Annotated in this window: 54 protein-coding genes, 1 tRNA gene, 2 rRNA genes and 1 pseudogene (2 of these 58 cut by a window edge); 33 read left to right on the forward strand and 25 right to left on the reverse strand. The window is 54.8% G+C overall.

The genetic code is table 11. The annotated features are described in order from the left end of the window. The 3 genes in view from A3L09_RS02115 to A3L09_RS02125 are tightly spaced (at most 5 nt apart) and all read right to left on the reverse strand, a layout consistent with a single transcriptional unit that may run on beyond the window. On the reverse strand, positions 1 to 321 hold the beginning of the coding sequence (locus A3L09_RS02115; protein WP_088857413.1) for a DODA-type extradiol aromatic ring-opening family dioxygenase. It extends 480 nt beyond the left edge of the window; only the first 321 of its 801 coding nucleotides appear in the window; it begins with the start codon at positions 319 to 321; the stop codon falls past the left edge of the window. A gap of 5 nt (positions 322 to 326) precedes the next feature. Next, the gene (gene thrC, locus A3L09_RS02120; protein WP_232473560.1) at positions 327 to 1487 is read right to left on the reverse strand and encodes a threonine synthase; all 1161 of its coding nucleotides are present in this window, start codon (positions 1485 to 1487) and stop codon (positions 327 to 329) included. Continuing rightward, positions 1429 to 2634: an eCIS core domain-containing protein gene (locus A3L09_RS02125; RefSeq protein ID WP_232473561.1), complete on the reverse strand. Its 1206-nt coding sequence runs from the start codon at positions 2632 to 2634 to the stop codon at positions 1429 to 1431. Before A3L09_RS02125 ends, thrC begins: the two co-directional genes overlap by 59 nt. Before the next feature lie 87 nt (positions 2635 to 2721). Here A3L09_RS02125 and A3L09_RS02130 point away from each other — a divergent pair, with 87 nt between their 5' ends. After that, on the forward strand, positions 2722 to 3357 hold the full coding sequence (locus A3L09_RS02130) for an MBL fold metallo-hydrolase (protein ID WP_088857414.1): 636 nt from the start codon (positions 2722 to 2724) through the stop codon (positions 3355 to 3357). Between the two features lie 9 nt (positions 3358 to 3366). Then, the gene (gene radB / locus A3L09_RS02135; protein WP_088857415.1) at positions 3367 to 4029 is read left to right on the forward strand and encodes a DNA repair and recombination protein RadB; all 663 of its coding nucleotides are present in this window, start codon (positions 3367 to 3369) and stop codon (positions 4027 to 4029) included. Between the two features lie 186 nt (positions 4030 to 4215). Here the strand turns inward: radB and A3L09_RS02140 are convergent, their stop codons facing one another. Both A3L09_RS02140 and A3L09_RS02145 read right to left on the reverse strand, forming a co-directional pair. Then, positions 4216 to 5631 carry a DUF402 domain-containing protein gene (locus A3L09_RS02140; protein ID WP_088857416.1) on the reverse strand — a complete coding sequence of 472 codons (1416 nt, stop codon included), beginning with the start codon at positions 5629 to 5631 and terminating at the stop codon, positions 4216 to 4218. Continuing rightward, on the reverse strand, positions 5597 to 6355 hold the full coding sequence (locus tag A3L09_RS02145) for a hypothetical protein (RefSeq protein ID WP_088857417.1): 759 nt from the start codon (positions 6353 to 6355) through the stop codon (positions 5597 to 5599). Before A3L09_RS02145 ends, A3L09_RS02140 begins: the two co-directional genes overlap by 35 nt. A 134-nt stretch (positions 6356 to 6489) precedes the next feature. Between A3L09_RS02145 and moaA the strand changes: the two genes are divergently transcribed. Together moaA and taw22 are read left to right on the forward strand one after the other, a co-directional pair. Continuing rightward, positions 6490 to 7416 carry a GTP 3',8-cyclase MoaA gene (gene moaA, locus A3L09_RS02150; protein ID WP_088857418.1) on the forward strand — a complete coding sequence of 309 codons (927 nt, stop codon included), beginning with the start codon at positions 6490 to 6492 and terminating at the stop codon, positions 7414 to 7416. A gap of 36 nt (positions 7417 to 7452) precedes the next feature. Continuing rightward, the gene (gene taw22, locus A3L09_RS02155) at positions 7453 to 8469 is read left to right on the forward strand and encodes a tRNA (guanine(37)-N1)/4-demethylwyosine(37)-methyltransferase Taw22 (protein ID WP_088857419.1); all 1017 of its coding nucleotides are present in this window, start codon (positions 7453 to 7455) and stop codon (positions 8467 to 8469) included. Positions 8470 to 8476: 7 nt separating this feature from the next. On the opposite strand, the gene A3L09_RS02160 is transcribed toward taw22, so the two are convergent. After that, complete coding sequence (locus A3L09_RS02160) at positions 8477 to 9976, reverse strand: replication factor C large subunit (protein ID WP_088857420.1); 1500 nt, start codon at positions 9974 to 9976, stop codon at positions 8477 to 8479. 5 nt (positions 9977 to 9981) lie between these two features. Further along, positions 9982 to 10962 carry a replication factor C small subunit gene (locus A3L09_RS02165; RefSeq protein ID WP_088857421.1) on the reverse strand — a complete coding sequence of 327 codons (981 nt, stop codon included), beginning with the start codon at positions 10960 to 10962 and terminating at the stop codon, positions 9982 to 9984. A gap of 121 nt (positions 10963 to 11083) precedes the next feature. On the opposite strand from A3L09_RS02165, the gene A3L09_RS02170 reads away from it, so the two are divergent. From A3L09_RS02170 to A3L09_RS02185, 3 genes are all read left to right on the forward strand, one after another. Continuing rightward, entirely contained in the window at positions 11084 to 12679 is a 1596-nt protein-coding gene (locus A3L09_RS02170; RefSeq protein WP_157727185.1) for a hypothetical protein, read from the forward strand. Between the two features lie 484 nt (positions 12680 to 13163). Next, entirely contained in the window at positions 13164 to 14351 is a 1188-nt protein-coding gene (locus tag A3L09_RS02180) for a glycine C-acetyltransferase (protein ID WP_088857423.1), read from the forward strand. A gap of 53 nt (positions 14352 to 14404) precedes the next feature. Then, positions 14405 to 14815: a hypothetical protein gene (locus A3L09_RS02185; RefSeq protein WP_088857424.1), complete on the forward strand. Its 411-nt coding sequence runs from the start codon at positions 14405 to 14407 to the stop codon at positions 14813 to 14815. A 96-nt stretch (positions 14816 to 14911) separates the two neighbouring features. Here the strand turns inward: A3L09_RS02185 and endA are convergent, their stop codons facing one another. Then, a complete protein-coding gene (gene endA, locus A3L09_RS02190; RefSeq protein ID WP_088857425.1) occupies positions 14912 to 15418 on the reverse strand; it encodes a tRNA-intron lyase in 507 nt (168 codons plus the stop codon). Then, complete coding sequence (gene rimI / locus A3L09_RS02195) at positions 15418 to 15918, reverse strand: ribosomal protein S18-alanine N-acetyltransferase (RefSeq protein ID WP_088857426.1); 501 nt, start codon at positions 15916 to 15918, stop codon at positions 15418 to 15420. The genes endA and rimI overlap by 1 nt, the downstream gene beginning before the upstream one ends. A 161-nt stretch (positions 15919 to 16079) precedes the next feature. Here rimI and A3L09_RS02200 point away from each other — a divergent pair, with 161 nt between their 5' ends. The 10 genes from A3L09_RS02200 (at position 16080) to A3L09_RS02245 (ending at position 26710) form a co-directional block, all read left to right on the forward strand. Further along, positions 16080 to 17165: a FecCD family ABC transporter permease gene (locus A3L09_RS02200; RefSeq protein ID WP_088857427.1), complete on the forward strand. Its 1086-nt coding sequence runs from the start codon at positions 16080 to 16082 to the stop codon at positions 17163 to 17165. Continuing rightward, entirely contained in the window at positions 17162 to 17881 is a 720-nt protein-coding gene (locus tag A3L09_RS02205; RefSeq protein ID WP_088857428.1) for an ABC transporter ATP-binding protein, read from the forward strand. The genes A3L09_RS02200 and A3L09_RS02205 overlap by 4 nt, the downstream gene beginning before the upstream one ends. A 54-nt stretch (positions 17882 to 17935) precedes the next feature. Continuing rightward, positions 17936 to 18538 carry an archaeal proteasome endopeptidase complex subunit beta gene (gene psmB / locus A3L09_RS02210; protein ID WP_088857429.1) on the forward strand — a complete coding sequence of 201 codons (603 nt, stop codon included), beginning with the start codon at positions 17936 to 17938 and terminating at the stop codon, positions 18536 to 18538. Between the two features lie 63 nt (positions 18539 to 18601). Then, positions 18602 to 19306, forward strand: a complete 705-nt coding sequence (locus A3L09_RS02215) for a DUF1614 domain-containing protein (protein ID WP_088857430.1) — start codon at positions 18602 to 18604, stop codon at positions 19304 to 19306. Between the two features lie 70 nt (positions 19307 to 19376). Further along, the gene (locus tag A3L09_RS02220) at positions 19377 to 20216 is read left to right on the forward strand and encodes a ribose-phosphate diphosphokinase (RefSeq protein WP_088857431.1); all 840 of its coding nucleotides are present in this window, start codon (positions 19377 to 19379) and stop codon (positions 20214 to 20216) included. A 512-nt stretch (positions 20217 to 20728) separates the two neighbouring features. Next, positions 20729 to 22214 (forward strand): 16S ribosomal RNA (locus tag A3L09_RS02225). Positions 22215 to 22266: 52 nt separating this feature from the next. Beyond that, a tRNA-Ala gene (locus tag A3L09_RS02230) sits at positions 22267 to 22343 on the forward strand. Positions 22344 to 22450: 107 nt separating this feature from the next. Next, a 23S ribosomal RNA gene (locus A3L09_RS02235) occupies positions 22451 to 25479 on the forward strand. Together the 16S and 23S rRNA genes with 1 tRNA gene alongside form the textbook arrangement of a ribosomal RNA operon. Before the next feature lie 177 nt (positions 25480 to 25656). Beyond that, on the forward strand, positions 25657 to 26142 hold the full coding sequence (locus tag A3L09_RS02240; protein ID WP_088857432.1) for a magnesium-dependent phosphatase-1: 486 nt from the start codon (positions 25657 to 25659) through the stop codon (positions 26140 to 26142). Position 26143: 1 nt separating this feature from the next. Continuing rightward, a complete protein-coding gene (locus A3L09_RS02245; RefSeq protein ID WP_088857433.1) occupies positions 26144 to 26710 on the forward strand; it encodes a DUF366 family protein in 567 nt (188 codons plus the stop codon). On the opposite strand, the gene A3L09_RS02250 is transcribed toward A3L09_RS02245, so the two are convergent. Both A3L09_RS02250 and A3L09_RS02255 read right to left on the reverse strand, forming a co-directional pair. Continuing rightward, the gene (locus A3L09_RS02250) at positions 26704 to 27315 is read right to left on the reverse strand and encodes a diacylglycerol/polyprenol kinase family protein (RefSeq protein ID WP_088857434.1); all 612 of its coding nucleotides are present in this window, start codon (positions 27313 to 27315) and stop codon (positions 26704 to 26706) included. The genes A3L09_RS02245 and A3L09_RS02250 overlap by 7 nt on opposite strands. Positions 27316 to 27357: 42 nt before the next feature. Next, entirely contained in the window at positions 27358 to 28230 is an 873-nt protein-coding gene (locus tag A3L09_RS02255; RefSeq protein WP_088857435.1) for a PhoI, read from the reverse strand. A gap of 127 nt (positions 28231 to 28357) precedes the next feature. On the opposite strand from A3L09_RS02255, the gene lysS reads away from it, so the two are divergent. Next, positions 28358 to 29935, forward strand: a complete 1578-nt coding sequence (gene lysS, locus A3L09_RS02260; protein WP_088857436.1) for a lysine--tRNA ligase — start codon at positions 28358 to 28360, stop codon at positions 29933 to 29935. A gap of 12 nt (positions 29936 to 29947) precedes the next feature. Here the strand turns inward: lysS and A3L09_RS02265 are convergent, their stop codons facing one another. Next, the gene (locus A3L09_RS02265; RefSeq protein ID WP_088857437.1) at positions 29948 to 30634 is read right to left on the reverse strand and encodes a class I SAM-dependent methyltransferase; all 687 of its coding nucleotides are present in this window, start codon (positions 30632 to 30634) and stop codon (positions 29948 to 29950) included. A 62-nt stretch (positions 30635 to 30696) separates the two neighbouring features. Between A3L09_RS02265 and A3L09_RS02270 the strand changes: the two genes are divergently transcribed. From A3L09_RS02270 to A3L09_RS02280, 3 genes are read left to right on the forward strand one after another with little or no spacing between them, the layout of a single operon-like run. Continuing rightward, complete coding sequence (locus tag A3L09_RS02270) at positions 30697 to 31644, forward strand: beta-ribofuranosylaminobenzene 5'-phosphate synthase family protein (protein WP_198362281.1); 948 nt, start codon at positions 30697 to 30699, stop codon at positions 31642 to 31644. Continuing rightward, the gene (locus A3L09_RS02275) at positions 31637 to 32788 is read left to right on the forward strand and encodes a DUF1464 family protein (RefSeq protein WP_088857439.1); all 1152 of its coding nucleotides are present in this window, start codon (positions 31637 to 31639) and stop codon (positions 32786 to 32788) included. The genes A3L09_RS02270 and A3L09_RS02275 overlap by 8 nt, the downstream gene beginning before the upstream one ends. 60 nt (positions 32789 to 32848) lie before the next feature. Then, positions 32849 to 33433 (forward strand): indolepyruvate oxidoreductase subunit beta, encoded by a 585-nt coding sequence (locus A3L09_RS02280; RefSeq protein WP_088857440.1) that lies wholly within the window; start codon positions 32849 to 32851, stop codon positions 33431 to 33433. A gap of 15 nt (positions 33434 to 33448) precedes the next feature. Here A3L09_RS02280 and A3L09_RS02285 read toward each other — a convergent pair. Then, positions 33449 to 34614, reverse strand: a pseudogene (locus A3L09_RS02285) (MFS transporter). Between the two features lie 30 nt (positions 34615 to 34644). Continuing rightward, positions 34645 to 35100: an HIT family protein gene (locus tag A3L09_RS02290; RefSeq protein WP_088857441.1), complete on the reverse strand. Its 456-nt coding sequence runs from the start codon at positions 35098 to 35100 to the stop codon at positions 34645 to 34647. Positions 35101 to 35159: 59 nt separating this feature from the next. Between A3L09_RS02290 and A3L09_RS02295 the strand changes: the two genes are divergently transcribed. The 8 genes from A3L09_RS02295 (at position 35160) to A3L09_RS02330 (ending at position 40546) form a co-directional block, all read left to right on the forward strand. Next, a complete protein-coding gene (locus A3L09_RS02295; RefSeq protein ID WP_088857442.1) occupies positions 35160 to 35381 on the forward strand; it encodes a hypothetical protein in 222 nt (73 codons plus the stop codon). A 52-nt stretch (positions 35382 to 35433) separates the two neighbouring features. Beyond that, positions 35434 to 36216, forward strand: a complete 783-nt coding sequence (gene psmA / locus A3L09_RS02300) for an archaeal proteasome endopeptidase complex subunit alpha (RefSeq protein ID WP_088857443.1) — start codon at positions 35434 to 35436, stop codon at positions 36214 to 36216. Positions 36217 to 36227: 11 nt separating this feature from the next. Beyond that, the gene (locus A3L09_RS02305; protein WP_088857444.1) at positions 36228 to 36938 is read left to right on the forward strand and encodes a ribosome assembly factor SBDS; all 711 of its coding nucleotides are present in this window, start codon (positions 36228 to 36230) and stop codon (positions 36936 to 36938) included. Then, positions 36935 to 37699 (forward strand): exosome complex RNA-binding protein Rrp4, encoded by a 765-nt coding sequence (rrp4, locus tag A3L09_RS02310; protein ID WP_088857445.1) that lies wholly within the window; start codon positions 36935 to 36937, stop codon positions 37697 to 37699. The genes A3L09_RS02305 and rrp4 overlap by 4 nt, the downstream gene beginning before the upstream one ends. Next, positions 37696 to 38445 (forward strand): exosome complex exonuclease Rrp41, encoded by a 750-nt coding sequence (gene rrp41, locus A3L09_RS02315; protein ID WP_088857446.1) that lies wholly within the window; start codon positions 37696 to 37698, stop codon positions 38443 to 38445. Before rrp4 ends, rrp41 begins: the two co-directional genes overlap by 4 nt. After that, a complete protein-coding gene (rrp42, locus tag A3L09_RS02320) occupies positions 38438 to 39256 on the forward strand; it encodes an exosome complex protein Rrp42 (RefSeq protein ID WP_088857447.1) in 819 nt (272 codons plus the stop codon). The genes rrp41 and rrp42 overlap by 8 nt, the downstream gene beginning before the upstream one ends. A gap of 96 nt (positions 39257 to 39352) precedes the next feature. Further along, positions 39353 to 39769 (forward strand): cell division protein SepF, encoded by a 417-nt coding sequence (locus tag A3L09_RS02325; protein WP_088857448.1) that lies wholly within the window; start codon positions 39353 to 39355, stop codon positions 39767 to 39769. Between the two features lie 81 nt (positions 39770 to 39850). After that, positions 39851 to 40546, forward strand: a complete 696-nt coding sequence (locus tag A3L09_RS02330; protein WP_088857449.1) for a ZPR1 zinc finger domain-containing protein — start codon at positions 39851 to 39853, stop codon at positions 40544 to 40546. On the opposite strand, the gene A3L09_RS02335 is transcribed toward A3L09_RS02330, so the two are convergent. Continuing rightward, entirely contained in the window at positions 40518 to 41042 is a 525-nt protein-coding gene (locus A3L09_RS02335) for an ASCH domain-containing protein (RefSeq protein ID WP_088857450.1), read from the reverse strand. The two genes, A3L09_RS02330 and A3L09_RS02335, sit on opposite strands and share 29 nt — an antisense overlap. 183 nt (positions 41043 to 41225) lie before the next feature. On the opposite strand from A3L09_RS02335, the gene A3L09_RS02340 reads away from it, so the two are divergent. After that, the gene (locus A3L09_RS02340) at positions 41226 to 41648 is read left to right on the forward strand and encodes a hypothetical protein (protein ID WP_088857451.1); all 423 of its coding nucleotides are present in this window, start codon (positions 41226 to 41228) and stop codon (positions 41646 to 41648) included. 44 nt (positions 41649 to 41692) lie between these two features. Here A3L09_RS02340 and A3L09_RS02345 read toward each other — a convergent pair whose 3' ends face one another. The 9 genes from A3L09_RS02345 to A3L09_RS02385 all read right to left on the reverse strand — a co-directional run bounded on the left by A3L09_RS02345 (position 41693) and on the right by A3L09_RS02385 (position 53103). After that, positions 41693 to 42697: a homoserine dehydrogenase gene (locus tag A3L09_RS02345; protein ID WP_088857452.1), complete on the reverse strand. Its 1005-nt coding sequence runs from the start codon at positions 42695 to 42697 to the stop codon at positions 41693 to 41695. Between the two features lie 40 nt (positions 42698 to 42737). After that, complete coding sequence (locus tag A3L09_RS02350; protein WP_088857453.1) at positions 42738 to 43583, reverse strand: CBS domain-containing protein; 846 nt, start codon at positions 43581 to 43583, stop codon at positions 42738 to 42740. Between the two features lie 90 nt (positions 43584 to 43673). After that, positions 43674 to 44867 carry a sodium ion-translocating decarboxylase subunit beta gene (locus tag A3L09_RS02355; RefSeq protein ID WP_088857454.1) on the reverse strand — a complete coding sequence of 398 codons (1194 nt, stop codon included), beginning with the start codon at positions 44865 to 44867 and terminating at the stop codon, positions 43674 to 43676. A 6-nt stretch (positions 44868 to 44873) separates the two neighbouring features. After that, positions 44874 to 45359: an acetyl-CoA carboxylase biotin carboxyl carrier protein subunit gene (locus A3L09_RS02360; protein WP_088857455.1), complete on the reverse strand. Its 486-nt coding sequence runs from the start codon at positions 45357 to 45359 to the stop codon at positions 44874 to 44876. A gap of 2 nt (positions 45360 to 45361) precedes the next feature. After that, positions 45362 to 45736, reverse strand: coding sequence for an OadG family protein (locus tag A3L09_RS02365; protein ID WP_088858954.1), 375 nt, complete (start codon positions 45734 to 45736; stop codon positions 45362 to 45364). Between the two features lie 16 nt (positions 45737 to 45752). Further along, positions 45753 to 47321: a carboxyl transferase domain-containing protein gene (locus A3L09_RS02370; RefSeq protein ID WP_088857456.1), complete on the reverse strand. Its 1569-nt coding sequence runs from the start codon at positions 47319 to 47321 to the stop codon at positions 45753 to 45755. A gap of 131 nt (positions 47322 to 47452) precedes the next feature. Beyond that, positions 47453 to 47884, reverse strand: a complete 432-nt coding sequence (locus A3L09_RS02375; protein WP_088857457.1) for a translation initiation factor IF-2 subunit beta — start codon at positions 47882 to 47884, stop codon at positions 47453 to 47455. Between the two features lie 69 nt (positions 47885 to 47953). Beyond that, positions 47954 to 52609 (reverse strand): LAGLIDADG family homing endonuclease, encoded by a 4656-nt coding sequence (locus A3L09_RS02380; protein WP_088857458.1) that lies wholly within the window; start codon positions 52607 to 52609, stop codon positions 47954 to 47956. After that, positions 52609 to 53103, reverse strand: coding sequence for a hypothetical protein (locus A3L09_RS02385; RefSeq protein WP_088857459.1), 495 nt, complete (start codon positions 53101 to 53103; stop codon positions 52609 to 52611). Before A3L09_RS02385 ends, A3L09_RS02380 begins: the two co-directional genes overlap by 1 nt. 138 nt (positions 53104 to 53241) lie before the next feature. On the opposite strand from A3L09_RS02385, the gene A3L09_RS02390 reads away from it, so the two are divergent. Then, positions 53242 to 53754 carry a metallophosphoesterase gene (locus A3L09_RS02390; protein ID WP_088857460.1) on the forward strand — a complete coding sequence of 171 codons (513 nt, stop codon included), beginning with the start codon at positions 53242 to 53244 and terminating at the stop codon, positions 53752 to 53754. 23 nt (positions 53755 to 53777) lie between these two features. After that, positions 53778 to 54623 (forward strand): hypothetical protein, encoded by an 846-nt coding sequence (locus A3L09_RS02395; protein WP_088857461.1) that lies wholly within the window; start codon positions 53778 to 53780, stop codon positions 54621 to 54623. On the opposite strand, the gene A3L09_RS02400 is transcribed toward A3L09_RS02395, so the two are convergent. Continuing rightward, a complete protein-coding gene (locus A3L09_RS02400) occupies positions 54604 to 55167 on the reverse strand; it encodes a hypothetical protein (RefSeq protein ID WP_232473562.1) in 564 nt (187 codons plus the stop codon). The genes A3L09_RS02395 and A3L09_RS02400 overlap by 20 nt on opposite strands. A gap of 80 nt (positions 55168 to 55247) precedes the next feature. Between A3L09_RS02400 and rtcA the strand changes: the two genes are divergently transcribed. After that, positions 55248 to 55263 carry the beginning of an RNA 3'-terminal phosphate cyclase gene (gene rtcA / locus A3L09_RS02405; RefSeq protein ID WP_088857462.1) on the forward strand. The gene runs 1016 nt beyond the window's last position, so only the first 16 of its 1032 coding nucleotides appear in the window; its start codon is at positions 55248 to 55250; its stop codon lies off the right edge, out of view.

A 55263-nucleotide genomic window follows, 5' to 3' on the forward strand; every position in this document is an offset into this window, starting at 1 on the left:
GCTGGCGAAGTGCAGGTCTACTACTGGAATTCCAGCCCTCTTCCAGGTGTTATATACTTCTTCAGCGAGCTCCCGGTCGGTCTCCCACTCCCCCGGCAGTTCAACTCCCTCAAAGCCGAGCCAGGAGATTAGGTGCTGGGCCATGATGACTCCGAGGTGGTCGCTCATTCTGACGTTGTGAGGGCTTATGAGAACGTAGGCGTCAACACTGCTGAACTCCCTTCCGATCTCCGTCAAAACATCTCTGAGCTTCTTGGTTTCCTCGTCGGGCGGGTCTAAGACGGGGTTTCCGTGCGGCATTAACCCTATTCCGACCAGCATCTCCATCACCCCAAACATTCTTCAAGGCTTTCAAGCGGACACTCCCTTATTTTTCCACCTTCAACGTGGGAGAGCGTCTTTAGACCAGAACCGGTGAGGATTGAAACAACTTTTGCCCCTTCATCGATTTCTCCGCTCTCGACGAGCCTTCTGAGGGCGGCAATCCCCGTTGCACTTGCCGGCTGGACGAAGAGGCCTTCTCCCGCTAGCTCTCTCTGCGCTTTGAGGATCTCTTCGTCGCTCACGGTGATGCACTTCCAGCCGAACTCGCGGAGAAGTTTAAGGACGGCGTTTCCACTCGGGGGATACGGATTGGCTATTGCCTTCGCTACCGTCTTCGGATTTTCAAAGCGCTTTATTCTCTCCTTCCCTTCGCTGAATGCCCTGCATATCGGTGAGCATCCTTCTGCCTGAACCGCTGTCAGAGTTGGAAGTTCATCGATAAGCCCGCTCTCCTTCAGCTCGATGAATCCCTTGGCAATCCCTCTGAAGAGGCCGCCGGAGCTCGTTGGGATTAGGATGTAGTCCGGTGTTATCTCCTCCGCTATCTCGAAGGCGATGCTTTTATAACCCTCGACCCGGAAGGGGTTGTCGGAGTTGATGAAATATATCCCAAGCTTCTCTCCCAGCTTCAGACTCTCGAAGTATAACTTCCCGTAGTCGCCTCTGACCCTTATCACGTCAGCTCCGTAAACGCTCACCGCCTTGAGCTTCTCATCGCTCGCGCTCTCTGAAACGAGGATTTTGGTCTCAAGTCCGGCTCTGGTAGCGTAAGCCGCTACACTGGCCGCCATATTGCCGGTCGAGACTGTTCCGACGGCTTTGTAGCCAGCTTTGAGAGCGTAGCTTACCGCCAGAAACGTCCCCCTGTCCTTGAAGCTCCAGGTTGGGTTTACGGTCTCGTTCTTTAAGTAAAGCCTCACGCCGAGCTCCTTTCCAAGTTTGGACTTCACGAGCGGCGTGTCCCCCTCGCCGAGTGAAAGCTCAAGTTCTGGTTCCACTGGCCAGAAATCCCAGAAGCGCTCCCAGACGGTCTTTCCTATGTAAGGTTCCCCCTTGAGGGTCTCGAACTCAACGGGCTCCCCGCAGGAACAGCGCTGAACTGGGTCATGGTATTTTGATCCACACATCGGGCAGGTTAACTTCGTCTTGAGTTTCGGTTTCATTCTGCTTCACCTCCTTCACATCCCTGGCAACCTTCAGAGTGACCTCGTTTCCCGTTAGGGATATCAAGAAGAAGTCTGCGTAGTGGTTTTCTTCTGTTATCTTATCCAGGAAGTCCTTGAAGTCTGCGGCGTGCATGTGGTCGCTGAAGACGACCTTCCAGACGAGGACTCTCCTTATTTTGCCGCTCTCGTTCATGTCGCCCATCATTAACCAGTCGCCCTCCCATGATCTCGCCTCTTCGAGGGCCCGTTTTCTATCGGCGTCGTGGCCCCAGTAGATCAGAAAGACGTAGTAGGCCCCCATTCTGTTGGAGTACTTAACCTTGGCGTTCTCGGGGAGCAGCTTCTCCACTTCGCTCCGGATGTCAATGGGTGTCCAGTTCTGGAGGTAGAGTTCGGGGAACATTACGACCTTCGTCGTGTTTGGAAGGCTGCTGTACATGCTGTTCACCAGCTCCCAGCCGCCTTTTTTGTAGAGGTACGCAACGAACCTGTCCCCGAAGACATAGGGAAAGATCCCGAGGGCCGTAACCGGATCCCTCGTGTAGAGGTCGGTTATCTTGTGTATCGGGATTCCGGTTTCGTTGCAGTAGAGGTCGGCTACCAAGTCGGCATCCCCCTCTATCGCCGCCTGGATAGCCTTCGTTGTGTCGAGGGTTGGCCCGCCGTAGGGGGCGTTGAACCACTGCCTCTGGAGAACATGAACGCTCTCGTGGGCTATGACGCGCCTCGCCGTGTCTGGATCTGCGAGGAAGTTCTCCTTTATGATGTATATCTCATCTCCTATCGTCGCCGCTATCCAGCCGAGGCTCTGCTCCACCTTCTCGTGAACGTAGGGATAGTTTGGGCCGAGGAGAAGGCTCATTTTGTAGACGTCCTCCTCCAGCCTCATCCTCTCTATGTCGGGCTTTCCTGGCTTGAAGTGCTCCCTCGCTTCGGCCCTTGTCATCACGATGATCTTCGGCGGCTCTTTGAACTCCAGCCCTCTTATACCCTCCACTTTCTCGAGGATGGAGCTTACCTGGGAGAGGACGTCTTCGTTTGGTTGGGTTATCTGAACTGCCTCTATGAGGTTCAGGGCGATCAGTACAATGAGGATGGACGAAATGAGGATCTTTTGATGGTTCTTTAACCCGGTCATGGTCATCGTTAGTTCTAGGGTTCCAGACCTTAAACGCTTTTCTTGGGAAACGTTTAAGTTCTCAACCCCCAATCCAATCTCTGGTGAGACGTGATGAAGATCATATGGTACGGTCACGCGTGCTTCTGGATAGAGACCAAGGGGGTCAAGATACTGATCGACCCGTACCCGGACGTTGAGGACGACCTGATAGGGGATGTTGACTACATCCTAATAACCCACGAGCACACGGACCACTACGGCAAGGTGGAACTACTGTCCCGGCTTAGGGATGCGGAGGTCATAGGGCCAAAACCCGTCTACCTGACTGCAGTGAGCGACGGGATCACGAAGGTTCGTGTTATAGAAGCGGATGAGACGATTGAACTCGGGAACGGCGTTAAAGTTACCGCCTTTTTCATGGAGCATCCCTCCAGTCAGTATCCCCTCGGGTACCTGATCGAGGGTGATAAGACCGTCTTCCATACTGGAGACACCTACTCTTTCCCAGCCCTCCAGAGCCTCCGCGGAAAGGTTGACGTCCTCCTAGTTCCGATAAGCGGTCGCTCGACTGCCAACGAGCGTGAGGCGGCCCAGATAATAGAGGACATCAAACCGAGAGTTGTTATACCCATGCACTACGGTGTTTACGGAGAGGGGAGCCCTGAGAAGCTCATGGAAGAGCTCAGGAAGAACAGGATCTTTGCTTTCGTTAAGGTTCTCCAGCCGGGGGAGGAGCTTACCCTCTGAGGGTTCGCCATGCTTGCCACGGGGGTTAAATCGCTCGATGAACTCCTGGGCGGGGGCTTTGGAGAGGGCGTTCTGACCCAGGTCTACGGTCCTTACGCCTCGGGCAAAACAACCCTCGCCCTCCAGGCCGGCCTTCTCAGCGGGAGAAAGGTGGCCTACGTTGATACCGAGGGGGGCTTCTCCCCTGAGAGGCTGGCCCAGATTGCCGAGAACAGGGGTTTTGACCCGGAGGCTGTTCTCCAGAGGTTCGTCCTCTTTACTCCCGGCGATATACGGGAGCAGAGGAGGATAATAGGCTCGCTTAAGAGGGTCGTCACCGGGGAGTTCGGTCTAGTGGTCGTTGATTCCATAACGGCACACTACCGTGCTGAGGAGGACTGGAGGGCTTTAACCTCCGAGCTGAGCAAGCAGCTCCAGGTCCTCCTTTGGATAGCGAGGAAAAACGGCATCCCCGTTCTCGTCATCAACCAGGTCCACTTCGACAGCCACGCGGAGAGGACGAGGCCAGTGGCGGAGCACACTCTCGGCTACCGATGCAAGGACATCCTCAGACTCGACAGACTCCCCGTTCCAGGAAAACGCGTGGCTGTTCTCGAGAGGCACCGCTTCAGGCCCGAGGGATTGATGGCCTACTTCAGGATCACGGACAAGGGGGTAGAGGACGTTGAGTGAGAACCTCGTCGAGGCCAATGGAGTCCCTGTTCCCTGCCGTAGGACATATTACTCGCTGGGTACATTACTGATCTGGTATTATCCGCTGGTTGTGGGGTAGAGTCAGCATGAACCTGTAAAAAGGGTAGCCACGTACGATAAGAGGCTGAAAAAAGAGGCGGAAAAGAGGGGAATTCAAACCCTCCCCTAAACCCTGTCAAAGACCTCCTGCGTTATCTTCAAAACTGCGCGGTAGAGCTTCTCCCCGATGATCCCGTCCTCGTAGTGCTCTTTGAGCTTGTCTTTGTCTATGATCTCCTTCTTTCCGTCGGGCCACTTCACGATGTCTATCTCAAGGTCTATGTACCTGGCCCTGTCAGGGTAGATCTCGATGGGTGTGTTGATGTTGTAGTACTCGCCCTTGAGGTTGCCGTTCCTGTCGTAGTACCTGTGCACGAACCACCATTTGCCTGCTTCTATCTCCGTTATGGCGTAGTCCCCAACCTCTATGGGCAGGTCCAGGCCGTCGTAGAACTTTCCTGGCTTGAGGTTCCGCTTTATGGTGACCTTGAGCGGGTTGAGTGAAACCTCCAGAACCTCCCCCGGTCCGAGCTTGTACCTCTGGCCATCTGGCTTGTTGTGCTCGAGGAAGAACAGCCATCCTCTCTTGGGGCCTTTCGAGTCAATGAGCGCCTCCCAGAACCCCTGGTTTATCCTGAGCCTCTGGGACGGGATCTTGCTCAGTATTCCCTCCGCTATCTCAACGGCAAAGCTGAACTCGATGTCGTAGGCCTTCAACTGGTGGTGGCCCTCCACAGTAGGAACGGCCCTGTTCCTTATCTCGTCTAGCTTCTTCTTTGCCCCTCCTCCGAACTCGACCTCGTATATGTTCCTCCCCTCGACTATCTGCTCCGGTGCCGAGTAGCGGTCGGCCTTTTTGAGCCTGTCGGCTATCTTCGACAGCCTTATTATCTCATCCTTGAGGGTGTTCCAGTCCTTGTAGGCCGCCGCTGTTCTCCAGAGAATTCCCCATTCACCCATGTCTATGCTCAGTCCGAGGATCCGCAGTCTCTCCCTCTCGGAGTTCTCCCGTATCTTGCGGGAGATCTTGACGTGCCTCTGGGAGCCGAGGGGTTTGGGAATTAGAACGGCGTAATCGCCCGGAATGGTCAGGGTCGTGCTGAGGTGGGGCAGGAGGTTGTGCTTCTTGACCTGAACGAGAACCTCGTCCCCTTCACCAAGGTGCCTCCCTTCGTCTATCGGGATAGTTCCTATGGCGCTCCCTATATCGACGTAGACGTACCTCTCATCTTTCTTAACCACAAGCCCTTTGTAGATGCCGTAGAGCTGGTAAGGGAGCCTTCTGAAGAGGACGTCTATGAACTCCTCCTCAAAAACGGCCTTAACCTTCTCTACCTGGTTGCCAACCAGGATTACACCGTGGTGATCCCGCTTGTCGTAGATATCGACGTCGAACTCGTCGTAGGTCTTTTCAATCCCAAGCCGTTCCGCTATCCTCTGGCTCGGCTGGCTTATCCTGAACCCCCTGTCGAGGAGCAGTTTGGTGAGGGCCGTGCTGTATATTCCCCTAACCCGAACTGAAACTCCTGTGTCTGTAGACACTTTCACCCCCCCGTTCCTTCCTTTCCACTACTCCAATGAGAGTGAGTCCTTCAAGTATCTCGTCGGCGCTTTTGACGCCGCTCATCTTCTCCACGTTTCTAGCTTCAACCCAGAGCAGTCCCATCCTGTGCCAGCTGATTAGAGCTTCTTCAACCTTGTGAACGTCCCCAGGATGCAGGTAAAGCCTTCTCATGAAGGCAAGAGTTTTGGTGAGCGTTTCCTCAATCTCGTCGATCCTTTTGAGCCTTTCGATTATACTTGCCGGTGCCTTTTTCTGGTTTTCGCTCTCGACGCCCATCCTCTCGATGAACTCGAGGCTTTCAATTTCCCTGCCTATAACCTGGAGGGCCTGTCTGACGGTGTAGTCGTGTATCCTATGGAAGTGGACGAGCCTCTCAAGGGCCGCCTTCAGCCTGGTCCTCTCTGAATAGCCTTCGGGTTTGGAGAGGATCGTCATTATCTCCTCCAGTCTGAACTTCATCTGGTGTTCGCTTCTCTGGAGCTCCTTGGCGGTGGATTCAACCTCTCCCCCGATGGGCGTTATCTCACGGTATAGTTCCCCTGCCAGATCCATTTTCTCGCTCGTAATGGCGTACAGCCTCTTGACGGCATCATAGAGCCCCTCATAACTTTTCTCCTCATAGAGAAGGGGAAATCTGGATTCAAACTCTCGGTGGAGGCTTTCTATCTTCTCCACAATTTCTCGAACCCTATCGGCCCTCATGCTGTTCCCTCCGTCTAAGCCTGTAATCCCTACTCCCTCACCCTACTTTACCTTTTTCCTGCCTTTTGTTAAATTAATTCGTTTACCCAAAACGTTTTTTTAAGCTCTAGAGTTATCTCTCTCAGGTGCGTGGAATGGTTTTGATAGACCGCTTCGGAAGGCCAGTGACGAACCTCAGGATATCCCTTACGCAGGAATGCAACTACAGCTGTTTCTTCTGCCACAGGGAGGGCCAGCGCTTCCTGGCGAAGAATGAACTCACTCCAGAGGAGATAGAGAGAATAGTTAGAATCGCCTCAAGGCTCGGGATAAGGAAGGTCAAGCTTACCGGCGGAGAGCCAACCGTCCGTGAAGATATCATAGAGATCGTGAGGAGGATAAAGCCCTACGTTATCGACCTCAGCATGACGACCAACGGGAGCAGGCTGAAGGAGCTGGCTGAGCCATTAGCCAAAGCGGGCCTCGACAGGGTGAACGTCTCACTCCACAGCCTCAAACCGGAGGTTTACAAGCGCATAACCGGCGTTGATGGGCTTGAGATCGTCCTTGATGGCATTGAGGAAGCTGTGAAGTACCTTTCACCCGTGAAGCTCAACATGACGGTCATGAAGGGCCTGAACGACGGCGAAATCTGGGACATGGTGGACTTCGCGGCGAAGACGGGTGCGATACTCCAGCTGATAGAGCTTGAAGCCCCGAGGGAGATGACGGAAACGGCCTTCTTCAGGAAGTACTTCTACCCGCTAAAGCCCGTTGAAGAGAGGCTGGAAAAGCTCGCGATTGAGACTCGCGAGAGAAGGATGCACCGGCGGAAGAAGTACTTCATTCCAACGGACTACGGCATGGCAGAGGTGGAGGTAGTCAGGGCAATGCATAACACGGTCTTCTGCGCCAACTGTACCCGTTTAAGGGTTACCTCCGATGGCAAGTTCAAGACCTGCCTCCTGAGGAACGATGACCTCATCGACTTCGTTTCGGCTATGAGAGAAGGGGCAAGCGATGAAGAAATCGTGGAAATTTTTAAGAGGGCCGTTCTCATGAGGGAGCCCTACTGGAAGTGAGTTTTTAAACCCCTCTCAGTACTTTCCCTGAGGACTATGCCAGCTCTGAGAGTTCCCAAAACTGAAGCCGAACCCGTCAAAAGGAAGCTCAAGAAGCTCGGCCTCTACGACGGGAAGAGGAGGCCCAGGAGAGAGGGCGATTTCGTTCTGCTCCCTGTTCTGGATGATCCCGGTGCTTATGGGTTGGGCTACGAGGTTTTACCGATTGAACTTCCACTGAGACCTGAGAGGCAGATATACAAGAACCTCGAGAGCGTTCTGACTGAGAGGCTGACGCCGGAAGAGCTTCAACACCTTAGGCGCTACGACGTGGTGGGGGATATAGCGGTGATCCAAATCCCGCCGGAACTGGAGCACAGGGTTGACGACATCGTCTGGGGACTGAGGAAGGTTCACCCCTTCATCAGGGTCGTTGCCAAGAAGGGCTTCCATGAGGGGGCCTTTAGGATAAGAGACTACTCAATAATCTGGGGCGAGAAGAGGCTCACTACAATCCATAAAGAGAACGGCGTTGAGATAAAGATCGATTTGGGCAAAGCATTCTTTAACCCTAGGATGAAGGGCGAGCGATACAGATTGGCCCAGCTCGTAAAAGACGGAGAGCGGATTCTGATTCCATTCGCTGGTGTTCTCCCGTATGCCCTCGTGATAGCCCGCTATAAGAACGTCAAAATCACTGCCATCGAACTTAACAAAGAGGCCTACAAGCTCGGGCTGGAGAACATCCAGCTGAACAGGAAGAGACTGAAGGGAGAGATAGAGTTCATACACGGGGATGTCTTCGAGATCCTCCCAGAGCTACCAACATTTGACAGGGTAATAAGCCCCACTCCAAGGGGAGTTGAGGCCCTAGCCTTAACCCTCAGCAAAGCTAAGCGATGGCTCCACTACTATGACTTCGTACACGAGGAGAAGATATGGGAGTTCAGGAATAGAATCCTGGAGGAGTGCGCGAGGCAGGGAAAGGAGTGCAGGGTGAAGGTAAAGAAAGTAAGCGACTTCAAGCCGCATGTGTTCAAGGTCTGCGCGGACGTTGAATTAAAAGAAGAGTAGGGCGCTTTTACTTCTTCCCCAGAAAGTCGAACAGCGTCGCCTGCTTGCCCTTTTTCTTTGACTTGTCTATTTTTCCCTCTTTTCCAACGGATTCAATCTCTTCCTCGGCCTTTTCGAGCTCTTCTTCCGTTATCTCTTCGGATTCTTCTTCGGTTTCCTCAGCTTCTGTGGTCTCTTCTTTCTCTGTGACAGCTTCTTCGACTTCTTCTATCTTCCTCCCGGCTTCCCTCGCCCTAGCCTCAAGCTCGCCTTCCTTCTTGAGCTTCTTCTCGATGTTCATGCTCTTGGCCCATATTGTCTTCGCTTTCTCAGCATCGCCGGCTATGAACTCTACCTCCTTGAGGTCAAGGTCGAGGTAGACGACGAAGTGGGCCGCCATGTCAGGGTTGTACTCGAAGATGGCCTTGAGGTAGTTGAGGGTCTCCAGCGCCTCGAGCTTTGCCATGTGCATCTCTTTCATTATCTTCTTGACAACCGAGTCCCTCAGCGACCGTTCTGTCTTGCTCTCGGTGAGGAGCTTTATCGTCTTCGGCGGATAAATCCTCACGAAGCCCTTCTTCTTGACACCGGCAACGGCAACTCCTGCCGTCATCATGTCGGTTGCGTACTTCCACAGAGAATAGGCTCCGGTCCTCTGCGCCCTCCCGAGATAGATGTCGGCCCTGCTGATGGCCTCGTAGGCCCTAGCGATGTCCTCGGGTCTGTAGTAGACGTAGGGCACGTTCTCGTCTATCCACTGGAGGAGTTCATGGGGGAACATGTCAACGCCGAGGACTGCGAGTTTGGCCTTCTTCGCGTTGTCCGTTGCGAAAATTTGAGCTAAAGCCTGAAAGACGCTCTTCTCGGTGTCGCGGTAGGCGAGGATTTCGTGGGCGTCTTCAACTCCGCCGGTAACAACCGTTTGGAGGTCGTTGACGGCCGCCCTCAAATCGCCGTTGGCGTGCTTGGCTATGTCGTAGAGGACTTCTTTCGGGACGGTCTTCTTTTCCATGTGGAGGATTCTCACCAGAGCCTTGATTATGTCCCTCTGCGTTAACCGCTTGTACTCGACGATCTGGGCCTTGTTGCGTATCTCCCTCGGAACCTCCCAGTAGTGGTTGGCTGCCATTATTATGGGGTTCCTCGCTCTATCGATGAGTTTGGCTATCTCCTTCCCCCCGCTCGGCTCTATGTTGTCCGCCTCGTCGAGGAAGATGAGCTTCCTGTGCTTTCCAAGGATGTCCATTGTGTAAGCAGCCTGAACGTAGCGCTCTATCTTCTCGTAGGTTCTCTCGTCGCTCGCGTTCAGCTCGATGACCTCGAAGCCGTATTCGTGAGCTAAGGCGTAGACGGTGGTTGTCTTCCCGCTGCCAGGGGGACCAGCTAGTATAAGCGCTTTCTTCTTCGGAGGCTTACCTGAGAGCCATGCCTCAATCCAAGCCCTAACCTGTTCGATGGCCTTGGTCTGATTGACTATCTCGCTCAGCTTCCTCGGCCTGTACTTCTCGACCCAGGGAACTTCTCCCATATCCATCACTTGCCCATTATGGTGAACTGCGCGAGGAGCGCCTCGAGCTGTATCATCTCGTTGGCTCCCTCAACGAGGCGGAAGTTGTACTCGCCTATCTTGTCAGCTAACGCCACCTTCTTGTCCTCAGGAATCGGGAGGTTGAAGACCTCCTTGTGCATCTGAATGAGAACGTCTTCTCCGCTCAAGCCCTGCTTGAGGAGGATCTCCCTCAGCTTCTCCCTCGCCTTAAGGAAGTTGCCCTCAAGGGCGAGCTCCATCATGCCGCGCACATCCTCTGGTCTGGCCCTGCTCGCAACGAGGAAGACGTTCTCGTCGGTTATCCTCGTGTCGAGGGCGGCAGCAGCCTGGAGGACGTTGATTGCCCTCCTCATGTCGCCCTCGGCAACGTAGAGGAGTGCCTGGAGTCCCTCTTCGGTGAGTTCGAGACCTTCGTTTTCTGCTATGTATTTGATGCGCTCCGCTATGGCGTCGTCGTTGAGCGGCCTGAAGCGGAAGATGGCACACCTTGACTGAATCGGCTCGATTATCTTGGAGGAGTAGTTGCAACTCAGGATAAAGCGGACGTTGTTCGAGAACATCTCCATAGTCCTTCTGAGGGCCTGCTGGGCGTCCTGCGTGAGGGCATCGGCTTCATCCAGAAAGATTATCTTGAAGCTCGCCCCTGCCACCGGCTTCGTCCTCGCGAACTCCTTCACCTTCTCGCGGATGACGTTTATACCCCTCTCATCGCTGGCATTAAGCTCCAGAAAGTTGTGCCTCCAGCCCTCTCCGAAGAGCTCTCTGGCTAAGGCAAGGGCGGCAGTCGTTTTTCCAACTCCCGGCGGACCGGCAAAGAGAAGGTGGGGCATTGAACCGGTTTTAGCATAGTGCTTGAGCCTCTTAACTATGTGAGCCTGTCCAACTATATCGTCGAGCTTCTCGGGCCTGTACTTCTCTACCCAGGGCTTCTCAAGAATTTTAACCTCTTTGACTTCCTCTGGCATGGCTATCCCCTTTGATGTCTTGGTCTGTTTTCTTCTTAACCTTTTACATTGCTTTCTCTCTGGGAACTTCTATTATTTGATACAACAAAAAGTTTTTAAATTATTTTTTTTTCATATGGTGGTGATGCAAATGATGTCTCTAAAAAAGATTGGAGCCGCTCTGTTGGTGTTGTTTTTATTTAGTGTTTCAGTTAATCATTTCTTTACAAGAGTTGCAGCCGACAATTTCAATGAGGTCACTGTGACATACAGCAAATCCCCTCTCTCGGGCCTTATTGTGAACAAGGCAGAGAGATTTGCCGTGCATTTCGGAAAGGGCTATGGTACTTTCACCGCGGTTGGAATGCTGCCGAATGGCACTCCTGTCTTCCTTGGGTTTTATGGGGGGACCGGGATGTTCAGAATGAACTTTAAGGCCCTTCTCAAATATTCGAAGATATGGAATGATTACATGGTTAGAATGGGTATTGACCCAGAATCCGTTAACCCGGGGATACTCTTCCTTGGAACTGTTAAGAAAGACGACCATCTGTATTCGACTGCATTTTCGGTTCCCATCCGTGTGGACAAGATTTTGAAAGGATACAGCACTAAGGTCGAAGCAACTCCTTCGATGGTGAAGCTTTCAGATTCGTATCTAAAGCCACTAAAAAAGCAAGTAAGCAATGAAACTGTAAGTGTTAATTCCATTTGGGACGACTATCCGCCATCTTTGCAGGATTCTACTATTACTTACTTATTAAACCTAGTTCCTGCTCGCTTAGATGAAAACTGCTACACGAGTGGAGTGTGCTTGTACTGGGCCCCTGACTACAGGATCCTCTCCTACGGTCTCAACGCCAGCATCCCAGTGGTCATCACCCATATATGGGGCCAAGTTGACGACCGGGATGCTGGCTATGTTAGTATGTTCATGGCCACTAAAAGCTCCTCGGGCGTCTCCATCTCGTTCTCGGCTCTTGGGGTCCAGAACGATGGAGGCTCTGTGACTCCTATATCTGGTGGCCCAATGTTTACTCTAAAGGACCAGGGAGAGTGGATAGATCACGTCATTCAATTTCATGGAAGAGATCTTCCCAATGGGGAGGACAGCTATGTAATATCTGGGATCGTTGGACACTATGTTGTCATGCGCTTTAGGCTGTACGGTGAGGGAACAGATGACACTGGGCAAAAGGTGATTTTGCCATATGATGATAGGGCTTTCTTCACGATAGTTGTCCCAGTCTTTGAGAAAACTCCTGAAGGAACGAGGATAAGGACTTGGGATGGAATCTTCAGCGGAAGTGACGGGTCAAAACTTGTGGGGGAAGTAAAGGACATCACCCACACCTTTGAGGAATACAGAGATTATAATTTTGTGGGGCAATTCCATGTGGATATGTGGCAACTCAAAAGCGAATCCCATTATACCCCTCTGCTCTCATTGGGAGTTTCAGTAGACGACCTTGGGGCAATACCCGTGGCGGGATTTTCCATAGGTATGTCTTCAAAGGATGCATCCCTCCTTAAAATGGACGTTGGATACAATCCCTGGAACAGCAATCAGAAGTTCGAGGTAACCACGTACAAGCTAAATGACATGTTTGTGTATAACAAAGAAAGTTACATCATTCCAGTAATGTACGTTGATATCTATGAGTTGCCAAAGTACGTTTCGCTACCATCACCGCCTCATCCAGTGTATCCACCGGTATACCCACTGGACACATCTTAGACTTGTAGCTCTTATTTTTTCTTAACCTTCTCCCCTACTATGGGCCCGCTGGACCACGCCTCGATACCGACCCTGGCCTACCTTGCGCTGAGTCATTCTCCCGACCCGATTAGTGCGCTTACGTTGCTGGTTTTCTCCCCGTTTATGCTCCTTGGCTGGATTGCTGGGGAATACTCTCTTCTCTTTGCCCTTGCATGGACCAGTCATCTATTTTTGGACTTCTTTATAGGGGCTATTCGCCGGTTTATCCGCTGAGCAGGCGCTGCTGGGGATTGTCTGTGAGGATGTGGGGGGTCTGACCGGAGTGCACTTTGGGGTTGAAGTCACCAAGCGCTACCCTGAGCCGCGTAGGGAGTAACGGCTGGAGGTTGGAGGGGGATTTGTGCCGTTTCTAATTGCTCTGGTTCTCCCCATAGTCCGATGCACCAACCTGTGAAGTGAAAAACTTTTATACCTTGATGCCCAAAGGAATGCGGTGGTTCTCATGGCGAAACTCGACTGGATTAAGGAAGAGCTCCAGGAGCTTAAGGATAAGGGGCTCTACGTGACCATTAGAAAGCTCGAAAGCGCCCAGGGCCCGTGGGTTGTCGTTGATGGAAAGAGAGTCCTCAACATGTGCTCTAACAACTACCTCGGTTTGGCGGCCCATCCTGAGATAAGGTACGCTGCCATTAGGGCCATTCTCGACTACGGCGTTGGTGCCGGAGCGGTTAGAACCATAGCAGGAACCATGGAGCTCCACGTGGAGCTTGAGGAAAAGCTGGCCAAGTTCAAGAAGAGGGAAGCGGCAATACTCTTCCAGAGCGGCTACAACGCCAACCTCGGAGCTTTAAGTGCTCTCCTCACCAAGAAGGATGATGGAGTTTTCATCAGCGAGGAGCTCAACCACGCGAGCATCATCGATGGAATGCGCCTCAGCGGAGCGCCGAAGGTTATCTACAAGCACCTCGACATGGAGGACCTGAAGAAGCGCCTCGAGGAGAATAAGGACAAGAAGAAGAAAATCATCGTCAGCGACGGTGTCTTCTCGATGGATGGTGACCTCGCGCCGGTTCCGGAGATGGCGGAGCTTGCCGAGCAGTACGACGCGATGCTCTACATCGATGACGCCCATGGTGAAGGAGTTTTGGGCGACAGCGGAAGGGGTATCGTCGACCACTTCAAGCTCCACGACAGGGTCGACTTCGAGATGGGTACGCTCAGCAAGGCCTTCGGTGTCATAGGTGGCTACGTGGCCGGTCCAGAGGAGGCCATCGAGTACCTCCGCCAGCGCGGAAGGCCGTTCCTCTTCTCAAGTGCCCCGAACCCGCCCGATGTTGCAGCCGCCATAGCCGCTGTAGAGATCCTCCAGAGGAGCGACGAGCTGGTTAAGAAGCTCTGGGACAACACCCACTTCCTCCAGAACGGACTCAGGGAGCTCGGCTACGATCTCGGCAACACCAAGCACCCGATAACTCCGGTCATGCTCTACGACGAGAAGCTCGCCCAGGAGTTCTCTAGGAGGCTCTACGACGAGTACAACATCTTCGCACAGGCTATCGTCTACCCGACCGTCCCGCTTGGAACTGCAAGAATAAGGCTCGAGCCTTCCGCTGGCCACAGTAAGGAGGACCTACAGTACGTCCTCGATGCCTTCGAGGACCTTGGAAAGAAAACCGGGTTCCTGAAGTGATCTCTTTCATTTCTCCTTTTGAGGAGAATCTACGAGAGCTGGGGGATTATCCGGTGGACTGGATTGAACTCCTGCCGCACGAAGAGGGGATTGGGAAAATAGGGAAAGAGGCCGTCTCCTGCTTTGTTCTCCTATTCTGGTTTTACATGACCGCAATGTGGGCAATTTCGAGCGGAATGGCCGTGGATCCAAGGGAATTTTACAGTATGGAGGCACTATCCAAGGCAATTCCTACTGGTCTCCTGGCGGTGATCGTTGCCGTTTCGATGAGAAAGCTCAGCGGCCACAGGCCTTCCCCCTACCGCTACGGGTGGGCCCTGACCGTGATAGGTATGCTCCTTTTCCCCTTTGTTTCTCTTTCAAGGAGCTATCTTGTGGTGACTCTGTTCTTCCTCCTGTGGTACTATCTTGTCGTCTGGACTTTCTCCCGGGAAGCGGCCCCCCAGAAAACGAAATCCTTGTAGTTTTTCTTCTTTTTCTAAACTGCCTCCTGAGAACATCTACGATGAACTAGCGGGATGATTTAGGTGTTAAAAATGTGCTCAGCAAAAATAAGCCCCTCAGAACTTCACCCACTCAACCTTATAGTAGGTCACATCGGCGTCTTCGTCAACTATCGCCATGACCATGTTCTTCCTAACGCCGTGGGCGACCCTCACGCGGGCCGTTATGTCGTTCGGACTTAACCGGGAGTTCTCCGGAACGACCCAGATGAGCCACTCGGAGTGCTCCTCCATTCCCCTCCGGTACACCCTGAAATGGGAGCCGAACTTCAGGCCGGACTTCACGGTGTATCCCCTATCGCGCAGGTCTTTGTAGACGAGGTACTTGGCGTCAAAAAGCTCGTCCTTTGATCTTCCGAGGTTCATCAGCTCCTCGAGCGACAGCTTCCTCTTGCCGTCTCTGACTTCTATCTTGCCGCGCTCGACCAGATAAGCCGCCTCGAGGAGCGACAGGAAGAGCTTCCCCTCGACGACCTTCCCAAAGTACCTCTTGTTGTAGAGGCCGTTTATCGCGTTCTGATCCGTTGAAAAGACCCTGTCTCCGCTGAGATAGAAGATCATCATCAGTTACCCCTCCATTCGTCCGCTGGAAGGATCATGTAGTATGCGTCCTCACCGTCGGAGTAGTAGCCTATGACCCTCTTCACTTTTCTGAAGCCGAAGCGCTCGTAAAGCTTTATTGCCTTTTCGTTGCTCACCCTGACCTCAAGGCCGATGTACCTTGCCCCGCGGTTTATGAGCCTTTCGATGACCTCCCGCAGAAGGGCGGAGCCTATGCCGTTTCCCCTGTACTCGGGGTCAACGGCGATGCTCATTATATGGCCTTCCAGATCCGGGCGGAGGTAGCCCATGACGTAGCCGATTATCCTGCCGTTGTACTCAGCCACAAGAAACGTGTCCGGATTGTTTTCGAGGAAGGTCAGGAATATGCCCCGTGGGTACTGCTCGCGGAAAGAGGCCCTCTCAATTCGCATAACTTCCGGGATGTCAAAGAGCCTCGCGGGTCTTATGCCAACCATTGCCAGGGGGATTCTTCCGGTTAGCCCTCTGGTGGAGACGCTCATGTATTCACATACGATCGAAGGGCTTTTAAGACTTAAGGGGCCTTAACTGATGATCACCGTGGGTGATGACCACTCTCGAAGCTGACCGCGGGATGATGACCGGATTCCTGGCTGATAATCTTGACCAAAATCTTTAAACGGCTGGACAAATAGTCCAACACATGCGGAAGTGGCTGGCGACCCTTATCATGCTCTCGCTCCTCTCGATCTTCCTGGGAGTTTACGTGGGGTCCGTGAGCGTAGGACCGGAAACCGTTACTTCTGGGATAGTTCACGGAGTAAAGACTACGCTGGCTGGGTGGCTCTCTTCGCTCTCTGAGAGGCTTGGTTCATCCCTTCACTCCGGGACCCTCATGAGGCTCTCTTCATCCCTCCGCGATGTTGCCAAAGAGAAGCCTCCAAGATACTTCGTGATAGTGTGGAGCCTTCGTCTTCCTCGCGTTCTGCTGGCTTATCTGGTGGGTCTCTCACTGGCCAGTGCGGGCGTCGCTTCTCAGGCCCTCTTCAAGAACCCCATGGCCGATCCCTACATAATCGGAGTGAGCGGCGGGGCGAGTGTGGGTGCCGCCCTGGGGATGATCTACGCTCCCAACTACGTTTCGATTTTCTCGTTCCTCTTCGCCCTCGCGGCGGTTTACGTTGTTTACAGTGTAGCCCGGGTTGACGGCAGGATTCCAATCGACACCCTCCTTCTGGCAGGAGTAGCCTTTGGATTCATGGCCGGAGCCGTTACCTCCTACCTCGTCCTGACCCTCGGGCCCAAGGCCCACCTAACCCAGATGTGGCTTCTCGGAAGCTTCAACGATGCGACGTGGGCCGATGTTAGGGACGTCTTCATAGTTTCCCTGGCGGGCCTTTCCTTCCTCCTGTGGAAGTGGCGGGAGCTCAACCTTCTTCTCTTTGGCGAAGAAAGCGTTGCCCTCGGCCTTGATGTTGAGCGCTTCAGAAAGGAGGTTATCCTGGTCATAACGGTTATGAGCGGAGTCGCCGTCGCGACCTCAGGGATAATAGGGTTCATCGGGCTGGTTGGGCCCCACATAGCGAGACTGCTTGTGGGGCCGAACCACAGAAGACTCACGATAAACGCCGCCCTCCTTGGCGGGATTCTAATGGTCTTGGCGGATCTGGTAGCCAGGATCATCGCTAGACCAACGGAGATTCCGGTGGGGATAGTTACGGCCATGATGGGGGGTCCCTTCTTCCTCTACCTGCTCAGGAAGCACAAGCGGGGGGAGATGAGGCTATGAGGCTCGATGTGAGGGTCTCCTTCTCGTACAACGGGGAGGAGATCCTTAAGGACGTTTCGTTTGGGGCTCACAAGGGAGAGCTTCTGGCCATAATAGGGCCCAACGGTGCCGGGAAGTCCACCCTGCTGAAGTGCATAGCTGGGATCCTTAAGCCGGAAGGAAGAATTACCCTCGACGGCCTCGATCTCCTCTCCATGAAACCCTCTGAGAGAGCGAAACTTGTTTCCTACGTTCCTCAGACATCCTTTCCGGAGTTCAGCTTCACCATAGAGGAGTTCGTTGAGATGGGAGCTTATTTCACTCAGGGAAGCGTTGAGGTTGCCTTAAAGCGCGTTGGCCTCTGGGAGAGGAGGAATGAATCCGTCTTTGCCCTCTCTGGAGGGGAGTACCAGCTGGTCCTTATAGCGAGGGCCCTGGCGCAGGGGGGAAGAGTTCTCCTCCTTGACGAACCAACGAGCCATCTTGATGTAAACAACGCCCTGGAGATAATGGAGCTCCTGAGAGAGCTCAAAGACGAGAAGGTGGTTATAGCGGTGCTCCACGATCTCAACTTAGCACTGAGGTACGCTGACAGGCTCCTTGTTCTAAGGAAAGGCTCTAAGGTTTGGGAAGGGAAAGCGAGCGAGCTTGATCCCAAGGTTCTTGAGGAGGTTTATGGGGTTCGCGTTGAGTTCGTCGAGGGAAAGCTGGGCAGGGCCATTGTTGCGTCCCCATGAGGGCTACCAAACCTTTAAATTCTCGGGAAGAAAGTTACCTCGGGGTGAGAGATTATGGAGGAGAAGAAGACCGGAACGACTACCGTGGGGATAAGGGCCAAGGATGGGGTGGTTCTCGCCGCCGATACCCAGGCATCCCTCGGCAACATGGTCGAGACCCTCAACATAAGGAAGATCCTCCCGATAACCGACAGGATAGCCATAACCACCGCGGGGAGCGTTGGAGACGTCCAGGCCTTGGCTAGAATGCTCGAGGCCCAGGCGCGCTATTACCAGTTCACCTGGGGGAGGCCGATGACCACGAGGGCCATGGCTAATCTGCTCAGCAACATCCTCAACGAGAATAAGTGGTTCCCGTACATGGTTCAGATACTCATAGGGGGCTACGTTGATGAGCCCGAACTCGCCAGTCTAGATGCCCTCGGTGGGCTGGTATTTGAGAAGTACACCGCGACCGGCTCGGGCAGTCCTTTCGCCATAGCCATTATCGAAGATGGTTATAGGGAGGACATGAGCATTGAAGAAGCAAGGGATCTCGCTGTTAGGGCAGTAAGGACCGCCGGGAAGAGGGATGTCTACACCGGCGAGAGGAAGGTTCAGGTCGTTACCATAACCCGGGATGGAATGAAGGAGGAGTTAGTTGAATTCAAGGAGTGAAGGGAATGCCTTTCCCTTTCAACTCTTCCAAAGGAGGGTATATCGGGCTCGGTGGGGGAGGAAATGCCCCGTTATAGGTACGTGATACCCCCAATAGCGTTGCCTTTCTTTTTGCTCCTCCTGCTTCTTTTTGCGTTCTTCTTCACGATATTTTCTGGAATCGTGACTGCGGCCTTCCAGAGGCTTGGCATACCCCCTGCCGTCGCATACACCCTCTTCCTCGTTTCCCTCCTCGGAAGCCTGATCAACATACCGATAGCCGAGGAGAAATCGTACGTCCCGGTCGTTAGGGTGAAGGAGGTTCGCTTCTTCGGAATCCAGTATCCTGTCCCATATTTCGACTGGGAGGAACAGAAGGTTGTTATAGCCGTCAATGTTGGTGGCGCCCTCGTTCCCCTCAGCATAGTGCTCTACGAAACGATGAGGCTCATCTCCCTGGAAGAGTACGGGGTTCTGCTCCAGCTTGCGGTTTCAATTGCCCTTGCCTCTGCAATAAGCTATAGCGTTGCCAGACCCGTCCCGGGAGTTGGGATAGCCCTTCCCACCCTGGTCCCTCCTCTCATTGCGGTCTCCATTGCCCTCTTAATCGGTGGCCCGTATAAGCCCCTCATAGCCTACGCCAGTGGGACAATGGGTGTTCTTATAGGGGCCGATCTGATGAACTGGAAGCGCATCAAAAACCTCGGTGCCCAGATGGTCAGCATTGGTGGGGCTGGGACTTTTGACGGCATATTCCTAGCGGGGGTTATAGCGGTTCTACTCGTTTGACATATTCCCGTCACAGTCGATTTTTTAAGGGGAAATGATTTACAGGCTTGCGGCAATAGGGGTGATCGCGATGATGGTCATTGGATCCGGTGCATCTCACCTTAGAGAAGAGATCGAAAGCCTTGGTGTAGATCTTGGAAAAGTGGAGATAAGGAAGTTCCCCGACGGGGAGAAGTACGTGAGGGTTCTCTCGTTCGGTGAGGAGGCCACGGTTGTTCAGTCCACATACAAGCCGCAGGACGAGAACATCCTCGAGGCCCTCATCCTAGGGGATGCCCTGCGTGAGAGTGGATTTGACAGGCTGCGCCTCGTTGTTCCGTACCTGGCCTACTCAAGACAGGATAGGGTCACGAAGGAGGGGGAACCGGTAAGCGTCAGGGCGGTCATGAGGGCCCTGGGGCTCTACTACGATGAGCTTTACGTTGTTGACGTGCACAATCCAAAAACCCTGAGGTTCTTCCCCGGGAAGGCCGTCAACCTCTCACCTGCGAGGGCAATAGCCGAGTACTTCAGGGAAAAGCTTGGGGAGGGAATCGTTTTGGCTCCCGACAAGGGTGCTAGGGAGAGGGCAAAGGCAGTAGCGGAGAAGCTCGGTTTGGAGTTCAGTCATTTTGAAAAGAAGCGTATCTCCCCAACTGAAGTTCAGATGAGGCCCGTTGACATAGAGGTGGAGGGCAGGAACGTCCTCATAGTTGATGACATAATAAGCACCGGTGGAACGATGATTAAAGCGGCAAATCTGCTGAGGGATATGGGTGCTGGAAAAGTGTTCGTCGCGGCTACCCACGGGGTCTTCGCTGAGGGTGCGATAGAGAGGGTGAGTGAGGCGGTTGACGAGCTGGCCGTTACCAACACCATACCCACGCCTGTCTCGAAGATAAGCATAGTTCCAGACATAGTGAAGCTCTGATCGAGATGCTTCATTCGCTTTTCTCTTTGCCCGTTATGGTGTTGGTCCTCTGATCATCCCGGCGAAGCTGGGCAATGCATCATTTGCCGTTGGATGGTTGTGGTTTGCTTTCTAATGTTGCTTCTAGGCTCCCGTTGCAAAAATTTTGCCGTTTTTATGTCTAAATTTGTGCATTTTGTTGAGGTATTTTAACAGCTTTATTTCTAAAAATATCACCGTATGGAGGTTTTGCAAAAATTTTGTACTGGTAGAGTTCAGCCCTATAGGGTGGAGCGCCCGAACAGGGCGCGACGAAACCCGAGCGCCAAGACGGCGGCGTCGGGGGGACAGGGTGCAAAGCACCCACGATGAACCCCGCCCTCCAGCTCGGGTCACAGCAACGTGCGCTCCCGAGGAAACGCCGAAAGGCGGACCCCTCGGGGGTAAGGCAGGCCCGGCACCTCGACCAAACCCCGGACGGATATTTGGTACTTCCCCTTGAGGGAAGTCCCACCGGCCGTACTCCTTGCTCAATTCCGGTTGATCCTGCCGGAGGCCACTGCTATGGGGGTCCGACTAAGCCATGCGAGTCATGGGGCGCCTTGCGCGCACCGGCGGACGGCTCAGTAACACGTCGGTAACCTACCCTCGGGAGGGGGATAACCCCGGGAAACTGGGGCTAATCCCCCATAGGCCTGAGGTACTGGAAGGTCCTCAGGCCGAAAGGGGCTTTGCCCGCCCGAGGATGGGCCGGCGGCCGATTAGGTAGTTGGTGGGGTAACGGCCCACCAAGCCGAAGATCGGTACGGGCCATGAGAGTGGGAGCCCGGAGATGGACACTGAGACACGGGTCCAGGCCCTACGGGGCGCAGCAGGCGCGAAACCTCCGCAATGCGGGCAACCGCGACGGGGGGACCCCCAGTGCCGTGGCATCGCCACGGCTTTTCCGGAGTGTACAAAGCTCCGGGAATAAGGGCTGGGCAAGGCCGGTGGCAGCCGCCGCGGTAATACCGGCGGCCCGAGTGGTGGCCGCTATTATTGGGCCTAAAGCGTCCGTAGCCGGGCCCGTAAGTCCCTGGCGAAATCTCACGGCTCAACCGTGGGGCTTGCTGGGGATACTGCGGGCCTTGGGACCGGGAGAGGCCGGGGGTACCCCTGGGGTAGGGGTGAAATCCTGTAATCCCAGGGGGACCGCCAGTGGCGAAGGCGCCCGGCTGGAACGGGTCCGACGGTGAGGGACGAAGGCCAGGGGAGCGAACCGGATTAGATACCCGGGTAGTCCTGGCTGTAAAGGATGCGGGCTAGGTGTCGGGTGAGCTTCGAGCTCGCCCGGTGCCGAAGGGAAGCCGTTAAGCCCGCCGCCTGGGGAGTACGGCCGCAAGGCTGAAACTTAAAGGAATTGGCGGGGGAGCACTACAAGGGGTGGAGCGTGCGGTTTAATTGGATTCAACGCCGGGAACCTCACCGGGGGCGACGGCAGGATGAAGGCCAGGCTGAAGGTCTTGCCGGACACGCCGAGAGGAGGTGCATGGCCGCCGTCAGCTCGTACCGTGAGGCGTCCACTTAAGTGTGGTAACGAGCGAGACCCGCGCCCCCAGTTGCCAGTCCTCCCCGCTGGGGAGGAGGCACTCTGGGGGGACCGCCGGCGATAAGCCGGAGGAAGGAGCGGGCGACGGTAGGTCAGTATGCCCCGAAACCCCCGGGCTACACGCGCGCTACAATGGGCGGGACAATGGGATCCGACCCCGAAAGGGGAAGGGAATCCCCTAAACCCGCCCCCAGTTCGGATTGCGGGCTGCAACTCGCCCGCATGAAGCTGGAATCCCTAGTACCCGCGTGTCATCATCGCGCGGCGAATACGTCCCTGCTCCTTGCACACACCGCCCGTCACTCCACCCGAGCGGGGTCTGGGTGAGGCCTGGTCTCCCTTCGGGGAGGCCGGGTCGAGCCTGGGCTCCGTGAGGGGGGAGAAGTCGTAACAAGGTAGCCGTAGGGGAACCTACGGCTCGATCACCTCCTATCGCCGGAAAATCCGTCCGGGGGGTTTAAGAGGTGCCGGGCCTGCCATCGTGGGCCGGTAGCTCAGCCTGGGAGAGCGTCGGCTTTGCAAGCCGAAGGCCCCGGGTTCGAATCCCGGCCGGTCCACCACGAAGAGGTGCACATCCCGAGCTTGGCTCGGGATGGAAGGGCCTGAGACCCCGAACAGGGGTCACGATGAGGGCCGTGCATAGGCGAGCTGGTCCAGGAAACGTCCCGCCCGGTGGCAACTAAGCCGCCTGGTGGATGGCTCGGCTCGGGGCGCCGACGAAGGGCGTGGCAAGCTGCGATAAGCCCCGGCGAGGCGCAGGCAGCCGTCGAACCGGGGATTCCCGAATGGGACCTCCCGCGGCTTTTGCCGCACTCCCAGTCGGGAGGGGGAACGCGGGGAATTGAAACATCTTAGTACCCGCAGGAAAAGAAAGCAAAAGCGATGCCGTGAGTAGGGGCGACCGAAAGCGGCACAGGGCAAACTGAACCCCGGGCCGAAAGGTCCGGGGGATGTGGTGTTGTAGGGCCCGCGTTGGAGCCCTGGGGGCGAAGCCGAAGTCCGCTGGAACGCGGCGCCGTAGAGGGTGAAAGCCCCGTAGGCGTAAGCTCCCGAGCTCCTGCGGTGTCCCTGAGTACCGTCGGTCGGATATCCGGCGGGAAGCTGGGAGGCATCGGCTCCCAACCCTAAATACGTCCCGAGACCGATAGCGAACTAGTACCGTGAGGGAAAGCTGAAAAGCACCCTTGGCAGGGGGTGAAAAGAGCCTGAAACCAGGCGGCGATAGGAGGGTGCGGCCCGAAAGGGTTGACCCTCCCCGAAGGAAACACGGGCGACCGTGGAGTACGAGGGGAGGTGACCGGGGTTGCACCGTCCGTCTTGGATCACGGGGCAGGGAGTTCACCCGAGCGGCGAGGTTAAGGGGGTCAACCCCGAAGCCGCAGGGAAACCGACAGGTCCGCAGCCCGTAAGGGTGAGGGACGGGGTGTGAAAGCGCCCGGAGTCGCTCGGGTGAGACCCGAAGCCGGTCGATCTAGCCCGGGGCAGGGTGAAGTCCCTCAACAGAGGGATGGAGGCCCGCTAGGGGTGCTGACGTGCAATTCGCTCCCGTGACCCCGGGCTAGGGGTGAAAGGCCAATCGAGGCCGGCGATAGCTGGTTCCCGCCGAATTATCCCCCAGGATAGCCCGGCCGGAGGTAGGCGGTGGGGTAGAGCACTGATTGGGGGTTTAGGGGGCGAAAGCCTCCGGCTCCCTGTCAAACTCCGAACCCACTGCCGCCGTAGATGGCCGGAGTAGGGTGGCGGTGTAAGCCGTCAACCGAGAGGGGAACAACCCAGACCGGGGTTAAGGCCCCTAAATGCCGGCTAAGTGTTACTCCAAAGGGTGTCCCTGGCCTTAGACAGCGGGGAGGTAGGCTTAGAAGCAGCCATCCTTTAAAGAGTGCGTAACAGCTCACCCGTCGAGGTCAGGGGCCCCGAAAATGGACGGGGCTAAAGCCGGCTGCCGAGACCCCGGCGCACGGACCGATTGGTCCGTGATCGGGTAGGCGGGCGTGCCGATGGGGCGGAAGCCGGGCCGTAAGGTCCGGTGGACCCGTCGGTATTGTGGATCCTGCCGGGAGTAGCAGCATAGCCGGGTGAGAATCCCGGCCGCCGTAGGGGCCAGGGTTCCACGGCAATGTTCGTCAGCCGTGGGTTAGTCGGTCCTAAGCGGGTCCGTAACTCGGCGCCCGCGAAAGGGAAACGGGTTTATATTCCCGTACCGCGGTGGTAGGTGCGGCAACGCAAGCCCGAGGGGTGACGCCTCGGGGTAGGCGGACCGGTCCACAAGGCCGGCTAAGCGTATAAGCCCGGGGAGTGCCGTAATGGCGAGAACCGGGTGAAAGCGCGAATGGCCTCCCGTAAGGGAGGTTCCGCCGATCCCTGGGGTCCGTGAAAAGCCCCTCGGGAACGATCCACCGCGACCGTACCGAGAACCGACACCGGTGCCCCTGGGTGAGAAGCCTAAGGCGTGTCGGGGGAAACCCAGCCGAGGGAACTCGGCAAATTGGCCCCGTAACTTCGGGATAAGGGGTGCCTGCGGGTGCGTAACCCGCAGGTCGCAGTGACTAGGGGGACCCGACTGTTTAGTAAAAACACAGGTCCCAGCTAGCCCGAAAGGGTTTGTACTGGGGCCGACGCCTGCCCAGTGCCGGTATGTGAAGCCCGGGTCCAACCGGGTGAAGCACCGGTAAACGGCGGGGGTAACTATAACCCTCTTAAGGTAGCGAAATTCCTTGTCGGTTAAATGCCGACCTGCATGAATGGCGTAACGAGGTCCCCACTGTCCCCGGCTGGGGCCCGGCGAAACCTCTGCCAGGCGCATATGCCTGGGACCTCCGGTGGGAAGCGAAGACCCCATGGAGCTTTACTGCAGCCTGCCGTTGCCATACGGCGGGGGGTGCGCAGCGTAGGCGGGAGGCGTCGAAGCCCGTCCTCCGGGGCGGGTGGAGCCGTCCATGAGACACCGCCCACCCTCTGCCGTATGGCTAACCCGCGATGCGGGGACAGCGGTAGGTGGGCAGTTTGGCTGGGGCGGCACACCCTCGAAAAGGTATCGAGGGTGCCCTAAGGTCGGCTCAGGCGGGTCAGGAATCCGCCGTAGAGTGCAAGGGCAAAAGCCGGCCTGACTGGACCCGTAACAGAGGCGGGTCCAGCCGCGAAAGCGTGGCCTAGCGAACCCCTGTGCCTCCCCGGTGGGGGCCAGGGATGACAGAAAAGCTACCCTGGGGATAACAGAGTCGTCTCGGGCGAGAGCCCATATCGACCCCGAGGCTTGCTACCTCGCTGTCGGCTCTTCCCATCCTGGCCCTGCAGCAGGGGCCAAGGGTGGGGGTGTTCACCCATTAAAGGGGAACGTGAGCTGGGTTTAGACCGTCGTGAGACAGGTCGGATGCTATCTACCGGAGGTGCTGGCCGCCTGAGGGGAAGGCTCCCCCAGTACGAGAGGAACAGGGAGCCGCGGCCTCTGGTCTACCGGTTGTCCTACAGGGCATAGCCGGGCAGCTACGCCGTAGCCGATAAGGCCTGAAAGCATCTAAGGCCGAAGCGGCCCCCGAAAAAAGGCGGCCACTCCTGGGCGTTTGGGCCTGGGCGACCGGTCCGTTGCCCAGGACGAGGGCTCGGGAAGAAGACCCGTTTGATGGGGCGGGGATGTAAGCGGGAAGGGAAACCGACCCGTTCAGTCTGCCGCTCCCAACAGCCCGAGTGCCCCGGGCGGGACGTCTGAGAGGCCAGCTCGCCTATGCACGGCCCTCAAGCCCCAATAACCCTTCTGAAGAATTCTGTTCTCCTTGTGATTGTTGTGTTTGATTCCTATGGTAATTTTGATTGCGTTCCTGTTGCTCTTGTAGCAACCGTTAAATGCACACTTATCAAGGTCCTTTGGTGGTCTGCATGAGGCTTCTGGTTCTTGACCTCGATGGCACCCTTTGGGATCACGAGGACGCTTCTCAGCTTACGCCACCATACGAATTTCATGAGGACTACCTCGTCGACGCCTGTGGTGAAGAACTGCACCTTTTTCCAGGTGTCTGTGAGTTCCTCGAGTGGGCCAGCGAGCGCTTTCTCCTTTCAATAGCCAGCTGGAACGTTGAAGAAAAGGTCAGGCCCATTTTGGAGGGCTTTGACCTCTGGGACTACTTCCTCTTCCCGAAAATTGAGGGCCATCCTGACAAGGCAGACATGATACGGAGGATCATTGAGGAACTGGAGTCGATCGGCTACACCATTGACGACGTCATCTACGTTGATGATATGGCAATCCACGTCGACAGGATCAAGATGGAGCTCCTCGATGTGGATTTCATCCACATGTGGGTTGACGTAAAGTCTTTTGAGGAACTCAGGCAACTCTTGGAAAAGCTGGAGTGGGGTGACTGATATGGAACTGTTTATCGTTAAGGACAGAAGAATAGACTACGACGGCTCGGCCATTCAGAGTCACTGGGCCTACAGGAACTTTGGAATCCTCGGCAACTCAGTTGTAGTCTTCCGAGGGAAGTGCGACGTTAAAGTGGAGGAGATGATTGATATAGAAGACCTCAGGGAGAGCAAAGAGATAAAGAGCGACGACATGGTGCACTACATTATCGAGGTGTTCGATCTGGTAAACACCCTCTTTGCCTCGACCCTCCAGAAGCTCTTCATAGCGAAGCTGTGCGAGGTTTTGAGAGAGTACGGGATAAAGACAGAAAGGAGGGGCGACGACATCTACGTTAACGGCAGGAAGCTCAGCATATCGATAGCAACAGTTTCTCCCGTCAGCGTGAAGATCCACATCGGGATAAACGTCGAAGCCAGGGGGATTCCTGAAGGCGTTGAGGCAATAGGTCTAAAGGAGCTCGGCATTACAGACATTGATGAGTTTATGGAGAAGACCGGTAAGGCGCTTGTTGAAGAGTTCAACAAGGTAAAGAAGGACAGCCTGAAGGTGCGCTGGGCTCAGTAGAGGAGGTACAAGAGTGATCCGACCACCGGAACGGCCAGATTGTCATCGAGCCATCTCTGGTACTCGGCGAGCATGAGAACGGCCGCCCAGAGGGCCTTTCCTATTATCCCTCCATCCAGGAGCCAGAGGGCTATCGGTAAAGCCGTGAGAAAGTAGCCCAAGCTTCCAGTCCAGTGCTTTTTGAGCTTCACGTTGAAGCCGTTCCGCTTGAAGTAGTAGTGTCTGATTATCCCCGTAATTCCATCGCTTACGGCCATCGCCAGCAGAAGTGCAGTGGTGTACTTCGGTGGGAATATCAGGGGAATAACTGAGGCGGAGAAGGCGAAGAAGACCTCCCCGTAGTTGTGCTCTATCTGGTACCACGAGAACTCCCTCCGCTCCAGATGGGGCCACAGCTGAAACGCCCCAAAGGCAAAGGCAGCTATGCTAAAAACCCACGCGGGGATTAGACCGTAGTAAAACATCAGAACGGCCGGGACGATGCTGAAGTGGATTATCTTCCTGTTCACCCACGCCCACTCTGGGCCGAGCCTTCTCGTCCCGTATATTGAGGCCAGGATGAAGGAGGCGGCTATGCCAGCCCATAGGGGCCAGTCCGGAACCATCGATTTCACCAAAATAAAAGAGGGGGTTGGGGTTAAATAGCTTTATCCGAAGGCGCTCATTACCTTGCTTAGTGCGTTGGCAAAGTCCTCCGTGTGGACGACGATGTACCACTCATCCGTCCTCGTCAGCTCACCCCTTGACTTCCCCATCAGCTCGCTGTAGAGACCCTGAATCTTTATCCGCGGCTCAGTCGTCGAGAGCTTGAGGGTAATCTCGCTTGGCTTACCATCTTCCCATACGACGCCAATTTTCAACCCAGCTTTTGTTTCCCTTCTCTTCCTGAGGCCCAGCTTAAGGTAGCGGAGCCTCTCCTCGGGAACACCGTTCTCTTCGGCCTTCTCGCGAAGATACTCGTCCGCTAGAGTTAGCCCTTGAAGGCCCAAGGCGTAGCCGAAGACGGGGATTCCCAAGTCCTTCCTGTTCCGTCCCTTGTACGCATAGACCTCTATCCTCTTCCCGGAGCCTTTCGATGCCAGATAGAAGCCGTTGGTTTCTGCCCCCTTGAACTCGCTGAGGAAATCGGCGAGCTCCCCATAGAAAGAGAAGGGGATTGAAAAGCTCGCCCACGTTCCCCATATCCTCGGCGGAACGGACACGAAGCCCATTTCCTCGAGGTGATATTCGAGGGGCTTCGGTTTCAGTATCAGAAAACCCCTCTCCGTTGGCTCTATCTCAATGATCGCCCTCTCACCTGGCACCAGCGCGAACTTTCCATCACTCTCGAAGTCCGTTGCCTTCAGAAGCCTGTTCATCCTTAGCCTTCGCTCGCCCCTTGAGCTGACGACCACTGGAATCGGCGTTTTCCTTCCGGTTTCCTTGTCGTAGGGTACCTTAAAGCCCGCCTTCAGGAGCTCTTCCTGTATCTCGAGGGAAGCTGGAAAGAATATTCCCATCCTCTCTAATTCAACTTCCATTAATGGCCCTCCTTACGCTTTATGGTTGTTTTACTTTTTAAGTTTATAAATTTTGCCCTAGGGGAAGTAGTTCAGAACGGACCTTAACCTTAAAAGGGGGTTTCCCGAGCTAAGCGCGGTGGTGAGAATGGTTCACTGGGCAGACTACATGGCCGGGAAGATAATCAGGGAAAGGGGCGACAAGGAGGAGTACGTCGTCGAGAGCGGGATAACCCCGAGCGGTTACGTTCACATAGGCAACTTCCGCGAGTTCTTCACAGCTTATATAGTCGGACATGCACTCCGCGACAGGGGTAAGAAGGTGAGGCACATCCACATGTGGGACGACTACGACCGCTTTAGGAAAGTGCCGAAGAACGTCCCGCCCGAGTGGAAGGAGCACCTCACGAAGCCCGTCCGTGAGGTTCCAGACCCCTGGAGCTGCCACGAGAGCTACGCTGACCACTTCATGAGCCTCTTCGAGGAGGAGGTTTCAAAGCTCGGCATCGAAGTGGACTTCCTCCACGCGAGCGAGCTGTACAGGAGCGGTGAATACGCGGAGGAGGTTAAGCTGGCCCTTGAAAATAGGGATGAGATAAAGGCCATCCTCGACGAATTCCGCGACAGGGCCAAGCAGCCGCACCTAGAGGATTCCTGGCAGCCTGTAATGGTCTACTGCCCGCACTGCAGGAAGGAGGCGGACTTCGTTTCCTGGGACGGCGAGTGGAAAGTCCGCTATAAATGCCCACAGTGCGGTGCCGAGGGAGAGACGGACATCCGCGAGGGCAACGTCAAGCTCCGCTGGCGCGTCGACTGGCCGATGAGGTGGGCCCACTTCAAGGTTGACTTCGAGCCGGCTGGAAAGGACCATCTAGCGGCTGGAAGCTCCTATGACACTGGAAAGGAGATAGTCAAACTCTTCGGCTGGAAGGCTCCACTAACGCTCATGTACGAGTTCGTCGGCATTAAGGGACAGAAGGGCAAGATGTCTGGAAGCAAGGGCAACGTGATTCTGCTTTCCGACCTCTTTGAGGTTCTCGAGCCCGGGATAATCCGCTTTATCTACGCGAAGGCTAGGCCGAACAAGGAGCTGAAAATAGACCTCGGTCTCGGCCTGCTCAACCTCTACGACGAGTTTGACAAGGTTGAAAGGATATACTTCGGTCTTGAGCATGCTAAAAACTCGGAGGAAGAGGAAGAGCTGAAGAGAACCTACGAGCTATCAATGCCGAAGCTTCCTGAGAGACTCCTCGCCCAGGCCCCGTTCCGCTTCCTGGCTACTCTCGTCCAGATGCCCCACCTGGATGAGGACGGGATAATAAGGATTCTCCAGGAGCAGGGACACGTCCCCGAGAACCTAACCGAAGAGGACATAGAGAGGATAAGGCTCCGCATACGCTTAGCTAAGAACTGGGTCGAGAAGTACGCGCCCGAGGAAGTTAAGTTCAGCCTGCTTGAGAAGCCCCCTGAGATCGAGCTTGGGCCGGAAGTCAGGGAGGCTATGCTTGAAGTTGCGGAGTGGCTGGAAACCCACGAGAAGTTCAGCGTCGATGACCTTAACAACGTCATCTTTGACGCGGCGAAGAAGCGTGGAATCCCGAGCAAGAAGTGGTTCAAGACCCTCTACAACGTCTTCATCGGCAAGGACAGGGGGCCAAGACTTGCCCCGTTCCTGGCTTCTCTTAAAAAGGAGTTCGTGGTAAGGCGCCTCCGCATGGAGGCATGATCGTCCTCTTTTTCACTTCTTCGGCACGTACACCTGGAAGTAGCTGTGCTCGTTGAGCCTCTCCTCGGCTATCCTCCTGAAGTACAGCTTTGCCAGCAGTTCGACGGCCGTTTTTCCCCACACGTTGAAGCGCACCCTAAAGCTCTCCTTCTCGCTCTGGAACTCTATGACCACTGTCTTTTCATCGGGATCCGTCAGGACTTTGCTTATCCAGTACTCCGCCCCGACCACCTGGCCGTTCATCAAAACGGGGAGCAGTTCCCTGAGGTCAGTGAACTGGATGACGAACCTTCCCCCTGGTTTGAGAACCCTCCCGATCTCTTTGAAGACGGCGTTGAGTTCCCCGGGTTCGAAGTGGATGAGGCTGTCTATGAGGAGGACGTAATCGAAGGAGTTCTCGTCGAAGGGAAGATTCCTCGCGTCTCCTTTGATGAACTCCACCTTTGACCTCCTGTCCTTTGCAAACTCCTTGGCCCTCTCCAGCATTGATTCACTTGAGTCGAGGCCGACCACCTGAAATCCCAGGTCTTCGAGAAGGAAAGAAAAGCCCCCAGCGCCGCAGGCGAGATCTAGAACTCTGCCTTTTTGGGGCATGTATTTGAGAAGGAGTGGTTCAAGAGTTTCGATCCTCCTCTTGTACTCGTCGGAGTACACGTCGCTGTATGCCTTGAATACGGAGTAGTACTTCTCAAAGCTCATGTTTAGAACTTGTCCCGTATCACTTAAATACTTGTCTCAGTTCTCCCAATGGGGTGAATGCAGTGAGAATACGTGCACCGGCCCACCTGCATACCGGAAACCCCGACCTCAGCGGGGACATGGGCAGACTCTACGGTACCGTCGGCTTTGCGATAGAAACTCCCTCACTGGAGCTGGAAATCAAGAAATCGGACAGGGATAGATCAAACGACGAGGATGCCCTTAGGTTTCTGAGGAGGTTCAGGGAATCTTACGACTTCCCTCCAGTTGAGGTTGTAGTTCACAGGTACATACCGAAGTGGGTGGGAGTCGGCTTTCACACTACCCTCGCGCTGACAATTGGAGTGGGTGTGTCCAGGCTCTACGGCCTTGAACTGTCCCTGGAAGATATCGCTTTGGCCATGCGCAGGGGGCTCATAACGGCCCTTGGTTTTTACGCGGTCAAAGTAGGGGGCTTCATATACGAAGGCGGCTTTCCCGTTGATAAGCGGGAAAAAGCTGTTCCACCACTGATATTTAGGGGAGAAATGCCCGAAGACTGGCTCCTTGTTGTGGCAATCCCAGAGACTCCGAGAAAAGCTCTGGCAGAGGTCAGAAAGAGAGAAGACGAAATACTTGGAAACCTGAAGAAGATGCCGCCGGAACTAGCGGACAGACTTTCAAGGATAGTCCTCATGAAGATCCTTCCATCCTTCGTTGAGAGGAACATCAAAACCTTTGGGGAAGGTCTCTACCAGTTCAACCATCTCCTTGGCGAGTTCTGGAGCGACTACCAGGAGAACGTTTACTGCTGTGACCTCGTGAACGAGGGGATAAAAGTCATGCTCGAAAAGGCTCACTGCGCCTGCCAGACGAGCTGGGGGCCGACTTTCTACGGCCTTGTGGATGGTATTGAACAGGCTGAAGCGCTCAGGGCTGAAGTTGAGGCTTTCCTGAGAGAGAACGGTGACGGTGGTGAGGTTTTCATCACGAAGGGCGACAACAGGGGGATGGTGGTGCTGGATGGTTAAGGCGGTTGGAATAGACTCCGGAACTAAGAGCATGGATCTCTTTGGTTTTGACGACCGGACTGGAGAGGTTATAGTTGACACATCCGTTGATAGGAACCGCGTTACCGAAAATCCCGGCATAATAATTGAAATTCTCAGGGAGGTTCAGGAGGAGTATGGGAAGATAGACGCTATAGTCGGCCCATGCGGCTACGGAATCCCTCTGAAGCCAGCAAGGGAAGCGACTGATGCCGAGATAGCTTTGGCCACTTTCATAACCGAGGCCGACGTTAGGAGAAGGCTCAAGATAGTTGGACTGAGGGAGCTAATGCTCATGATGAGGGAGGCTAAGGATCTTAACATCTACTTCACCCCTGGGGTTATACATCTCCCCACCGTTCCCGAGTGGAGGAAGGCCAACAGGATTGACCTCGGCACTGCTGACAAGGTATTCACAGCGGTCCTCTCCATCGTCAGGGAGGCGGAGCGGAAAAGGGTATCTTATGCTGAAACCAACCTCATAGCAGTCGAGATAGGCTTTGCATACACTTCTGCCATGGCAGTCAAAAACGGCCAGATAGTTGACGGTATGGCGGGCACCGCTGGATTTCCGGGCTACCTGGGGATGGGCTTCATGGACGGTGAGCTTGCCTATGCCTTAGCGAACGCTCTGGATGACTTCGGGAAGATGGTTCTCTTCCAGGGTGGCTCAGCATACGTAGCTGGAATAGATCCCTTCAGCGTTTCTCCAGAGGAGTTTGTCAAGCTAGCGAAGAAGGACGATGAAGTGAGGAATGGCTACGAGGCGATGGTAGAGGCCGTAGTCAAGGACGTCTTTGCACTGCTCCCCTCAGTGAAGCCTGATTCAATCTACCTGAGCGGCCGCTTCTCGAGGATTCCGGAGTTCTTCAGGGACGTTAAGGAGGCACTTGAAAACGCCTTCGGAACCTACGGTTTTTCCGTGGAAGTGCTTAAGCTTGAGAGTAGGGCAAAGGCGAAGGAAGCGGCGGAAGGAAGTGCAATAATAGCGAACGGCATAGCCGGCGGAGTTTATGCACCTCTGGTTGAGACGCTTAGGCTGAGGGAAAGCTCAGGCTCGATATTTGACTGGGTCAAGCTTAAGGAGAGGGAAAAGCTCAGGATATTCGAGAAACTGATAGTTTAGCCGAACTTTTTTGCCCTTAGGTTTTTATTCTCCCTCCTTGAATTTTTTCCGGTGGTGCTTATGGAGTTCAACCTCATAATCACGGGTGTCGGTGGTCAGGGAGGATTAACGCTCTCCAGAATAGTGGGAAACGCCGCGATGGTTGAGGGCTACAACGTTAGAATCGGCGAAACCCTCGGAATGAGCCAGCGCTACGGAAGCGTCCTCAGCTACCTCCGCTTCGGTGAGGAGGTTTATTCTCCACTAATCGAGGAAGGGCAGGCTGACCTAATGCTCGCCCTCGAACCCGCAGAAGCTTTGAGGAATGCTCGTTTCCTCGGGAAGAAGAGCGTTGCAATAATCAACGCCTATCCCATACACACAGCAACAACCCTCGTCGGCAAGGAGCGCTATCCGGAACTCGACAAGATAAGGGACGCGATAGGCAAAATCTGCCCAGTTTACATGTTCAACTTCCAGAAGGAAGCCGATAAAATAAACCCGAGAACCCTCGGAGTCCTCATGCTCGGCTACGCCTTCGGAAAGGACCTTGTCCCGCTCAAAAAGGAGAGCCTCTACGAGGGAATCAAAAAGACCCTCCGCGAGAAGCTCTGGGAGATAAACTTCAGGGCCCTTGAGAGGGGGATCGAGCTGGCCCGGGAATGAGGGCTTTTCTTTTCTTCATTCGTGGTGCCCTCTGAAGAATGTGTAGAACATCGCCGTCGCCAGGGCGTAGAGGGAGGCCGTGGCGTAGAAGGGGTAGCTTAGGGAAAGCGCGAAGAGGGCTCCCCCCATAGAGTTCCCGATTCCCCTCATGAAGGTTGAGAACGCCTGCTGAATTCCGCTGGCAGTTGCCTTCTCCTCCGTCTTGAAGAATCCCATCATGAAGGAGCTGTTTATCGGCCAGATGACGTTCATCAGGACTGCTCTGAGGACGTATAGGGTCCCGGCTAACGTGAACGTTCCTATCGATGGGAAGATAGCGAAGAGGAGCGTTGCTAGCCCCTGAAAGAGGGTAATGACTTTCACCGGCCCCATCTTCCTCACCAGTCCCGCAGACCGAAGGAGGTCAGCCCCATCGTCAGCTCCTGGAAGAAGTAGACGAGGCTTATCTCCCCCAGGCTTCGTCCAAAGCGCAGGTTGAAGTACAGCCCCATGAATGGTATGGTTATCCCTGCTCCGAGGCCTATGAGGGCGCTGGGAAGGGAGAACTTGAGGATCTTTGCCGCTAGGTCCCTCCTCCACCTTATCCTCTTTTCCCTCACTTGGACGTCCGAGACGAGCAGGAGGGCGGGGATCACGAAGACGAACTGAAGGGTTGAGAGGGAAAACGTTATCCTGTACGCTTCCACGGGGCTGAAACCCAGGGAAGTGAGCTTTTCCGGGAGAAAGCCGGCCAGTAGGACTCCAACCGAGTTGAACATCATCCCGAGTCCAAAGCTCCTTGAGAACGCCTCGTGCCTCTTTTCGTCCGGGATGAGCTCGCTCAAATATGCGTTGAAGTTTGGCTGTCTCAGCCCCATATTGATCCCGACCAGGATAAAGCCAGCCAAGAGGATCACGTTGCTGTCGTCAGCAACCTGAAGGGTTCTTCCGATCAGGCCGAGGAAAGCACTCAGGAGGAGCGTTTTTCTGTAGCCGAGCCTTAGTGAGAGGCCTCCAGCCAAGAGAAAGAAAATGCCTCCGACCAACGTCTGAACTGAGAAGAAGCCCCCTATCTCTTTCATCCCATAGCCTAAGGCCTTGAGATAGAAAGGCAGTATGAAGAATGAGAACCAGAGGAAGGTCTGACCCAGGGCGTTGGCGGTTATGATTATCCTCGCGTCCCTGCCGTACTCGGAGAGCATGTTGAAATATCTCTCATAGCGTTTATAATCTTATCGAAGCGCAAGTAGCGCTTTCCTTAGTTCAACTCTTTCTTCCTCACCCAGCCTGTTGCGCTCCCATCTCTCTTTCCTGTCGAGGTTCTCATCCTCTATGTCGAGTACCGCCTTCCTGACGCCTCCCCTCGGCTTCTCACAGTCCCCTCTCCACCGCGGGATGACGTGGACGTGGAGGTGTGGAACGGTCTGTCCTGCGGCTTCTCCGAGGTTCATGCCGACGTTGAAGCCGTCTGGGGATAGTGTCCTCTTTAGGGCTTCCATAGCCATTTCGATCTCCTTGATCATGGCCACCTTTTCCTCCTCTTCCAGCTCTTCGAGCCTCTCAACGTGCCTCGCGGGCACAACTAGGAGGTGTCCCCTGCTGGCTGGATATCCGTCTAGGAGGATCCTGATAAGCTCGTCTTCATAGAGAAGGCTTCCCTCACTCGGGTTGCAGAACGGACATTCCATTCTATCACCTACCAAAGGCTTAAAACCCGAAATTTTAACCCTTTCCATCGGTGGTGTCAATGGGTGAGGATCTTTCTCGGCTCCAGGGGACTTACAGGAAGCTGATGCTCGCGGGTCTCTTTCTGCTCCTGACGGCGTTCGGGCTCTTGATACTCAAGCCGTTCGGCACTGCTTCCATAGTGGTGGGGGCACTGCTCTTTCCCGTGGCCATGGTTCCGCTGGAGCTGGCCAGGAGAGCGGCTCAGAGACTCGCCCTTATGGCCATTAACAGCATGGAATAAATAGAAAAGCTTAATTATCAAGCTGAAAAATGAGTGTTGGGAGGTGATTGGGATGGCGTTCGTACCACCGCAGGCTGGTTACGACAGGGCTATAACCGTTTTCAGCCCTGATGGCAGGCTCTTCCAGGTCAACTATGCTAGGGAAGCAGTGAAGCGCGGTGCCACCGCCGTCGGCGTTAAGTGGAAGGACGGTGTGGTTCTCGCGGTGGAAAAGAGGATAACGAGCAGGTTGATTGAACCGAGCAGCTATGAGAAGATATTCCAGATAGACGATCACATCGCGGCCGCCCCGAGCGGCATCATAGCCGATGCCAGGGTTTTAGTTGATAGGGCGAGGCTCGAGGCTCAAATCTACAGGCTCACTTATGGCGAGCCGGTCCCGCTCACCGTTCTGGTGAAGAAGATCTGCGACCTTAAACAGGCCCACACCCAGTACGGCGGTGTGAGGCCCTTCGGAGCGGCCCTGCTTATGGCCGGTGTCAACGAGAAGCCCGAGCTGTACGAGACGGATCCGAGCGGTGCCTACTTCGAGTGGAAGGCCGTCGCTATCGGAAGCGGCAGGAACACGGCTATGGCGATCTTCGAGGAGCACTACAGCGACGACATCGACATGGATGGGGCCGTAAAGCTGGCTGTACTCGCTCTAGCCAAAACCCTCGAGGAGCCGAGCGCGGAGGGAATAGAGGTTGCCTACATAACCACAGAAGACAAGCGCTGGAAGAAGCTCTCCAGGGAAGACGTTGAAAAGTACCTCAAGGGAATCCTTGAGGAGCTCAAAGAGGAAGAGGTCGAGGAGAAGGAAGAGGACTACTCCGAACTCGACCAGAACTACTGAGGTGACGGGCGATGCCCATAAGCGTTGATAAAGCCGTCATCGCCCGTCTGAAGACGCACGGCGAGACCTTTGAGATACTGGTGGACCCCTACTTAGCTAGGGACTTCAAGGAGGGCAAGGAGGTTCCCATGGAAGAAATCCTCGCCACCCCTTACGTTTTCAAGGACGCCCACAAGGGGGACAAGGCGAGCGAGCACGAGATGGAGAAGATATTCGGAACGAGCGACCCCTACGAGGTCGCCAAGGTTATCCTCAAGAAGGGGGAGGTTCAGCTCACAGCGGAGCAGAGAAGGCAGATGATCGAGGAGAAGAGGCGCTACATAGCGACGGTGATACACAGGCACGCCGTTGACCCGAGGACTGGCTATCCTCACCCCGTCGACAGGATCCTCCGCGCCATGGAAGAGGCAGGAGTTCACGTCGATCTCTTCAAGGATGCAGAGGCGCAGGTTCCGGGAGTTATCAAGGCCATAAGGCCCATCCTTCCGCTGAAGCTTGAGATGAAGGTGGTGGCCGTTAAGATACCGAGCGACTACGTGGGTAAAGCCTACGGGGAAGTCAGGAAGTTCGGCAGCATAAAGCGGGAGGAATGGGCGAGCGACGGCTCCTGGATGTTCCTGATTGAGATTCCTGGAGGGGTCGAGGAGGAGTTTTATGAGAAGTTGAACGCCCTCACGAAGGGCACCGCCGTAACTAAACTGATAGAGAGGAAGGGAATATGAGGAGAGTTTTTGTAAAACCCCGGGAGTTAGTGGTTCCAGGGACGCTACTGGCGCAGGGCCCCTTCAAAAGCGGAAGGGGAACATTTAGAGAAGGCAACAGGATCTACTCAACGGTAGTTGGTCTCGTTGAGGTCAGGGGAGATCTCATAAGGGTAATACCCCTTGAGGGTCCCTACATGCCTGAAGTTGGGGACAACGTTCTGGGCAAGATAATCGACGTTAAGTTCTCGGCTTGGTCAGTGGACATAGGAGCCCCCTACCAGGCCAGCCTCCGTGTTCAAGATGCGGTTGAGGAAAGGATCGATCTCATGAAGACCGATTTGAGGAAGATCTTTGACATAGGGGACATAATCTACGCCCGGATTAAGGCTTACAACGAAGTGAACCAGATAGACCTGACCACAAAAGGAATGCCGTTCAGGGGAGGTCCCCTCAGAGGAGGGAGGCTCGTCACCATAACGCCCTCAAAGGTTCCGAGGGTTATAGGAAAGGGCGGCTCAATGATAAACACGATAAAGAAGCTCACTAGAACGCGCATAATAGTCGGTCAGAACGGCTGGGTCTGGGTCAGCGGAAAGAACGAGGAACTGGAGAACCTCGCCGTTGAGGCCATACTCAAGGTGAACAGGGAAAGCCACACGCAGGGCCTCACCGACAGGGTTAAGGAGTTCCTCCTTTCTAGACTCCAGGACCTCAAAGAGCGGGGAGTGATCGATGAGATTCCCCAGCTGGATGAGGATAACGAAGGTGAAGGACAATGATGGGTAGGCCTGAGGGTTTGAAGCTCATCGATGAGAACGGGAGAAGGGTTGACGGGAGAAAGAAGTACGAACTCAGACCCCTCAAGATGGAGGTGGGGGTTCTCAAGAACGCCGACGGTTCGGCCTACGTTGAGTGGGGGAAGAACAAGATACTGGCTGCCGTCTACGGCCCGAGGGAGATACATCCCAAGCACCTCCAGAGGCCGGACATGGCCGTCCTTAGGGTCAGGTACAACATGGCCCCCTTCAGCGTTGAGGAGAGGAAGAAGCCGGGTCCGGACAGAAGGAGCGTCGAGATAAGCAAGGTCATAAAGGGTGCCCTTGAGCCCGCGCTGATCCTTGAGATGTTCCCGAGAACCGTTATTGACGTATTCATCGAGGTTCTCCAGGCCGATGCAGGAACAAGGGTTGCCGGAATAACCGCCGCTTCCCTGGCTTTAGCTGATGCGGGCGTTCCGATGAGGGATCTTGTGGCAGCATGCGCAGCCGGGAAGATCGATGGGGAGATAGTCCTTGACCTCAACAAGGACGAGGACAACTACGGCGAGGCGGACGTTCCTGTTGCGATAATGCCGCTCAAGAACGACATAACCCTCCTTCAGATGGACGGCTATCTCACCAAAGAGGAGTTCATGGAGGCGGTGAGGCTGGCCATCAAGGGCGCCAAGGCGGTCTACCAGAAGCAGAGGGAAGCGCTGAAGGAGAAGTACCTCAGGATAGCCCAGGAGGTGGCCGGGAATGAGTGATGTGGAGATAATGGCGGGCATAATCCGGGACAGGATAGTCAGCCTCCTCAAAGAAGGGAAGAGGATAGACGGCAGGGGTTTCGAGGATTACAGGGACATCGAGATTAAGACCGGCATCATAGAAAAGGCGGAAGGTTCTGCGTGGGTCAGGCTCGGCGATACCAGGGTTCTCGTCGGAATAAAAATCGACGTCGGAGAGCCTTTCCCGGATCTTCCGGACAAGGGTGTAATGACTACCAATGTTGAACTCGTCCCGCTCGCTTCGCCAACGTTTGAACCGGGACCTCCCGATGAGAGGGCCATTGAGCTCGCCCGCGTCGTTGACAGGGGTATAAGGGAGAGCGGGGCGGTGGAGCTTGAGAAGCTCGTAATAGTCCCGGGCAAACTCGTCAGGGTGGTTTTCATCGACGTCCACGTCCTTGACCACGACGGAAACCTCTTCGATGCAACTGGCCTCGCCGCCATGGCTGCTCTCCTGACCACAAGGGTGCCCAAGGTTGAGTACAACGAGGAGACTGGCGAGCTTGTTAAGCTGGATGAGTACGAACCACTGCCCGTGAGGCACATACCATTACCAGTCACCTTCGCCAAGATAGGCTCCAGCATAATAGTCGATCCCAACCTGGACGAAGAAACCGTCATGGACAGCAGGATAACCGTTACCACAGACGAGACTGGACATATTTCAGCGGTTCAGAAGGGTGAAGGTGGCTCTTTCAAGCTTGAGGAGGTTATGTACGCCGTTGATACGGCTATAAAGAAGGCTGAGGAGCTCAGAAAGATTCTCCTTGAGGCGGTCGGTTCATCCTGACCCCTTTAATTTTGCCGCCCCTTTGGGAAAGAAATATAAACATTGGAGTGCATAAAAGTTCAGCTTTCGTTACGATCAAACCCCGGGGTGAAAAATATGGGATTGTTCGATGGAATTATCAAGAAAGGCGAAAAGGAAAAGCCGAAGAAAAAACCTCCCGCGGTTAAAGAGGCAGTTTCGGGTAAGGAAGAGAAGCCACTGCCAAAGGACGTTGAGGTAATACCGCTCGAGGAGGACGTTCTTGCGAGGGAGATCGTAAAGCCTCAGATCAGGTACATACGGAAGATAATAGTCACCAGCTACTCCGACCTTGAGAGGATCTCAGAGGAGCTCCAGAACGGGAACCTCGTCCTCGTTGACCTGAGCCCCCTTGAGATAAAGCCCGACATCCTTGAGAAAGTCGTCGAGCAGATCAAGGGTATGACCTCGGCCCTCGGCGGCCAGGTTGCCAAGGTCTGCAAGTCCGAGATAAGGCTCCTCCTCACTCCGGAGGACATAAAGCTCGCCAAGTGATCTTCCTCGTTTTGATCTCTTCGATTTTCTCAGTGCCTCACATTTATAAACCTCTTTTCCATTTCCAAGCCGGTGGTGAGAATGGCTGAGAAGCGCGAGAAAGAGCCCACTCCCGATGACGTTCAGGTCATCTCCCTCGGCGACTGCCCGATATGCGGTGGGAAGGGCACGCTCAAGGCCATCCAGTACGTCCATGAGATTCCCTACTTCGGAAAGGTCATGGAGAGCACGATAATCTGCGAGAAATGCGGCTACCGCAATGCCGACGTCATGATCCTGGAGGACAGACCTCCGAAGCTCTACACCGTAAAGGTTGAGGAGGAGAAGGACCTCTTCACGAGGATGGTCAGGAGCAAGAGCGGGACGATAGAGCTTGACGAGATCGGCGTCAAGATCGAACCGGGTCCTGCAGCCGAGGGCTTCATCACGAACGTCGAGGGTGTTCTGGAGCGCGTTAGGGAGACCCTGCTGATGGCCAAGGAGTTCAAGCGGCAGGAGGGCGACGAAGAGGCGGTGAAGAGGGCGGATGAGATCCTCGAGTACATCAAAGAAGTCAAGGAGGGCAAGAAGCCCCTAACCGTCAGGATAATGGACCCCCTCGGCAACAGCGCCCTGGTGGGCGAGAAGGTCAAGAGCAGGCTCCTAACGCAGGAGGAGATAGACTCCCTCAGCCTCGGTCCGTACGTTAAGGTTGAACCTGAGGATTCCAGTGGCGGGAAGGATCAGGGGAGGAGCTCCGGGGAGGGGGTTAGAGATAGAGAGCTTCCCTCGTCATGAGGTCTTCAATCAGATTTTTCACCCACTCCTTCCTCGTTCTCCTTGAGAGGTGTATGACGCCCTCGACGTGAACACCGTATCGCTCCTTCATTTCCTCCCTGCTCATCGGTTCTTTGAACAGGAAGGGCCTCTCTATCGTGAAGGCGTATCCGAAGTCCTTTATGTACTCCCCAAGCCATTTCTTTCCGTTCTCGCCGTGGACGAGAGCTAACCCGCTTGTTTCTTTGGTCATCTCCCACAGGGTATCGAGGTCGGCCTTGATGACCTCCCCTACCTCGAAGCCTCCCGCTATCGTTCCCCTTTTTGTAAGCGTCTGCTCCTCGTGGAGGCCGAGCCTCCTGAGTGTGTCCCTCAACTCGTAGGGGTTTCCCCTTGCCACGTAGAGGAAAACGAGATCACCCTCGTTGAAGGCCCTTCTCTTCCTCAGCTCCACCGTCTTCAATCCCCTGAATATCAGCTCCGCGTAGACCTGGTGGAGGGCTATGACGTGCTCCATGCTCTTTCCACCGTTCCATAGCTTGATGAAGGATTAAAAAGGGTTGCGCGCAATTTCGTTGTGGGGGGCATATCGATTTGAAGATGGACTCGTGATAAAGCTGGAAAAAAGAAAGTCAGATCTTCCGAGTGGGGCAAATCTTAAAAATGGTTTGTTACTTATTGTCAGAGTGGTGGATGTTTAGTGATTGTGGTTAAAAAATATCGGCACTACGACAGAAAAGCTGCAACGGCTTCTCTAGCCCTCTCGGTCTTGCTGTTCGCCCTTTTCGTATTGTTCATAGCCCCCTTCACATCCTCAGCGCTTGTGGGGGCACTTTTTGGTGGAATGGTCCTGGGACCTCTAGTTGGGGTGGCGATGCGCGGGAAACCGGCGCTAAGGATAACCAACGGTGAAAAGACCTGTGACCTGATTTACTGGTATGATGTGGATACTCCAGTTCTCTCCGTTTTGGAAGATGGCTACAGCTCGCGGGAGCTTCGCCTGAAGGAACCCATTGAAACAGCGGTGTGCGATATCCCAATCCGCGCCTACCTCACCCCAACTAAGCTTGGGACCACACGGGTTGTGGTGGAGATCGAAGGGGAGAGGTATTACCTTCCATAGATAGGTTTTCTCGGAAAAATGTTGGGGAGAATACGCAGTCCGGTTCAGTCCTCTAGCATCATCGAGGCCTTTATGATGTCGCTCACGACACCGCTGGCGGTCTCCTTAAGCCCCGCTCCGGCCCCTCTTATAACCAGCTCCCCAAGGAGGTCGGTCCATACCACTGCGGCGTTTTCGTGGCTTTCAACTGCCAGCGGACTGTCAAGGGGAACCTCCTTGGGCTCGACGGTTATCTTCCCCCTCTCGACCGTCGCGACGAGTCTTATCGTTTTCCCCTTCTTTCTGGCTCTCTGTACCTCCCCTGCAGTTACCTCCGCTATGCCCCTGACCTTTGCCTCGTTAAACGTTACTGGCCCAAAGGCGACGCAGTGTAGTATCGTCGCCTTGTAGCCTACGTCTGTTCCCAAAACGTCGCCGCTTGGATCCCTCTCTGCTATTCCAAGTCTTTGAGCCTGTCTCAGGGCATCCTCGAACTCAACTCCCACCTCCATCCTGCTCAGGATAAACGTTGTTGTTGCGTTGAGAACGGCCTCTATCCTCTGAACCGTATCTCCGAGCAGGCTCTCGCGCAGGATGCCTATTATCGGCGTTCCCGCCATGACTGTCGCCTCGAAGAGGTAGGGACGGCTCCTCTTCTCTGCCTCCTTTGTTAGCTCGGAATAGTGAAACGCGAGGGGCGGCTTGTTGCTTGTGACGACGGCCTTTCCGTCCTTGAGTGCCGCAAGCTGCCACTTCCAGGCCTCCTTGTCGTTAGTGACGTCGACGGCGATATCCGCTTCTATTTCCCGGACGGCCTTCTCCGGCGTGAAGTCGTAGACCTCATAGTCGTTGGTCCAGGATGAGAGCTTTCCGAGGGTCTCCTTTATCAGGAGAGCCTCCCTCAGGTCTATCCCCTCAGGAAGCCAGACCACTCCGCTTCTGTCCGCCACGCTGACTACCTTAAACTCCAGTCCGTACCTCTCGCGGAAGAGGGCTTTCTTTTCAAGGAGAACCCTCGCGATGGCCCTTCCAACGTTTCCAAAACCGAAGAGGGAAAGCTTTACCTCCAACTGCACCACCTTTGAGAAGGGAGAAAAGGAACTTAAAAGCTCACTTATTGAGGATGACCTTTATTATGTCCATGTCTCTGACGATGCCGACGAGTTCTCCCTCGCCCCTGATGACGGGCAGCTGTTCGATGTGATACTGAACCATCTTTTGAGCCACGTCGTAGACGCTCATGTGGGGTGTTGCAACAATGAGCTCGCGGTTCATTATATCCTCGACCGGCTTCATTGGGAGCTGGAGCTCGGCCTTCTCAAACAGCAGTGTTGGGTTGCTCTCGAGCATCCACTCCTCCTCGCTTAAAGCGGCCAGGGATGTCTGCTTCATAACTCTGACGACCTCGCTGTCCTTGAGGATGTCCGTTTCGTCCACCATGCCAACGAGGTTGCCGTCGTCGTCGATGACGGGTATGGCCATGGCATTGCAGAGCAGGAGCGCCTTGAGTGCAGCCTTGAGCGGTGTTCCGCGCCACACGACGCCTACGTTCTTCTGGTAGTATCTCTCTATCGTCACGTCCTTCAGCTTCTCGTTCTTTGCCAGATAGCGCCTCACTATATCGCCGACGGTGAGGATACCAACGACCTTTCCGTCATCATCAACGACTACCACCCTGCGGTAGTCCATATCGAGCATCTTCCTAACTGCCTTCTTAAGGTCGTCGTCCGGCTTTACGACTGGCACCTCACGCCTTATGAGCATCGCGAGCTGATCCTCATCTGGATGGAGGAGAACACGCTTGATGCTTATTATCCCTGCGAGCTGACCGGTCTTTTTGTTAACAACCGGAAACGCCCTGACCTTGTGCTTTTTGAAGAGTTCAAGGGCGTAGCTCCTGGTTGCCGGAAGTTCGATAACCACTGGATCCTTCGTCATTATCGTCTTTACCCTCATGCTCACCACCGCTTAACCTAAAGAGGCGTCCTATTATTTAAGGTTTTGTTTTGGGCCGAGAAAAATAGTGGGGGGTGAAAAATAAAACCCTCAGCCGAGCAGGGCCAGGAAGACTCCAGCTACAACGGCGGTTCCAATAACTCCTGCAACGTTTGGTCCCATGGCGTGCATGAGGATGAAGTTCCCTGGATCCTCTTCGCTGGCTATCCTCTGGACGACCCTTGCCGCCATGGGCACCGCTGAAACACCTGCCGCGCCGACCATCGGGTTGATCTTTCCGCCGCTCATCTTCATCATGAACTTTCCGAAGAGGACTCCACCGGCCGTCGCGCTTGCGAAGGCGATGACACCGAGGCCGAGTATCTCAAGGGTCTGGGTTGTGAGGAAGCTCTCCGCCCTCATAGTTGAGCCGACGCCGAGGCCGAGGAAGATCGTGACGATGTTCATCAGCTCCTCCTGGGCGGCTTTACTCAAGCGCTCGACGACGCCGCTCTCCCTGAAGAGGTTGCCTATCATGAGCATGCCTATCAGCGGTGCGGCGCTCGGGACGAGGAGGCCTATGACTATCATGGTGATTATTGGGAAGAGTATCTTCTCCCTCTTGGATACCGGCCTGAGCTGCTCCATGCGGATTCTCCTTTCTTCCGGAGTCGTTAGCGCCTTTATGATGGGTGGCTGAATGAGCGGGACGAGGCTCATGTATGAGTAGGCAGCCACGGCAGTTGCCGCCAGTATCTCAGGGGCAAGCTTCGTTGTGAGGTATATCGTAGTTGGACCGTCGGCTCCTCCGATGATTCCTATGCTCGCCGACTGGTTGAGGTTGAAGCCGAGAGCTAAGGCTGTGAGCATCGCTATGAACACACCTATCTGTGCTGCCGCGCCCATCAGCGCCGTCTTTGGATCCGCTATCATCGGCCCGAAGTCGGTCATTGCCCCGAGGCCGAAGAATATGAGGAGCGGAACAACCTCCGTCTTCACTAGGAGGTAGTAGATGAGGTCGAACAGACCAGGAGCGCCGTAGTGATCACTCATGTAGGATATGGTCTTGAAGATGCTCTCGCTGACGTTCTCTGGCAGGTTCACGGCAACGGGCCAGTTGGCTATGCCGCTCAGAGGCAGATTGACCAGCACTGCGGTTATGCCTATTGGGAGGAGCAGGAGCGGCTCCATCTCGTACCTGATGGCTAGATAAACCAGTGTCAGGCCCACTATTATCATGATGACGTTCCCTACCGTGAGATGAAGGAGGCCGAGGGTGTTGATGAAGTCTAGGAACGTTGCCATGGCTCTTCACCCGATTTCTATTAGTGGGTCGCCGGTGTTTACGGTGTCGCCTTCTTTTACTAGGATTTTCTTTATTGTGCCGTCTTTTGGTGCTGGGATTTCGTTTTCCATTTTCATTGCTTCGAGAATGAGTAGTCCTTGGCCGGTCTTGACTTGTTCTCCTTCTTTGACTAGTATTCTGAGGATTTTTCCGGGCATTGGGGCTGTGACGACTCCTTCGCCAGTGGCGGCTGGAGCTGGTGAGGGTGCTGCTGGGGCTGCTGGAGCAGCGGGAACCGGAGCAGACGAAGGAACAACAGGAGCAGGGGTAGCTGTAGCTGAAACGGTTGTAGTGCCTGTGGGGGCGCTGAGGGTGCTCACGTCTATTCCCAATCCCTGGGCTTCGACGGTGTATTCCTTGTCCTCAAAGCTCACCTTGAATTTTCCTCCGGGGAGTTCCTCAACCTCAACCTCGTACTCAACACCATCAACGATGACCTTGACCTTGGCCATTTTCACCACTTCCCCATCTCGTAGTTGAAATCTTCAACTTCTTCCATCTGGCTCTGGACGCCGTAGAGGCGCCAGGCGTCTGAAACCTTCCTCCTGAAGGGCAGGGGTCTGAGCTGGCTCACCTTCTCCGCGGTGTAAGCAAGCACTGCCGCTGTTATAACTGCCAGATCCCTCGGCGGTATCGTCGGCTTCCTCTCCTCGATCTTAGCGGCTGGAGTTGGGGTCGGTGTGGGGAGGGGAGTTGGTTTCTCCTTCTCCACCAGCCTTCTCTCGAGCCAGCCGACGAAGTAGAGGATCAGGGCTAGGATTCCGAGTATTGCGAAGACGACCGTGACACCGATTACAGTTATCCACCCGCCTTCGACGAGCTGGGCCATGTCCATTCTTCACACCTCACAGCGGTATGTTGCCGTGCTTCTTCGGTGGGAGCTTTACCCTCTTGCTCTCGAGGGCTTCGAGGGCCATAACGACCTTCGCCCTGGTCTTGGCTGGATCGATAACGTCGTCGATGTATCCGCGCGAAGCGGCCACGTAGGGGTTGGCGAACTTGTCGCGGTACTCTGCTATCTTCTGCTGCCTGACTTCCTCGGGGTTCTCGGCAGCAGCTATCTCCTTCCTGAATATGATGTTCGCCGCTCCCTCAGGGCCCATAACGGCTATCTCCGCGGTGGGCCAGGCGAAGACGAAGTCGGCACCGAGGTGCTTGCTTCCCATAGCTAAGTAAGCCCCACCGTAGGCTTTTCTGAGGATGACGGTGACCATCGGAACCGTTGCCTCAGCGTAGGCGTAGAGAACCTTGGCTCCGTGCCTTATGATCCCACCATATTCTTGTTGGGTTCCTGGCAAATAGCCCGGAACGTCGACGAGGGTAACTATCGGTATGTTGAAGGCGTCGCACGTCCTCACGAAGCGCGCTATCTTGTCGGAGCTGTCTATGTCGAGGACTCCTGCGAAGTGGATCGGGTTGTTTGCCACTATTCCAACCGTCTGGCCGTTCATCCTTCCGAAGCCGACAACAGCGTTCGGTGCGAAATATGGGAGTATCTCAAGGAAGTCCGGGTTGCCGTTTTCGTCCCTGTCGACTATCTCGTAGATGACCTGCCTCACGTCGTAGCCCTTGTTCGGGTCGTCCGGGACGATGCTGTAGAGGTTCTCGGTCTTCCTGAATGGTAAATCGTTCGTCTTAACCCTCGGCGGCTTCTCCATATTGTTTGACGGCAGATAACCAACGAGGCGCCTTATCAACGCGAGAACTTCCTCGTCGCTCTTGCCTATGAGGTGGGCCTGTCCGCTCTTCTGGGCGTGAACCATCGCACCTCCGAGCTGTATCGGTGTAACCTCGACTCCAGTGACCGCCTTGACGACCTGCGGGCCGGTGATGAACATGAAGCTCGCCGGGTTGTCGACCATCAGGATGAAGTCACCGATGGCAGGGCTGTAAACTGCACCGCCGGCACAGGGACCCATAATCGCTGTGATCTGCGGAACCACGCCGCTGAGAAGCGTGTTCATCTTGAAGATGTCGCCGTATCCCTTGAGCGAGTCGACGCCCTCCTGAATTCTCGCTCCACCGGAGTCGTTGAGGCCTATAACCGGGGCACCGGCTTCTAGGGCCAGCTCCATTATGCGTTTTATCTTCGCTGCATGCATCTCTCCGAGCGAACCGCCCATGACGGTGAAGTCCTGGGCGTAGACGAAGACGAGCCTTCCGTCGATGGTTCCGTAGCCGGTGATGACTCCATCGGCCGGAAGCTCCTTCTTGTCGAGGCCGAACTCGGTACCGCGGTGCTTCACGAACATGCCTATCTCAACGAAGCTTCCGGGGTCGAGGAGCTTTTCGATCCTCTCCCTGGCGGTGAGCTTTCCCTTGGCATGCTGCTTTTCAACGGCCTTTTCGCCGCCCATTTCCATGATCTTCTTCTTCCTCTCATACAGTTCGCTAACCTTTTCCTCCATGCCCATGAGAACTCCCCCTGGGATTAACTGGGCCCTTGTAGTTTGTAAAGTTTAAAAGGGTTTTCAAGGAAATTCGGGCGGTCTAAAATTGGATATTTTGTCCAACTAGTTCATGAGGAAATTGAAAAAGAATGAAATCACAGGTGCGCTATTGGGGTCTCGGCTCCACAGGCCTCGCACTTGAGGAAGTGGAAGCGGTCCTTCTTGATGATCTTTGTGTCCGGGCTTCCACAGACCGGACAGATAACGAACTCCTTGAGGTACTTCTTGAGCTTGTTCCCTATGAGGTACGGTGTAAAGCGGCCCTGGAGTATGGCCCTCCTTCCCTCTATCGTTCCCGCCGTGGCAACCTCCCTGAGGATGAACTTGAGGAGGTGGTTGGGGTCTCGGTTCATGGCTTCTGCTATGTCCACGAAGTTCTCGATGATCGTCCTGTTGCCGGCTATCGTGACCTGGGCGGCGGGAACTTCAAAACGTGAGCGGTGGTGCTTCACGTTCTCGGGAAGCTCCTCGTAAGCCTTATCCAAAAGGCCCTCGAAATCGTAAAAGTCGACCTTTTTCTCGCTCATCCCTCTCACCTCCATCATAGCTGGACAGGGCGGTTTATAACCTTGTTGCTTAAAATGTGGGGGATGAACTCAGAGGGTCTTGTAAAAGCCTGCCCTCGGCTCGTATATCCTCGCGTCCCTCTTGAGGTCGTTCAGGAGCTTTTTGATGTCGTTCTCGGTTCCGAGTCCCGCCTGTTTGGCCGCTTCTATCACACTGTCCTCCGGCGCACCGAACTCCCCTTCGCTCTCAAGGGCGTTTATTATGTCTATGAGCTTCTCTATCTTGTTGAGCTTTCTCGTGCTCTTCCCTACCTCAAGTATCGCGGCGTCCAGTGATCCCTCCTCGTCAACGGCTATCGTCCTCAGCATGTCCTCCACGATCCTTATGGCAGCTCTCGCGTCCTCCCTTGTGACCGTCTCGCTCAGCCGCATCCTTGCGTGGGCCTCGCTCAGGCGGATCAGTGCCTCAAGCTGTCTGGCAGTTATCGGAATTGGCTGGAGCTCTCCTTCGTTCTCCCCGCTCCTCTTGAAGCCCCTCCTCATCCTCACGTAGTAATTCTTTATCTCCTCCATGGCTTCCCTGCTCAGAACTGGGTGGACGTTCTTCCTGGCGTAGGCTATGTACTTCTTGAGAAGGTCGTAGGGTATCTTTGGCGTCACCACCTCGGCCTCTCCCCTTCTGACCCTGAGTATGTGCTCCGCTATGTCCGCGTCCACCTTCTCGTCCGGCTCATCCAAGAGGAGGAATATGAGGTCGAAACGGCTCAGCAGGGTCGGTGGGAGGTCGAGCTGTTCCGGAAGGGACTTCATCCTGTTAAACCTTCCGAACTTCGGGTTGGCGGCGGCTATGACTGTCGTCCTTGAATTTAAGGTCGCGGTAATGCCCGCCTTGGAGATGCTGATGGTGTTGTGGAGGACTAATCCATGGGAGACGAAGAGGTGATGCGGCTCGACTGTTACGTCGTAGACCCACTCCCAGCGGTCGTTTTGAACTTCTTCAGCGCGCTTTACCTTCAGGAAGTTAACGTTTGCGTTCCACCATTCCAGGAACTTGTTGAGTTCCCCCATGGCTAGTGATATCCTCTCCTCAACCGCGCTCCGTATTGTTTTCAGGGCCCAGGGATCACTGGCTCCCGCGAGCTTTTTGAGTCTTCCGTGGGTTACCCCGTACTTCTGATAGAGCCAGGCCTTTGGCAGCAGGTCGAGGGCTTTCACAGGTTCGTCTCTGGATAGTTTTTCGAGCTCTCTCATCCTCTCCGTAACTCTCCGGAGATAGCCCTCGATGAGGCTTTCCTTCACGAGTTTTTGGTTGAAGTACACCCTCTCCTTTTGGGTCTGGGTTACGCCGAGTATTCTGCCTGCCCTGGTTAGGGGTTTTACCAGTTCCTTTGGCAGTGCCCTCTCGGATTTTTCAACGATGAACCTTGTGCTGGTTTTTTTGATCTTTGAAACTGTCCCCTGGGAGTAGAGGTGATCCTGGTAGTCTTCGGCCGCTCTTTGATCTTTGTAGTACTCTTTGAATTCCCCATCAACCTGAACCGGGTACCTCAGAACGCCGAGTGCTATGTCCCCAGGTACGATCCTCTCGGCGGGTACTTCCTTGATCCTCCCGTCCTCCCAGACCATAATCGGGTGCTCCGGCGTTACGACTATTTCTCTCCCGTTGGAGAAACGGAGCTTTATGAACTTTTCCGGAGCCTTATGCCGGCTCACGCGGTCTGCTTTTACCCTGACTATCTCCCTCTTCTCCAGATCGTAAGCTAGAAGCTCGATGTCATCAACCGGCAGTATCTCTGTGTCCTTGCCGAGGATTATCTTATCGCGGTTCTTCTCGATGAGCTCATCAACGAGTTCGCCTATCTTCACCTTCCTGCCATCGGCCAGGAGGAGCTCGAAGTCGTGGTGGTAGCTCTGCTGTTCGAGGGCTTCGTGTATCGCGCTTCTGTCCCTGTCGCTCATCTTGTCGAACTCGTCAATGCAGTTGTGGACGATTATTCCTTCAGCTATGAAGTTGTGGTCGCCCGGGACGTAAAGGTCGTATACGTAGCCCTCATATGGCACGCGCTCAATTGAGATTATCTCATCCAAGAAGTAGTCCCTAGTCGCTAGAACCTTGAGCCTTACTAAGGTTTCTGAAGGAATTAGGTGTCCGATTCTATCAATTATCTTTCTTATCTGTATCCTGCTGGGAGCGTATTTTCCGTGAGCGTAGGCGTAGATAGTACTCCACAGACCGGCTTTCTGGAGCGCGGTGGAGGGGACGGAGTCGAGGATCTCCTTTGCAAGTTTTTCCATAGGCTTGAGAGGTATCTTGTCGCTGTAGGATGAAACAAGGTGTTTCTTCTCGGGAAGTTCCTTAATTTTGACACTGTAGTCTCTAACCGCGTTGAGGAGGTTTTCTACGTCTTCTCTGCTGGTTACTCGTATCCTATTTACACCTTTGCCGGGAATCACTCTAGCATAAACGTCGAATCTGCGCAGGAGCATCGCGAAAGCCCTGTCTTTCTCCATCTCATTGGAGAGAAGGAACTCGATGTGCACGACTCTACCTTTCTTACCCTTCTTGACTGATACGCATCCGTCTGAGTCGAGTGCACCGGCTATGAACGCTTTGAGCGCTTCATCGTCCAGTGAGAACGCGTTCTTGAGGTTCTCTCCAGTTAAGTACTCGTAGATGAAGGCCAGCAGTGGAGAACTTATGTGGAACGTTATGGACTCACTCTCCACCTTGTTTCCTGCTACCTCGCTTTTAGTTCTCCTCTTGTATTCTCTAAGTTCGCCGTTGTAGAACGCTCTAAATGCTTTTCTGATTCTCTCAATCTGCTCCTGATGAACCTTTGACTGGACGATCCTCACGTGGACTTTTGAACCCTGCTTTGATATCCATCCATCGCCGTAGAGGAAGCCAATAAAGTACGCTAGCTCAGGTGTTATATATGCAACTTTGAGCCGTTCCCTGCGGTAGTTTGGCCCGTAAGTAAGCGGGCGCTCTCTCCATGCTCCATAAACGCCGAGGTCTTTTAGAATCTGTCTGAATTTTCCGACTGTTATTGAACTTTTACCTGAGAGGAAATCCCTTGAAACGTTGTATCTTCTGTTGAACTCGGCGAGACTGCTGTAGTGTTTGAGTATCTCCCTCTTCAGCTCCTCTTTTTCTTCCCTTGTAAGCTTTACTTTCCAACTTTCGGGCAGTATGTCAAGTATGTAAACCTTGGAGGTGTTGTTCGGTAGCTTTAGAGGTGATATTACCTTGTCCCCAACTCTGAATCTCTCCGCTTCCTTCCACTCTAGAGTGTTCCCGTCTATGAGCAGGTGATCAGGGGTTAGGGTTATCTCGTTGCCTGAGCGTAGCTTTAGGTGGATTAGATCTCCCTTCCACGACTTCCTGCGGATTATCGTCGCGGTGCTTTTTCTTGTCTTCAGGGTGGAGAGGTCAAGAGAGGCTACTTCCATGTCCTTCTCCTGTATGTCCACGATTTCGTTGCCTGAGCGCGCTTTATACGACTTCTGAAGCTCGAACAAGTCCTCTATGCGCTGGTATTTCCCATCGACGAGGACGCGGGAGTCTGGGTGTAGGCAGGCAAACCCACCATCGGCTAAGACCAAAACACCGGCTTCCAGCACCCAGGAGCCCGTGAACTCGTCGCGGACGGCGGCCGCTGTGAGGCCGGCTGCGGAACTGCTCTTCCCACTCGTATAAATCGCCCTCGGCGCCAGATTGGCCACATAGCGGAGAATTTGACTCTTAGCTACTCCCGGATCTCCAACCAAAAGTACATGGCTCTCTCCCCTCAGCTTCGTTCCGTCCGGCAGGGTTCTCTGGACTCCACCGAAGAGCGCCAGAGCGATGCCCTTCTTCACCGTCTTATGGCCCCATATTGCCGGCGCTATCGAATCCACTATCGCATCCACTATGTCCTTCCTTTTAGCGAGTTCTCTTATCTTCTGCTCGTCCTCTGGGGAGATCTCCAGCTCCTCTATCTCCTTGCTGAGCTGTTCTATGTGGTTGACCTCGAGAACCTTCTTGAAGATCGGCCTCTTGTCCTTCTGCTCCAGGATTACTCTGAGGATTCCTGTGACGAGGACGCGGTCGCCTGGAAGGGCGGTGTCAACGAGGTCGTCTAAGAGTATTGCATCGATGAAGCGTGGCATCTGGCCGCCTTTGAGGCTCTCGGGCCTGTCTTGCAACCTAAAGCTTTGGAAGTTGATGAAGCGGCTCTTCTCGACGTCTAGATCGACGTTCCTGCTTCCGCAGGCGTCGCACTTCGCCGGCTTGATGAGGTTCTCGTACGGCCTCTGGAGGCGTACCATCTCGTTCCCGCAGTCCTTACAGACGAAGACGGCTTTCTGCACGAAGGGCTTGACCTCGCTCACGCGGGTGATTATGCCCTCCACCTGGATGAGCCTGTTTATGTGCTCGCTCCCGAGCTCCTTGACGAGGAGCGTGTGCGGGAGGTTGAAGAAGCGGGCGTGAACTTTGAGCTCGCCTGTGTACATCAGTTCCTCGCGCAGGACTATCTGGATTGCATCTTCCCCTGCCGCCAGGACTTCCTCCGGGCTGTTGAGGAGTTCCTCCGCCAGTTCGGGATCGAAGGAATTCAGGTGAGTCCAGTCAATTGTGAGAGAGCGCTTTGGGGTTACCGTGAGGAGATCCTTGAGCTTGCCTATGTAGACGGAGTTGCCCTCGTCGTCTTTGTACTCCCTCAGAAAGCTTGTGAAGCGTGATATCATCTCCTCCCTTTCCATCATCCCTCACCGAGCCAGTCGTTTCTGATTTTGGACAGCTCTATGTAGATCCTCCTCTCCTCAGGGGAGAGCCGGCCGAGGACTTCAAGGCTGTTGGGCCTCAGCCTCACGGTTTCCAGTATCTTCTTGAAGCGGAGCTCCTTTAGGTAGCGGAACTTCTTCTTAAGGTTGGCCAGCTTAGTCATCTTGACGCTGAGGACGTCTATGCTGTCGCCGGGATTCCTTCTCACGTAGTTCTCAAGATAGTAGATGTAGAACTCGGCCCTCTCGTAGAGCCCCGCCGGGAGCGGAACCAAGGGCTCGCTCTCCCGCTCCTCCGCTATGACTTTGTCTATCTCGCCGATTATTTTATCGGTCTCGTCCACAACCTCACCGATACCGCTCTCCCAGAGAACCTTAGCCTTCCAATCCTCTACCAGGGCTATATCGCCGGCGTTCCAGTCCCCGTAGGGCTGGAGGATCTTGATCGGTATCAGGGCCCTCCCCGTGAACATCCCACCACCTTTTAGCCCGTACCCCCAACGGCTAATAAACCTTCCCGCCGCTGCGATGATCTTCTCTGTACACATGTCCTCCGAGGTTCACGATAACCCTATAAACCTCCCTTCCCAACCCCGTTTAGGTGAGAGGTAATGCTGATAGGGATAATGAGCGATACCCACGACAACCTCCCGGCGATAAGGAAAGCCGTCGAGTTCTTCAACTCGAAAAGAGTCGATCTGGTTATACACGCGGGGGACTTCGTGGCTCCGTTTGTTGCGAACGAACTCAGGAACCTCAACGCTCCCCTAAAGGGCGTCTTCGGAAACAACGACGGTGAGAGGAAGGGTCTATACGAGGCCCTTGGGATATACGACGAGCTGATAGAGCTCGAGGCCGACGGGATGAAAATAGCGGTAACCCACGGTACGAACGAGGTTCTCGTCAGGGCCCTTGCCCACAGCAGGCTCTACGATGTTGTCGTTGTCGGCCACACCCATCACTACGAGATCCGTGAGGTGGGGAGGACCATCCTCATAAATCCAGGGGAAGTCTGCGGCTACGTTACCGGTGTCAAAAGCGTTGCCCTGCTCGACACCAGGAGGAGAGAGGCCCAGATAATCAGCCTTGATACTGGCGAGCTTTTAGGCGCTATGAGCCTCTGATCCCATTATTTAGGGCGGTGCCCATGGACGATATCCTCACCCCGAAGGAAAGGCACGACGCCGTTGTTCTGATAGGTGTTGACAGCAGGGAGAACGTGGAATTCGTCAAGATCTATGCCCTGGACGAGGAGCTGGCTAAGAGAACCCTTGAGGAGTTCTTCAACGCTAGGGGGCTTTTCCCCACTGACTATCGACTCGTGAGCAGGGGAGTTGAGGACGTTGGGGAGAGGAAGGCCATAACTACGAGGACCGAGTCTTCCCTGAGCTCCGCCCTGGCGAGGCTCGGTCTAAAGCTCCTCTCCAACGGGGTTCTCCACCTCGGGGATGCAAAAAACGTCTACCAGGTGACCCTCGTCAGTGAGTCCCTGTACGGGAGGATCATGGAGGAACGGGGTGATGAGCTTGGGCCGGAGAATCCTGAAGAAGAACTCTCCATTGAAGATGTCCTCTCCCTCGGTGTGGACGTCCTGGTGGAGAACCTCCGCGGAATTGAGCTCTCCGGACTCATACCCCCTGAGACCCTGCTCCTCCGGGAGCCCGATGCTAGGGAGCTGGCGGCGGCCCTGGAGGGGGAGAGGGACTACCAGATAGTCGTCGAAACTAAGGATGCTGGAAAGTACTCCGGCTTCGATTTCCCGGTTACCCTAAGGCTTCCCCCGCTGACGGTTGAGGAGTTTTCCGCTGAGCTCTCAGCGAGGCTGGGCTTTCCGGTGGATCCCGAGTACTTCCGCGCTTATCCCCCTGAGAAGCTCAACCTGAGGAACGTTGAGGCTCTCGCTAAGCTGATAATGACCCTGATCGAAAAGAAGGGTCTTTCTAGGGAAGAGGCCCTAAAGCTCGCGGTCAGGCTCAACCTCGGAGAGCTTTGAAGTACTCCACGACCGCTTTTCTGAACCCACTGTTGTGCTTTCCGAGAACCGCGTTTACCCTCTCCTTGAGCTTTCTCTCCCTCGCGAGGTAGGATATCAGAAGGCACTCGTCGACGGTGAGGTTCTCCAAACCTTCCGGCTCTTTTCCTGTCAAGAGTGCCTCGAAGTAAGGCTTTACCTTCTCCTTCCTTCTCTCGTACTCCAGCCAGTCTATACCAACTGTCTCTCTGCGCTTAATGAGTTCATGCCCCCTTTTGAAGTACTCCTCAACCAGCGGTCCGAGCTTTGAGGACAGGATTCTTTCAGCGAAATCGTTTATGCCCTGCAGGTCATCTGAGACCCTCTTTGCGTCCACGGGGTCGAGGCTCATATAGATTGCCTTGGCGGTGAGGTAGCACTTGGCGGCGAAGGGAACCTCCGGTAGGGTTATCCGGCCATTTCTAACCTCCACGACATCCCCTTTCCCCTGGCTGAGGCCCTCCAGAACCATGCCCAGCGGATAGCTCAGGGATTTCACGCAGAACTCAAGCGGGTTCATCTTCATCATTGATGCCGTCGGGATTACCCTAGAAAAATCTTTCGTCAGGTTTTTGAAGGTTCAGTGTAAGGGATCTCGGTGGAAGCATGGAGCGGGTTGAGA

Origin of the sequence: Thermococcus profundus (assembly GCF_002214585.1) — an archaeon.
Lineage (GTDB): Archaea > Methanobacteriota_B > Thermococci > Thermococcales > Thermococcaceae > Thermococcus > Thermococcus profundus.

What these genes read in the sequence shown, in the direction of transcription:
- A3L09_RS02180 (WP_088857423.1), top strand. Translation starts at nt 13,164, where the DNA reads ATGGCGAAACTCGACTGGATTAAGGAAGAGCTCCAGGAGCTTAAGGAT.
- A3L09_RS02290 (WP_088857441.1), bottom strand. Translation starts at nt 35,100, where the DNA reads ATGGAATGTCCGTTCTGCAACCCGAGTGAGGGAAGCCTTCTCTATGAA.
- A3L09_RS02350 (WP_088857453.1), bottom strand. Translation starts at nt 43,583, where the DNA reads ATGAGGGTAAAGACGATAATGACGAAGGATCCAGTGGTTATCGAACTT.
- rrp4 (WP_088857445.1), top strand. Translation starts at nt 36,935, where the DNA reads ATGAGGAGAGTTTTTGTAAAACCCCGGGAGTTAGTGGTTCCAGGGACG.
- A3L09_RS02250 (WP_088857434.1), bottom strand. Translation starts at nt 27,315, where the DNA reads ATGGTTCCGGACTGGCCCCTATGGGCTGGCATAGCCGCCTCCTTCATC.
- A3L09_RS02125 (WP_232473561.1), bottom strand. Translation starts at nt 2,634, where the DNA reads ATGACCATGACCGGGTTAAAGAACCATCAAAAGATCCTCATTTCGTCC.
- A3L09_RS02205 (WP_088857428.1), top strand. Translation starts at nt 17,162, where the DNA reads ATGAGGCTCGATGTGAGGGTCTCCTTCTCGTACAACGGGGAGGAGATC.
- A3L09_RS02275 (WP_088857439.1), top strand. Translation starts at nt 31,637, where the DNA reads ATGGTTAAGGCGGTTGGAATAGACTCCGGAACTAAGAGCATGGATCTC.
- A3L09_RS02325 (WP_088857448.1), top strand. Translation starts at nt 39,353, where the DNA reads ATGGGATTGTTCGATGGAATTATCAAGAAAGGCGAAAAGGAAAAGCCG.
- A3L09_RS02335 (WP_088857450.1), bottom strand. Translation starts at nt 41,042, where the DNA reads ATGGAGCACGTCATAGCCCTCCACCAGGTCTACGCGGAGCTGATATTC.
- moaA (WP_088857418.1), top strand. Translation starts at nt 6,490, where the DNA reads ATGGTTTTGATAGACCGCTTCGGAAGGCCAGTGACGAACCTCAGGATA.
- lysS (WP_088857436.1), top strand. Translation starts at nt 28,358, where the DNA reads ATGGTTCACTGGGCAGACTACATGGCCGGGAAGATAATCAGGGAAAGG.
- A3L09_RS02355 (WP_088857454.1), bottom strand. Translation starts at nt 44,867, where the DNA reads ATGGCAACGTTCCTAGACTTCATCAACACCCTCGGCCTCCTTCATCTC.
- A3L09_RS02200 (WP_088857427.1), top strand. Translation starts at nt 16,080, where the DNA reads ATGCGGAAGTGGCTGGCGACCCTTATCATGCTCTCGCTCCTCTCGATC.
- A3L09_RS02390 (WP_088857460.1), top strand. Translation starts at nt 53,242, where the DNA reads ATGCTGATAGGGATAATGAGCGATACCCACGACAACCTCCCGGCGATA.
- A3L09_RS02385 (WP_088857459.1), bottom strand. Translation starts at nt 53,103, where the DNA reads ATGTTCACGGGGAGGGCCCTGATACCGATCAAGATCCTCCAGCCCTAC.
- thrC (WP_232473560.1), bottom strand. Translation starts at nt 1,487, where the DNA reads ATGAAACCGAAACTCAAGACGAAGTTAACCTGCCCGATGTGTGGATCA.
- A3L09_RS02240 (WP_088857432.1), top strand. Translation starts at nt 25,657, where the DNA reads ATGAGGCTTCTGGTTCTTGACCTCGATGGCACCCTTTGGGATCACGAG.
- A3L09_RS02295 (WP_088857442.1), top strand. Translation starts at nt 35,160, where the DNA reads ATGGGTGAGGATCTTTCTCGGCTCCAGGGGACTTACAGGAAGCTGATG.
- A3L09_RS02255 (WP_088857435.1), bottom strand. Translation starts at nt 28,230, where the DNA reads ATGGAAGTTGAATTAGAGAGGATGGGAATATTCTTTCCAGCTTCCCTC.
- A3L09_RS02160 (WP_088857420.1), bottom strand. Translation starts at nt 9,976, where the DNA reads ATGGGAGAAGTTCCCTGGGTCGAGAAGTACAGGCCGAGGAAGCTGAGC.
- taw22 (WP_088857419.1), top strand. Translation starts at nt 7,453, where the DNA reads ATGCCAGCTCTGAGAGTTCCCAAAACTGAAGCCGAACCCGTCAAAAGG.
- A3L09_RS02145 (WP_088857417.1), bottom strand. Translation starts at nt 6,355, where the DNA reads ATGAGGGCCGATAGGGTTCGAGAAATTGTGGAGAAGATAGAAAGCCTC.
- A3L09_RS02165 (WP_088857421.1), bottom strand. Translation starts at nt 10,962, where the DNA reads ATGCCAGAGGAAGTCAAAGAGGTTAAAATTCTTGAGAAGCCCTGGGTA.
- rrp41 (WP_088857446.1), top strand. Translation starts at nt 37,696, where the DNA reads ATGATGGGTAGGCCTGAGGGTTTGAAGCTCATCGATGAGAACGGGAGA.
- A3L09_RS02265 (WP_088857437.1), bottom strand. Translation starts at nt 30,634, where the DNA reads ATGAGCTTTGAGAAGTACTACTCCGTATTCAAGGCATACAGCGACGTG.
- A3L09_RS02370 (WP_088857456.1), bottom strand. Translation starts at nt 47,321, where the DNA reads ATGGGCATGGAGGAAAAGGTTAGCGAACTGTATGAGAGGAAGAAGAAG.
- A3L09_RS02130 (WP_088857414.1), top strand. Translation starts at nt 2,722, where the DNA reads ATGAAGATCATATGGTACGGTCACGCGTGCTTCTGGATAGAGACCAAG.
- A3L09_RS02215 (WP_088857430.1), top strand. Translation starts at nt 18,602, where the DNA reads ATGCCCCGTTATAGGTACGTGATACCCCCAATAGCGTTGCCTTTCTTT.
- A3L09_RS02400 (WP_232473562.1), bottom strand. Translation starts at nt 55,167, where the DNA reads ATGAAGATGAACCCGCTTGAGTTCTGCGTGAAATCCCTGAGCTATCCG.
- psmA (WP_088857443.1), top strand. Translation starts at nt 35,434, where the DNA reads ATGGCGTTCGTACCACCGCAGGCTGGTTACGACAGGGCTATAACCGTT.
- A3L09_RS02220 (WP_088857431.1), top strand. Translation starts at nt 19,377, where the DNA reads ATGATGGTCATTGGATCCGGTGCATCTCACCTTAGAGAAGAGATCGAA.
- A3L09_RS02380 (WP_088857458.1), bottom strand. Translation starts at nt 52,609, where the DNA reads ATGGAAAGGGAGGAGATGATATCACGCTTCACAAGCTTTCTGAGGGAG.
- radB (WP_088857415.1), top strand. Translation starts at nt 3,367, where the DNA reads ATGCTTGCCACGGGGGTTAAATCGCTCGATGAACTCCTGGGCGGGGGC.
- A3L09_RS02305 (WP_088857444.1), top strand. Translation starts at nt 36,228, where the DNA reads ATGCCCATAAGCGTTGATAAAGCCGTCATCGCCCGTCTGAAGACGCAC.
- psmB (WP_088857429.1), top strand. Translation starts at nt 17,936, where the DNA reads ATGGAGGAGAAGAAGACCGGAACGACTACCGTGGGGATAAGGGCCAAG.
- A3L09_RS02395 (WP_088857461.1), top strand. Translation starts at nt 53,778, where the DNA reads ATGGACGATATCCTCACCCCGAAGGAAAGGCACGACGCCGTTGTTCTG.
- rrp42 (WP_088857447.1), top strand. Translation starts at nt 38,438, where the DNA reads ATGAGTGATGTGGAGATAATGGCGGGCATAATCCGGGACAGGATAGTC.
- A3L09_RS02375 (WP_088857457.1), bottom strand. Translation starts at nt 47,884, where the DNA reads ATGAGCGAGAAAAAGGTCGACTTTTACGATTTCGAGGGCCTTTTGGAT.
- A3L09_RS02330 (WP_088857449.1), top strand. Translation starts at nt 39,851, where the DNA reads ATGGCTGAGAAGCGCGAGAAAGAGCCCACTCCCGATGACGTTCAGGTC.
- endA (WP_088857425.1), bottom strand. Translation starts at nt 15,418, where the DNA reads ATGATGATCTTCTATCTCAGCGGAGACAGGGTCTTTTCAACGGATCAG.
- A3L09_RS02245 (WP_088857433.1), top strand. Translation starts at nt 26,144, where the DNA reads ATGGAACTGTTTATCGTTAAGGACAGAAGAATAGACTACGACGGCTCG.
- A3L09_RS02365 (WP_088858954.1), bottom strand. Translation starts at nt 45,736, where the DNA reads ATGGCCCAGCTCGTCGAAGGCGGGTGGATAACTGTAATCGGTGTCACG.
- rimI (WP_088857426.1), bottom strand. Translation starts at nt 15,918, where the DNA reads ATGAGCGTCTCCACCAGAGGGCTAACCGGAAGAATCCCCCTGGCAATG.
- A3L09_RS02280 (WP_088857440.1), top strand. Translation starts at nt 32,849, where the DNA reads ATGGAGTTCAACCTCATAATCACGGGTGTCGGTGGTCAGGGAGGATTA.
- A3L09_RS02360 (WP_088857455.1), bottom strand. Translation starts at nt 45,359, where the DNA reads ATGGCCAAGGTCAAGGTCATCGTTGATGGTGTTGAGTACGAGGTTGAG.